Source organism: uncultured Mucilaginibacter sp. (assembly GCF_937859865.1).
Classification (GTDB): domain Bacteria; phylum Bacteroidota; class Bacteroidia; order Sphingobacteriales; family Sphingobacteriaceae; genus Mucilaginibacter_A.
In genome coordinates, this window is record NZ_CALMAT010000050.1 from 1 (window position 1) to 47,696 (window position 47,696).

Sequence of the window (47,696 nt, forward strand, 5' to 3'; positions counted from 1 at the left end):
ATTCTGAACTGAATTCGGTTGTTGGTGCCGCCGGGGAATTATTTAGTGTAAAAACAGCATTGTACGAATCCGTTCATCCAAATGCGATCATTGATGATTTTATGATCTCGATGCTCATCGCCAAAAAAGGTTACCGCATAGTTTACGAACCGGAAGCCTATGCCACCGAAACTTCTTCGGCTAACATCAAAGAGGAATTAAAGCGCAAGATCAGGATTGCGGCCGGTGGTTTACAATCCATCATCTGGCTAAAAAGTTTGCTGTTGCCGTTTCAGCAGCCGCTGTTATCGTTTCAATACATCAGCCACCGCGTTTTACGTTGGACAGTTGTACCTTTTTTGATGCTTGCGATTTTCGTTTTTAATATTTTGATTGTTACACAAACACACTTGTTCATTTATCAGCTTCTTTTAGCTGCCCAAATCCTATTTTATGCAGCCGCTTTATTGGGTTGGATTTTAGAAAAGCGACAAATCAAAATTAAAGCTTTGTTTATCCCCTATTATTTTGGCATGATGAACTATGCCGTTATTGCAGGAATATTTAGATATTTATTTGGCGCGCAAAGCGCGGCTTGGGAAAAGGCTAAGCGGAAGTAGAGGGTGTAGAGAATTTTTCTTAAACTTTTAATAATTCACATTCCGAAAATTCAATTATCCTGTTTCCTGCATTGGTAATTATTTCAATTTTACTTTTTGTTAATCCAAATATATCTTGGTCATCATCCATTGTTGCTGGAACAACTAAATCTATTATTTCTAAAATTGTACGAGGGCCAACAAAAGGTAATTCCTCTAACTTGTATTTGGTAATATTCCTGAATCTTAGAATCTTGTTTTCAAAGATGTTATTATCCCAGTTTGCAGGATAATTTAGTAAAAAATCAAAAGTTTGGTCAGTAGAATTTTCTTTTACTTCTATTATTTGTGAGTCATGAAAAGAGTGATTTTTAAATTTATTTATTTTCATTTTATTCTGATAATGCTTCTTTTACCACCTAAAAATTAGTATCCTACCAAGCTTGTATAACCACAATTTAAGATACTTCTATAACATTTTGCAAATTACCTTCCGAGACACGTAGAAAGATTTTTGGAACAAGTATTTTTAACGTTTGTCGTGTGTTATTTTTAGCACGTAAAACAATAATCGTTAGCGGAAGCCTTTGTAAATTCTGTTGATAAGGCAAATTTCTGTCAACGGTTATAAATAGTTCAAAGTTGTTATCTGTCATCAGCTTTAACAATTCGCCATTCTTTTTTCCTAACCAAAGCATGTCTCTTACCGTCCTAACTTCATGTTCTTCGCCGAAATCATATTTCAATTTTCGGGGCAAACTTTCGTCAAGCAAAATTTTCATGAAGTACTTTTTCTGTTGTGATCGATAGTTTTGCCATCTCCAAAACTGCCAAAGCTATTTCCTTTGTTACCGATGGAAAATCGTCCAGAAATTCGTCAAGGTCTTCACCGTTTTCTAAATAATCAAAAAGGTTTTGAATAGGAACCCTCGTCCCGGCAAAAACAGGCGCGCCACTCATAATTTCCGGGTCTATACTTATTTGTCCGTACAACATGTTTGATAGTTTTGATTCACTAAGTTAATAAACCATTCTGATAATACTTCTTTTACCACCTAAAAATCAGTGTCCTACAAAACCTTTAAAACCTGAAACACTTTTCCATTCAACGTAAAACTATCTCCGGCTTTTTTGCCTTTTAACGCCAAACCAATCGGTGAAGCCACAGAAACAGCATAATAACGTTTGGTACCGATCAGCAAAGCACCGGCACTAACGGCCAGATAAAAATCGCCATGGTCAGTTTCTGCCAAACTGCCTGCTTGTGCAAATTGGTGATTTGTATCGAAATTGATTTGCTGCAATTGCGCCTGCATTTTCCGTGCTTCCAATAATTGCCGCGAGTTGAGGTCTATTTCCTGCTGCATCATGGCGCGGCCGGTTTCATATTTATCGCCGGCACTGCTTTTGGTATCGTTTTCGGATGCTTTTCGGGCTTCGGCAATGGCGGTTTCGGCATCGGCAATACGTTGTTGGATTTGTTCGGCACAAAGCTGGTGGAGTTGTTGTTTGATGTTCAAAAGCTGAGAATTGGATTGTTTTGTAAAGATGGGCAAATCTCCCATGATTAAAACATTTAACGCTTCTGCAAGTTAAATTTATGCCGATAAAAGAAGCATCACCATGAGCACAAAATCAATTTACAACGCAGGGCCAGACCCGGAAACTTCACCTGAACAAGCACCGCCGGAAAGCCCAAGGCCGGAAATCCCGCAGGAAGACCCAACACCTTTTCGTTCGCCGGATTTTCCTGCTCCGGATCGTTTCCCCGCAGAAAACCCAAGTTATCCTTCAAGCCCGGAGTTTCCCGGTACGCCAATGCCTTCGGAAATACAGCGTTTTTAATTTATTTTTTACTTTCGAATTTAATGGTAAAAAATCCAACTTAAACTAAGTAAATTACCTTACTTGGTTTAAGTTGAAAGTCATTAAGTTTATATTTATAGGTTACCGGATACCAACTTAACTAAAGTGTCTAACCAACGCTATTTTAAAGTAGCCATATCTATAACAAACCTGTAGCGTACATCTCCTTTTACCATACGTTCAAAAGCCGGATGGATATCTTTGATGTCGATCAGTTCTATATCTGATGTGATGTCGTGTTCTACACAAAAATCGAGCATTTCCTGAGTTTCGGCCAGGCCGCCCGCGCCTGATCCGGTAACAGTTTTATTGCCTCCCGACAGTGAAAATGAAGGAACTTGAAATGGTTCTACCGGCATACCTACCGTTATAAAAGTTCCGTTTGTATGCAGCAGGGGCAAATAAAGATTAATATCATGGTTGGCGGCAACAGTATCCAGTATAAAATCAAATGTGCCTTTTACTGCGGCCAATTCATCTGCATTTTTTGTAACTACAAAGTGGTGCGCGCCCAAAGCTTTGGCAGCTTCCCTTTTAGATTCAGAAGTGCTTAGTATGGTAACTTCTGCGCCAAAGGCAACGCCAAACTTAACGCCCATATGCCCTAATCCGCCCAAACCAACAATAGCCAGTTTATGCCCTTTGCCAACCTTCCATTTGCGCAAAGGGGAATAAGTGGTGATGCCGGCACAAAGTAAAGGCGCCACACCAGCCAGGTTTAATTTATCTGAAATATGATGAACAAATTCTTCGCGAACGATGATATTATTTGAATAGCCGCCATAAGTTGGCAATCCATCGTGCCCGGTACTATTATAAGTTTGTACGGCACTCACTTGGCAAAACTGTTCCTGGTGGTTTTTGCAGTCGTCACATTCCATACAAGAATCTACCATAACTCCTACGCCACCCAAATCCCCGGTTTTAAACTTCTTTACGTGTAATCCTATTTGAGTGATTTTACCTACAATTTCGTGGCCCGGCACCATCGGAAACACACCCGGAAACCACTCATTTTTGATTTGATGGAGATCAGTATGGCAAACCCCACAATAGGCAATTTCTATCAGCACGTCATGTGGACCAATTTCTCTTCGTTCAAAATTCCAGGGTGCTAAATCTGTTTCTGCACTTTGGGCAGCGTATCCTTTTGCTTGTATCATATTTCATGTTTTTAATTAGAAGCAAAAGTAAAAGAACTAAAGGGTAGATAATTACAAGTTTCAAAGCAATAATTATACTTTTCAAAGTAATTTTCTTAAAGACAATGGCGTAATGCCAGTATGTTTTTTAAAAAAGTTGTTGAAGTAGGATGGGTATTCAAACCCAAGGCTATAAGAAATTTCTGCAACGTTATAGTCGGTAAAAGTTAACAGCGATTTAGCTTCGGAAATCAGTTTTTCATTGATGTGTGCCGTTGTTGCTTTTCCGGTCGCCTCCTGAACGGCAGCGTTTAAATAATTTACATGTACCGCTAACTGATCGGCATAATCGCCTGCTTTTTTAAGTTTTATTGTTTGCAAGGGCAGATCTACCGGAAACTGTTTATTTAAGAGGGAAAGGAAAAGATTGGCCAGGCGTGATGCTGCTTTAGGAGGTGTAAAATAGGCAATAGCCGGTTGCATCATAATGGCTTCATGCAAAATCAAGTTTATGTGACTGCGCATCAAATCATTCTTATAAACATATTTGCTGTCTACTTCTTCTCTCATCCGGCTAAACAGGCTACAGAGATAATTTACCTGTTTATCGTTTAGAAAATACACCGGTTCTCCTCCGGCTTTAAATAATAAAGAGTCTTGCAGGCTTTCCTGGTGGTTGGTTGTATGAAGAAAATCATCTGTAAAAACACAAAAATACCCGGCCGATCCTTCTTCACTGGTTTCACCTTGCCAAAAATAAGGCACCAACGGATTGGTAAATACCAATGCCGGTCTTTTAACTTCAATACTCCGATTGGCATAATCCAGCGTGCTGTTACATTTAGTAACTAAAGTGATCTTGTAAAAGTCTCTGCGGTTATAAGATGCAAGCGTACACTTGCCTTCACCTATTGCAGCAACTTTAAATTGTCCGGAATCTGCTTTTGAGAGGAGGTTTTTCTCTGCTTTGATCTTAACAATTTGTGAAAGTTCCATTTACAAAATTAAACATTTCAAAGAAACTTATTTTGAGATATGGGTTAATAAAGCACTAAAACTTTGCTGTCGGCAACACATCGGAATGTTTAAACTTATCCTTGTATTTTGATAACCTGTTTCAAATTATGTAAAATCCTTCGATATATTTAGGATTAATGACAATGCTTCTTTTACCCTATAAAAATTGGTTATATTCTCAATTTTTATAGGGTAAAAGAAGCATTACCAGCCAGGGGCAAAAGTTAAACCTAACACCGGTTTTTGTACGTCCGTCCGTTGGAAAGGAATGGCCAGATAGGGTTCCAACACAAAAGCACCAAAAATATTTACCCGCAAAGAAATACCGGTGGAAAAAGCCGGAACACGGTTATATCCGCTTGGATAAACCAACTGGCCAAAGCGGCTGTAAACCGGGTTTCCGCTGGAATCCGTTAAATATTGGTTGGCATCTGGTTCTTTTTTGAAAGCAATTTTATCACCGGCGTTCCAGGCTAGTCCGGCATCAAAGAAAAAATTCAGTTCGGTAAACAGGAATTTGGATTTGATCTGCGACAGTTTTTCCGGGCCGGTGAAAGGTAGGCGTACTTCAAAATTGGCCACGGCAGTGCGGCTTCCCTGCAACTGGTCAATCGTAAAATTGCCTTTGTTCCTGGCGTTGTTGTTGTAAAAACTGTTGGCTTCGTAACCCCTGATTAAATATGGATAACCGATAAACAGCGGGAAAAGCGCCTGGCTGTTATCGCCAAAACGGCCGTAGCCATAAATGCGGCCGGCAAATGTTACGGGTTTGGTGCGTACGTATTTCCGCAAATCTATCGTTGGCGCTAAAAATTTAAAACTGCCCACGTTGCCTTCAATCCCAATCCGGTAACGGTAACCTTCCAACGGCGAGGCAACCCCGAAGTAAGAATTATCGCCAACCAAAGCCGTATTTAATTGGAAAAGCGAAAAAGGCATTAAATCATAACCGGTCTCGCTCAAATATTGCGCACGTGAGATTTTTTCATGTTCCGAATATAAACCATTGGTTATTTGGAGATTGTTGTTGGTTGTTACGTAGTTGTAATACGTGCTGTAGCGATCTACCCGGTAATAATATTGGGAGGCACCTGTGCCAAACTCAATCCGGGTAACTTTAGAAAAAGGGTATGAAGTAAAAACCTGCAACGCATCCTGAAAAGTGCGCGTAATATCGTATCGGGATTCGTAAACGCTAACGGGTTTGTTGTTTTGGCTGATGTTGGTGATGCCTTCCTGGTAGGTTGCATATTGGAATGGGATATGCGAAGCACTTACGCCAAAGTTCCAGCGGCCTTGCTGGTTGATGTAGGCCAGTTGCGCACCAAAATCATAAATTTGGCCATTTACGGCAGCACCAGCATAAATTTGGTTTCGGCCAATAATATCACTGAACAAACCTTGGATACCACTGGCCAAACCGGCACCATATCGGCTCACACCTGCACCAACACCGCTGCTGGCCAGGTAATCCAGTTTAAATTGTGGTTTAAAAGGGATATTATGGATAGAATCCGTCGGGATTTTTTGATAGGCCAAAAAATTGTTCAGGTTGGTATTGATCAAATCAACACCGACAGATTTTGGCGGCGGCAACAAGGCAGCGTCAAAATTGATAGCCTGGTTTTCTACTGCAACAGGTTTAAAATCAGCAACTTTTGCATTGTAAATGGTGTATTTCTGGGCGCGATAATAGGAGTAAACCACATCGTTATTAGCCGATAAGCTCAAAGCAGGCGAGAACTCGGTGATCCCGGAAATTCCCGTAAACAAGTTCGTCATCTGCTCAGTGGTTGCGCTGCTTAAATTGTAGCGGTACATATTGCGGAAACCATCGCGGTTGCTTAAAAAGTAGATAGACTTGTCATCCGCAGAAAAAGCCGGGTTTAAATTGTTGGCTCCGTTAAAAATTGGAATGTCGGTTGTTGTTTTTGTAGCAAGATCATAAACCGCCAAATTAAACGGAATGGTTTGTGCTAAAGATTGGTCGTAAGTCGTCCGGTCACTGGTGAAAACAATTTTTTTGCCATCGTGCGAAAAGCTGGGCTGGTAATCGGTGTATTTATCGTTGGTGAGCTGTGTTACTGTTTTTGTGGGGATATTGTACAGGTACAAATCGCTTTGCCCTTCGGCCAAAGCGTTGAAAACAATGTCATTACCATTTGGCGACCAGCTTAAATTACTAAACTGCTTGGCCTTTTTCATGGAGGTTTCTTCCAGTACACGACCGCTGTTTACATCAACAATCACGAGCTTGTTTCGGCCTTCGTTAAAAACGCTGAAAGCAAAACGCTTGCTATCCGGCGACCAAGTTCCAGCCGATTCGATAAAGTTAAATTCATCAATGTGCGTGTTCGAGACCTTGCTCGTCAGCTTTCGTAAGATGCGCCCAGTTTTGGCATCAGCGAGATAAAGATCAATGCTGAACAGGTTTTTTTCGGAAAGGAAAGCAATGTATTTTCCATCCGGACTGATCGCCGGTGCCACATTCATCTTCCCGCTGTTTTTATCATCAATCACTTTTAAGCCAACTGGAACTTGCAACGTATCTTTTAAATAGGGTTTGTAGGTTGCTTCAATGGAATTTTTCCACAAGTTTGAAAGCGTTTTTTCATCGTAACCAAATGTTCTGCGGATGCCATAATCCAAACCAAAATGTGCCGTGTTTTTGAAAAAAGGCACAATTACGGAGTCGCCATAAGTTGACCCGACAAACGACCAAAAAGCCTCGCCATAACGGTACGGGAAGTATTTGCTGCTGGTGGTTAAATCTTTAAGCGTCGGAATATCTTTGTTGAGGTAAGCATCGCGCATCCACATGGCCGTGTAAGCGTCTTTTTTGCCCAGCGAAAGGTATTCTGCCATCCCTTCAATCATCCACAACGGCAAATTATTGATGCTGCTTACATCGCCCTGCGCCCGGTTATTGTCGAGCAGCGTATGGTATTGAAATGCGTGAACCAGTTCGTGGCCGATTACGTGGCGCGTGGTTTGGCTGGTTTCCATCAGCGGCATCACCACACGGTTTTTTAAGCCTTCGGTTACACCGCCTGTTCCTACGCCAATTTCACCTTGTATCGCTGTAGTTTGTTCAAAATCAGGATGATCGGCATACAAAATAATCGGGTTGGCTTTCCGGAAAGTATCCTGAAAAACCTGCTGATGGATGGTGTACCAAAGTTCACTTTCCTGTGCAAAACGTTTGATTACGCTATCGTTTTTCAGGTAATAATAAATTTCGAAATGCGGGGTTTTGTAAACTTTAAATTTGAGGTTTTTGTAGCGGACTTTATTTTGTCCGAAGTACTGCGCATCCGAATTTTTAGGCAGTAAAAACAGTATGCCGAAAACACAGCACAACGTACAAAACAACTTTTTAAATGGGTAGCGGGTAAGTTTGGTTTTTTCCATATTGACAAACCTGGATAAAATTAAATGCTTCTTTTAGGAGTATATTTTTTGCCTCAGTTAAGATAACGCAGATTTAGACCAATTATTAAACCTCAAGTTCGATTTGCAAAAAATTATTATGGGTTGATGGCCGGCTCGGTAACCGAAGTGGTATCTACAATTGGCGCAGCAATACTGTCTGTGCGTGTGGTGTCCACCTTAATCCTTGGCGTTGGGCAGTTGTATTCTTTGCTGATCTTGCTCCAAGGTTTTGGAAATGGGCCGCGCGTATAACCGGATTTCGGGTCGTCGTAAACTTTTTCCATAAATTCACCAAAAATAGGCAAGGCCGTGCGCGAGCCTTCGCCCGTTTGCGAAGTTTTAAAGTGGACGCTCCGTTCATCGGCACCAACCCAAATCCCGGTAACCAAATCTTTGGTGATGCCCATGTACCAACCATCCGCATAGCCGGAAGATGTGCCGGTTTTGCCGCCAATCTGGTTATTGCCGCCTTTCCACAAATCTGGATATTCCCACAAAGCCTGCGAAGTTCCGCCCGGTTCTTCCATCCCGCCGCGAAACATATACAACATTAGCCAAGCCGTTTCTTCACTTAAAACGGAAGTCGTTTTTGGTTTGAATTCGGCAATGATATTGCCTTTATTGTCCGTGATTTTTGCCACCAAAATTGGGTCAATCCGGTTCCCCTTGTTTAAAAAAGTACTGTAAGCGCGTACCATTTCATAAACAGAAACATCGTTGGAACCCAAAGAAACGGAAGGAACGGATTCTAAACGGCTGTCAATCCCGCATTTGTGTGCATATTCTACCACTTTGTCCCAACCTACTTTTTCGGTTACTTGCGCTGTAATCGAGTTGACCGATTTGCCCATCGCCCAGCGTAAACTCATTTCCTGGTACGAAAAACTAAAACTGGCATTTTTAGGTTCCCAAACATCTGGCTTGCCTTCATTATTGATGTATTTGATGGAAACGGGCTTGTCGGTAAACTTATCGCAAGGCGTCATTCCGTTGTCCAACGCAGCGCAATAAGCAAACGGTTTAAAAGTAGAACCGGCCTGGCGTTTGGCCTGGTTTACGTGGTCGTATTTAAAATACTGATGGTTGATGCCGCCCACCCAAACCTTAATTTTCCCGGTCGAAGGTTCGATCGTCATCATACCGGTATTTAACAAACGAGCGTAGTATTTGATGGAATCGTAGGTAGAGAAAGTTGTGTCCTGATCGCCTTTCCAGGTAAAAACCTGCATCCGTTTTTTACGGTTAAAATAAGCATCAACAGAATCCTGGTTATTTTTGTACTTCTTTTCCAGCAGATTGTAGATTGGCAAACGCTGCACGGCACGTTGCGGAAAATCCAGGATTTCTTTGCCATCCAAAGTCCGCCACGGGTTTTCTTTCCCCCAAACACCTTGAAAACGTTTTTGCAAAGCTTTCATTTTATCGGCAACGGCTTCTTCGGCGTAACCTTGCAAACGTGAATCAATCGTTGTATAAATTTTCAAACCATCGGCATACAGATCGTAATCGTTGTCATCGCACCATTTTTCCAGCCATTTGTCCACTGCCGTGCGGATGTACGAATCACCTTGCGCTTCGTTTTCCACATAACTTAAATCCAATTGAACCGGGCTTGCGCTATAATTCGCATAATCCGCTTTGGTGATGTAACCGTATTTCTCCATCTGCGACAAAACTACGTTCCTACGTTCCTTTGATTTTTCCGGGTTTTTGATGGGATTATAGGTTGAAGTCGCTTTCAACATGCCAATCAAAGTAGCCGCTTCGGCAGGATTAACTTGGTCCGGGTTTTTGTTGAAATATTTAAGCGATGCTGTTTTTATGCCAAAAGAATTGTTGCCGAACGGAACCGTGTTGAAATACAAAGTGAGGATTTGGTTTTTGCTGTAGCTGCGCTCGATCTTAAACGCCGTCAGCCATTCTTTAAATTTATAAGCAATTGTCCGCAAAACCGGCACATACGAAATCGGCCCCTGGTATTTCTTTTTTCGGGTCTGAAACAAATTCTTGGCCAACTGCTGGGTAATGGTACTAGCACCGCGCCGGTCGCCGGTCGCCGTAGAAACCATACTGCTAAACAAACCATAAAAATCAACGCCGTGATGCTGGTAAAAACGCGTATCTTCTGTGGCAACCAAAGCGTGGATGAGGTTGGGCGAAATCTTTTGAAAATCAACCGGCGAACGGTTTTCCTTGTAATACCGCCCGATCAGTTTTCCGTCGGCCGTATAAACATCCGAAGCGATAGACAAAGTTGGGTTTTTAATATCTTCCGTATTTGGCGAATGGCCGAACAGCCACAAAAAGTTTAGCTCAACCGCACAAAAAAGGATGATGATAAAATATACCAGGTAAACGAAGTATCGTAGAACCGGATTTTTTAAGCTTAAAAACATAAATAAACGAAGTATTTCGAGGTGTACAAACGTAAGCAATTAAGCCAAATTACCAGCTTTTGCAAAATACTGTAGCGATATTTATACTGATTACTTTAGCTTTTGTTCGGCTGCCGAAGTTTTTGCCGGTAAAACAGCTTTGACGTCTTCTTTAACTTTGGTGAAAGTGCCACTTACCACTTTGCTTGCGATACTGTTTTTAGCAGCAATAATTTTGATGGTTGTGGTGTTGCTGATATTGATCGGGCTAACATATTCTTTCGATTGCAAAGTCGGCGTGCTGCCATCCAAAGTATAAAAAATTTTAACACTGTCCTGTGCCGAAGCCGCCGAAACCGTCATCGGTTTGGTAAACGTTTTGGAAGGCGCAATGAGATAAGGGTTTACGGTAATCAAATGATCGGTAATGGCCGAAACCGGTTTTTCCAGATCGGCCATGTACAACTTGTTCGGTAGTTTTCCAATAAAAACATCCCAGTTTCCGCCGTTGGCTAAATTTTCATACGGTAAAAACAGCTTGTTGTAAGGCTTTCCGTTCAGTTGCATGCCTTGCAAATAAAAACTGTTGGTGGCGTTGCCAGAAGAATTGATGATAAACTTTTTACCGTTTTCGAGGTTGATCGTGGCTTTATCAAAAACCGGCATCCCAATCTGGAAGTTGTTTTGGCCGGGCGCAATGTTGTACAAACCCAACGCATTCATCACGTACCAGGCACTCATTTGTCCGCAATCTTCATTTCCGGCCAAACCATCCGGCGCAGCTTTGTACAAGGTGTTCATGATCTTGTTCAAATAATACTGTGTTTTGTAAGGGTCATCGGTAAAGTTGTACAAGTAAGCAATGTGGTGGCTCGGCTCGTTTCCGTGAACGTATTGGCCAATTGTCCCGGTGATATCCGGCAAGCTTCTGCCCGTCATTTCGGAATTTGCAGAAAACAAAGCATCCAGTTTATTTTCCAGGTTTTCTTTTCCGCCCAGCATCGCCGTTAAACCATTTACATCCTGCGGCATAAAAAACGAAAACTGCCAAGCGTTTCCTTCGGTGAAGTTGTTGTCCACGTCCGAAGGTTTAAAAGGAGCAAGCCAGGTTCCGTTGGTACGCGTTTGCACGAAACCAGTTTGATTGTTGTACACGTTCTTCCAGTTTTGGGCGCGCTGGATGTATTCGGCATAATCCTGATCGTGTTTTAACATTTTGGCCAGTTGCGCGATGCACCAGTCATCGTAAGCATATTCCAATGTTTTGGAAACCGATTCGTTCTCATCTTCCGCCAAAACCAAACCATTTTTCCGGTACGAATCCAGCCCGAACTGGTTTCGGTTGACCGCATCTTTCATCATTTTAAATGCTTTTTCGGCATCAAAACCGCGCAAACCTTTAGCATAAGCATCTACCATAACCGGGATGGAATGGTTGCCGATCATACAATAAGTTTCGTTGGAAGCCAAAGGCCAAATGGGCAGCAAACCGCCTTGCTCGTTCATCGCCATAAAGCTTTTTATAAAATCAAGCGTGCGTTTTTTATCTATTAAAAGAAGCAACGGATGCTCGGCGCGGTACGTGTCCCACAAAGAAAAAACGGTGTAATAATTAAAACCTTCTGCTTTGTGGATTTGCTGGTCCATACCGCGGTATTGCCCGTCCACATCGTTATAAATATTGGGCGCCAGCATACAATGGTACAAAGCCGTGTAAAAAATAGTTTGTTTGATGCGGGCATAATCCAATGTTCGGGTTCGAGGTTGCGGCCTTCCTGCAAAACCTCCGAAACCCATGTTGTTTTGCTGAACTGGCGGCATTACAGGCGCGCCGCCTTCCACCTGAATTTTGGAAAGCGCTGCCTGCCAGGTATCTTTTGCATTGCGCATTACTTTTTTAAAGTCGAAATCGGGTACTTCGGCATCTAAATTTTTTAAAGCACCATCAGCACTGACCGAAGAAATACCAACTTTGGCAATTACCTCACCCGGGTTATCAAATTGGATAAACATTTTGATGTTCTTGCCTTGCAGCTTTTTTTCGCCTTCTTTGATCTGGTCGTTTTGTGCAATACCGTAAGTTTTAAAAGGCTTGGAAAACTTGGCGTAGAAGTAAACCGATTGGTCTTTTGCCCAGGAAGAAGAGCGGCGAAAACCGCGTATTTCATGATCGTTTAGCATTTCAATCCAGGAATCTAAAACCGAATCGCGGTGCTGCAAATCAATAATGATGTTGGCTTCTTTTGTTGATGGAAAAGTGTAACGGTGCACGCCAACGCGCGTAGTTGCGGTCAGCTCTACTGTAATATTGTACTTATCTAAGGTGGTGGTGTAATAACCGGGAGCAGCATTTTCGTTTTTTTTCTGAAAAGCGGAGCGATAATCTTTGTTGCTTAACTGCGGTTTGCCGGTGGTTGGCATAAACAAAACATCGCAATAATCAGGAACGCCGGTCCCGCTCAAGTGTGTGTGCGAGAAGCCATAAACCAGCGAATCGGTATAGTAATAGCCCGAACTTCCGTCCCAACCTTCCAGCCTGGTATCCGGACTTAACTGCACCATCCCGAAAGGCACAACCGCGCCGGGATAGGTGTGGCCGTGGCCGCCGGTGCCGATAAAAGGGTCAACCAATCGGGTATAATCCACTTTTCTTTGTGCCGATGCTTCGTTTAGCAGCATAAAAATGAGCGGTAAAAAGAGCAGTTTATGTTTGATGAAATTCATTTATTTTTTGGTGTGAATAGGAAGAAGAACGCGTATGAAAAATTAAAATTTTGTAAATAAATTTTGGCTGTGCAAATAACGGTAATTATCCAATTTTCGTTTCTGCTATTAAAAATCCGGTTTAAAAGGTTTTGGCTAAAGCCAACTTCGCAGCTTTGGTTTCCCCCGGCCTAAAGGCCGGGGAAATGAAAAACAGGCACGAGGCTTTAGCCCAAAAACGAAAATAAAAAAACTATAATTCTTCTTTTATCAGCAAAAAATTAGTGTCTGCTTATTTTTTATTTTTTGAAAAAATGCACCGTTAGCTTTTGTGCTTCTTTCAAAAACAACTGCAATGCTTCTTTTATCGGCAAAAAATTAGTGTCTGCTTATGCTTTTATTTCCGGCGAAAATTCATCTTCAGCACGGATGCTTCTTTTATCCCTAAAAAATTGGCGTATATCTGCCTCGTTCAAATCTTTGTAAATTTTTGTGGAATGGATGATTTTTTTCCCTCGTTTGTACAGTTCTTCCGGCGAGGTTGGCAAACTCCTCCAGGAAACACCAAACGGTAAATTGCCGCTTTCCAGATCACCCAGTTCAAAATCCACAGCTTTGGTGAGTAAACCAAAAATATGGTCTTCTTCTAAATAAATTTTCCGGATACCGTAATCCGGCAACATATTGGCTTCGCGCAATTTCTGTAAAAAAAGTTCGCTTACGATGTATGCACCACCAAAAATGTTTTCGCCCATGGCATAACCGTTCAACAAAGCTTTGATCACCAATTTGCGCAAAGCCAGGTTTGCTTTTGGTTTTGATAAAAAGCGCCAAGTCAAAGCGTAAGTGGTAATTTGGTGCATTGGCCAATAATTTTCTACCGCATTTCCTGCAAAATCCCGTGGTTCTTTTCCTCTTTTTACAAAACCGGCGATGCCAATTTTAGGGTTTTTTGCGAATAGTTCAATCGCTTCTGCTTGCGGATTATAGCCGGTAATCAAAGCATCCGTATCCATCCGCAGCAAAACTTTAAACTGGTAATTGTCCAACGCATAAGCAAAAGCATGGCTCAACGTGATGTACAATCCGCCCAATAAACCAAACCGCTGCTGGTTGATAATCACATCAATATCCGGGTAATTTTGCTTGAGCTGCGCGCCGTAATCTTTCTTCGAATCATCAATTAAAATGATTTTGTAAGGGCACAAACAGTAGTGGATGATGCTGTTGAGCGTATCTGCAATAAAAGGGATTTTGCAGTTTGGCCCAACCGGAATCACTACCAGCAGATCGTATTGTTGCTTCATATGATGTTTCTGTTTATTCTTGAAAATAGCAGTGGATGTAAAGGTAAAATTCAAACGCCAAAAAACCCGGCCGGATTAATTTTCCTGCCGGGTTTATATGCTTTGTTTCGGAAAAAGGTTACTTTGTTAATTCAAATCCCCATTCTTTTCCTTTGTCCACTGCCGGAACGCCGCTGGCCATCCAAACCGGCATGGGCGCGCCTTTTAAAAAATGGTCAAAAAATTGTTGCTCGCGGATAGAAATATCTTTCCGGTTTTGCCGCAGCACCAAATTGTGCGCTTCGTTGTTGTATTGCAGCAGCCAAACGGGTTTGTTTAGCCTTCGTAAAGCGGTAAACATTTCGATGCCCTGATACCATGGAACGGCGCCATCTGCATCATTAGACATGATGACCACCGGCGTTTTCACTTTTGGCAACTGGAACAAAGGCGAATTGCGGATGTACAATTGTGTGCTGTCCCATAAATTGCCACCGATTCGGCTTTGTCCTTTTTCGTACTGACCTTCGCGCGTAATGCCGCTTTCCCAACGGATACCACCATAAGCCGAAGTCATGTTGGCAACCGGTGCACCGGCCCAAGCCGCAGCATACATATTGGTTTGGGTGATGAGAAAAGCAACCTGGTAACCGCCCCAGCTTTGTCCCTGGACGCCGATATGCGCGCCATCAACCCAGGGATTTTTCTTTAAATTTTCCACACCCGAATTGATAAATTCAACTGCAGAAGCGCCGGGCTGGCCTCTTTCGTAACTGATGTCCGGTGTAAAAACCAAATAACCGTTGCTTACAAAAAACGAAATTGGCAAACGGGAAGGCGTTGGCGCAGGCGGAACGTAACTGTACAAACCTTCCGACAATTTTTCGTAAAAATAAACCAGCATCGGATACTTCTTTTGCGGGTCGAAATTCTCCGGTTTGTACAAAATCCCTTTGGATGGATAACCTTTTGGCGTGGTCCAATTGACCAATTCTGCCGTTCCCCAATTGTACTGGCTTTGCTGCGGATTGATTGCGCTTAGTTTCACTTCTTTTTTCAAATCGGTGGAAACATACAAATCCGGAGAATGCTGATAGTTTGCTTTGGTATAAATGTAAGCGTCGCTGTTTTTGGCTTTTTGCAAAGTGCCGAAACTGTAAGGCTCCATCAAAATTTTCTCAGGCGTTTTATTGCCGGCGAATGCTTTTTTATAAATTCCCCATTGTTTGTTTTCTTCATTCTGAACTACAAATAGCAAAGGTTTTTTGGTTGGGATGGCTTTTTCCTCTTCATTTCCTGCCACATTCATCCTTCGGTTTGTTGGTGTTGGATAACGAAAAATTAATTTGTTTTTCCGGCCAAAACCGTTGGTTAAATTGCTTGCTTGTCCGTTTGCCGGATCAATTTTCCAAACATCATAACGGTCATAAACCAGCAAATCTTTATCATCGCCCGTCCAACCGGCAATGCCATAAGGCGAAGGGTCATCTGGCACGTCGTTATCTTCTTCACCCATTTTTGTACCGGTAGCAGCCGTTAAATTTGTTTTTTTGCCGGTAAAAACAGCATAGCTAAACCAGTTTTGGCTGGCCGAATCAAACCAGATCACATAATTTCCGGCAGGAGAAATCTGGTAACGTGCTTTCAACCGCGTGTTGATCTTTTTGTATTCGCCGGTTTTCGTGTCTATCAGATACGCTTCCTGCAAGTTTCCAGCCCAAACTGCTTGTGCACGTGCGCCGGTATCGGTAACACCCAAAGCATAACGGGCATCGGTATTTTCGGGAAGCATAACATCTTGAACACCGGGATTTGCCAACTGAACGAGTTTATGATTTGCTTCCGAAGGCGTGATTACCGCCAGATAATTCCGGCGAAGTTCGCGCTGCAAATTGTGCAATTGCTGCGGCTGCAGGTAATCGTCTTTGTAGTTCCAAATGTCTAATTTGGCATGTTCAAACTCCACCAAAGTGGTATCCGCAGGTTTCGGGATAGGTGCAGTGCCAAAAAACAACCGGTTTCCGTTTTTACTGAAATAAACCCGTCCGTCGCCGCTCACCATCCATTTTTCAGGCATTCCCGCTGAACCTGGCGCTGCTACAACTTCTGCACTGTCTTTTGAGGTGTTGTAATAATACAATTTAAATGGTTTCACCTGTGCTTTTTCCGGGTTTTTCTCTGCCGCAAAAGCCAATTGTTTTCCGGTTTCGTCAAACACCAAATTGCGGTAATTGCCACGGCCGCTGCTTACTGTTTTTAGCACATCTTTTTCAACGTCGTACAAAAACAAACCCGATTTTGCGTCTTTATTTCTCCGCGGAACTGTGGTTGCAAACACCAAATATTTTCCGTTTTTATCCAACTGATAATCGGTTACATATTTAAAAGTGCGTTGCTTGCCGTTCAGCAATTGTTTTAAGCTGAGGTCGGCACCGTCGCGTGTTGGCGGTGCAACCGTTTGGGCGACTGCTTTTTTTGTTGTATCAGAAACTACTGGTTTTTTTAAGGTATCGCTGGGCGCGAGATAAGCAAGCACAGAAGCTTTTTCGGCAATTTTAAAAGAGCGGACGGCAGGGATTTTAGTGATCTGGTTTGAACCAAGCATCATAATACCAAGCGTGTCTTTCGGAAAATCTTCCTGCTTTTTCTTTTTGATGCGCGCCATTCGAATAGCAGCATAAAACGGACGGATCAGGAAAGCCGCATACTTGGAATCAGCCGTAATCCTTGCCGTATCTGCACGAGGAACCTGAATTTTATTGCTGTTTTTAACGGTAGAAATGACCAACGTAGCATCGCCCTGCTGCGGCTTTATCACATATGAAACCCATTTGCCGTCATCACTGATGCGTTCATTGCTGATGCTTTGCCAGCCATCATAAACCGAATGGTCTAAAGGTTTTTTAGCGGTTGTTTGTGCCGATGCTGCATCCAATAAAAAACACAACAAAGGCAGGAGTAAGGTTTTGTGCATATTTAAACTTTCGTTAAAGTTTAAATATGCTGTTTTTATCGGATAAAATTTGGTGTGGGAATAAAAAAGTTACAAAGGAAGCTTTACCAAAATGTTTTTAGTCCAACTGCTTCATACTGTTGTATATTAGTGTCTTTAGTTATCAAAATGTATTTGTTTTGCAAAGCTTGCCAAATTAACATTTTATCGAAAGGGTCTTTATGAAAAGAAGTATTAAGTTGATGATAAGTTGTACAATCTTGCGGCGATAATGAGATTAACTCAAATCCTGTTTCAATAGATAAATCTCTTAATTCTTCTGGCTTTAATCCCGAAAGGGCCAATTTTCCTAAAGAAAATTTTATCGAGATTTCCCAAAACGAAACACAACTTACTAAAGCAGTATTTTCAACATTTTCAAGTATCTCCCTAACTTTATCTGATAGTTTCCCTCTTTCAAGTATCGACCAAATCAATGTATGGGTATCTAAAAGATAACTCATAAATTAATAAACTCTTCTTCTGTCATTTTAAAATCATCGCTAAAAACAGCAGTTGCTTTTCCTTCCAAAATACCCAGTTTCCGTTTTGGTTTTTCTTGACCGCTTTCCGGAATAAAGTATCCAATTACTTGTTTCTTTTTCCCAAAAGTTACCGCAATTTTTTCTCCGGCTTTTACTTTTTCTATTACTTCAGAGAAGTTAGTTTTAAATTCTCCAACAGACATTTTTTTCATGACAGATGAATTTGTTTGTTCAAAAATAGGTATTGCTTGTCAAGTTGTCAAGTATAATTAGAGTCAAAAACAAAAGAAGCATCTAAAACTAAATTCCGATACTTCTTTTACCACCTAAGAATTGGTGTGGGAATAAAATTTATATAAAGGGAATTATACTACAAATTCGATTTATAAAGCTTCGAGTTTTTTTTCTAAATCTAAAAGGATTTCTGATTTGATCTTTTGGCGTTGCTCCGTTGTAGAAGTTGAAGTATTTTTTTTAGCGGATGATTTATTTTCCCGCCGGTTTTCAATCAATTTTTTAATGTAGAATATATCCAAAGACAAAAAAATTGCAAACACCAAAAATACTATTATCCATAATCCAATTTGAATTGAAGTTTCCATATTAATCAAATCTTCTTTAATAAAGAATAAATGTATACAATTAATCCTACGATACCTAACAAAATTACGGCTGTAATAATTGTGCCCAACAGTAAGAGAACATGCTGAATATTACTTTACTTTTCAATATTTAACAAAGTTATCATGCCGCCGATTGTTGCTAAAAGTGCAATTAGTACAAACTTAAAAATTTCGATTTGTAGTTTGATTTCTTCTTTCGTTCCTTCTGTCGTCATTTATCAATTTTCTACTAAAATAGTTAATCTATTGATAGATTAACTATTAATTAAAATTATAAATTCATTAAAAACAAAAAAGCATCGAAACCAAAGTCCCGATGCTCTTTTTACCACCTAAAAATTGTTATTTCTTTTTGGTTTGGATGGCAGGTGTTTGCCTTTGCTGGCGCATCATTTCTTCCATCTTTGCGGCAAAACCGCTTTTCTTTTTGTTCGGATCTTCAGGTTTCTTTTTGTTTTCCTGGATTTGCGCATGGATCTTTTTATCGTCCACCATCAACCGGATAAAATACTGTTGCGAGAACGTTAAAATGTTGGCGCAGAAGTAGTAATAATTTAAACCTGCCGGATAACTGTTTAACACACCAAAGAAAATAAGCGGTGTGATGTAGCCAATGTATTTCATTTGTCCGGTTGCGCCGGAAGTTTGGTTGTTAAAATAAGTCTGGATCAAAGTTGAAATCGTCATCAGCAAACACATTAAACTAATGTGATCCCAGTTCAAAAACGGAATCATTGGGAAGTTGATCACCGAATCGTACGTCGAAAGATCGTGCATCCATAAAAAGCTTTGACCGCGCAGCTCAAACAGATTCGGGAAAAACCGGAAGAAAGCCAGGATGATCGGCATCTGGATCACCAAAGGCAAACAGCCGCCAAGCGGGTTTACGCCGGCTTTTTTATACAGCTTCATGTATTCCTGCTGCAGCAAAGTTGGGTTGTCTTCGCCAACTTTACCTTTGATTTCGTCCATTTCCGGCTTTAAAACACGCATTTTGGCCATTGAAAGGTAGGATTTGTAAGTCAGCGGAAACAAAACCACTTTCAGTAAAATTGTTAAAACTAGAATAATTAGCCCGTAATTCCAGTTGAAGTTTTTCAGAAAATCAAATACTGGCAATACTGCAAAACGGTTGATATACTTTAATGGCCCCCATCCTAAATCAATCTGGCGTTCTAAATGATAACCTTGTTGTTTTAATAAATCAAACTGGTTCGGCCCAAAGTAAAACTCCATCGGATAACTGGCCGCAGCGGCACCAGAATAAGGCAACAGCATTTTGGCCGACATTTGCTTTACATCGTTAGAACTCACATCCGTAGCAACACTTACATCGGCACTGGTAAAGCCATCTTTCGCAATCAAAACGTTGGAGAAAAAACGCTGTTTAAAAGAAACCCACTGGATTTTTTTATCGGCATAGTTTTTTTCTTCGTCTTTGGTCAGACTCAAATCATTTACATCACCATCAGTATCTTCTAAAAAAACGGTAGAGTAAGTACGCTCCATTTTCATGTCGCGTTCCTGCTTGCGCAAACTGGCGGCCCAATTTAAAGTAAGCTGGTTGTTTTGCGCATTAACCACGCCGTTCATGTTGTTTAAAACCAGGTTGTAACCAACTTTGTAGCCATCGCCCTTTAAAGTATAAACGTAATCAATGGATTGGTTGGCGGCATAAGCCAAATGCATGGTCAGCGAACTGGAATCTTTTCCGGTAACGGTTAAAGAAGGTGCGCTTGGCGTAAAAATCAGATCATTGGTTTGAACTTGTTTTCCATTCGCGGTCAATGTTAAACCAAACTTGGATTGCTCCTGGCTGAACAAAATCAACGATTTTTTATCGAAAGTTTTTTCGTTTTTAAGTTGAACGGTAACCACACGGCCGCCTTGTGTAGATAAAGTAACTTTTAATTCCTTGTTTTCTAAAGTAACCAATTGCGGCGCAGCAGCTGTGTTTCCTGCGCCTTGTATTGCAGCAGAATCGGTTGCGATTGTTGATTTTTGTGGGGTAAAAGAAGCATTGGCGGTTGGCGCTTTGATTTTGCCTTCTTTAATTGCTTTAAGAGAATCCTGGTGCAACTGTTCTTTTTTAACCTGTTCCTGCGAAGGCTTGAGCAAAAACGTGGAACCAACCAGGATAAGCAGGATCAGGAATAACCCTGTAAATGTATTTCTATCCATTCTTTTTTAACGTAACCTATTATATAGCTAAATTCTTCTTTTTGGCATAAGCCATAGAAGCGGCCACAAAGTTAACAAAAAGCGGATGCGGATTAGCAACTGTTGATTTTAATTCGGGATGAAATTGCGAACCGATGAAAAAAGGATGGTTTTTTAATTCAACAATTTCTACCAAACCGTTTTCTGGGTTGATGCCTGATGGGACTAAGCCGCCGTCTTCATATTGTTTTAAGTAAGCATTGTTAAACTCGTAACGGTGGCGGTGCCGCTCTTTAATATGTGTTTTTCCATAAACAAAAGCAGCTTTGGTGTTTTTACGGATGTCGCAAGGATAAGCGCCCAAACGCATGGTGCCGCCTTTGGTGGTGATGCTTTTTTGCTCGGCCATCATCGAAATAACCGGTTCAGGCGTGTTTTCGTCCATTTCACTGCTGTTGGCGTTTTGGATTTTGAGGACATTCCGGCCAAACTCAATTACGGCACATTGCATTCCCAAACAAATCCCGAAAAACGGGATTTCGTTTTCCCTGACGTAACGGATGGCTTCAATTTTACCTTCAATCCCACGCTGCCCAAATCCCGGTGCCACCAAAACGCCATGCAAACCGCGCATTTTTTCGGCAGCATTTTCTGGCGTTAAGCTTTCGGATTGAATGTATTTGACATGGACTTTGCACTCGTTTTTTGCACCGGCATGGATAAAAGCTTCGGTGATGGATTTGTAAGCATCCGGCAGTTCCACGTATTTTCCAACCAAACCAATCCGGATTTCGCCGGTCGGGTTTTTCAATCGGCCCAAAAAATCTTTCCAGCTTTCTAAATCCGGTTCTTTGTTTTGCGGCAATTTTAGTTTCGATAAAACCGTTTTGTCCAATTGTTCTTTCAGCATCAGCAAAGGCACATCGTAAATGGTCGAAGCATCAATGGATTCGATTACCGCATTGATATTAACGTTGCAGAATAAAGCGATCTTTTTGCGCAATTCATTGTTGAGGTGATGCTCGGTCCGGCAAACCAAAATATCCGGCTGGATGCCATATTCCAGTAACATCTTTACCGAATGCTGTGTCGGTTTGGTTTTTAATTCGCCGGCGGCAGCCAGGTAAGGAACTAAAGTTAAGTGGATTACAAGCGAATTTCCCGAACCGGTTTCCCAACGGAATTGACGGACAGCTTCCACAAAAGGCAACGATTCGATGTCGCCAACCGTTCCGCCAATTTCCGTGATCACAATATCGTAATTGCCGCTCTCGCCCAAAATTTTAAAATTACGTTTAATCTCATCGGTAATATGCGGCACAACCTGAACAGTTTTTCCCAGAAAAGCGCCTTCGCGTTCTCGGTTGATCACGTTTTGATAAATCCTTCCCGTCGTAATATTATTGGCTTGCGAAGTTGGCGTGTTTAAAAAACGTTCGTAATGGCCTAAATCCAAGTCGGTTTCGGCGCCGTCTTCCGTAACGTAACATTCGCCGTGCTCGTACGGATTCATCGTTCCGGGATCAATGTTGATATAAGGATCAAATTTTTGGATGGTTACCCGATAACCGCGGGCTTGTAAAAGTTTGGCCAAAGAAGCCGAAATAATGCCTTTACCCAACGAAGAGGTAACGCCGCCCGTAACAAAAATATACTTAGTCATGCTTTAGCTTGAAGGGCTTTTCCACCGCAAAAATTACGATAGTAAACCTTAGTGTACGGGATGCAAAAGTAAGATTTTTTTCGGGATGGCGATTAGGAAAGCTGCACTGCTGATCGAAATCAAACTAAGATCAAAAGCAAATGCTGTTTTTACCGGCATAAAAAAAGTACCGGTAAAAACAGTATTGAATATTTATTTATGTTGAAATTTGTACTGGTTTTCAGGCAGTTTCAGAAGAATATTGTTTGCTGATTTTGCTGCGTACCTGCAACCGCGGCAACTTTTCGCGCCAGGCAAAATGTTTATAACTTTTGTATTGTTTAAAACTTTTGTAAAGCTGAGTTAATTTTACGGCTTCTTTAAACAAGCTACTGCATAGATAACCAAACAGTATGAGCAGTAAAACAGTAATAATCCACATTCCGGAAACTAAAAACAGGAAAGCATAAAACAAGGATTTGTACAGGAGAAAGCAAATGACAGCAGTTTTGGCAACGGGAAGCAGGTTTTTCATTCGTAACAGGATTAATACATCTTTTGTATAGAAAAAACCGTGCTAAAAATTTTACAATTTAAAGATAGAGCGCCAAATCGCCTTTTCCTTCGCGGATTATATTGAAGTCGCCGGTTGTGCAATCTACCACCGTAGAAGGAACGTTATCGCCATAACCGCCATCAACTACGATATCCACTAAATCCTGGTATTTCTCGTAAATCAGTTCCGGGTCGGTAGAATATTCCAAAATATCATCGTCATCTTTAATGGAAGTGGTGAGGATTGGGTTACCCAGCGCTTTCACAATTTCGCGCGGGATATTATTGTCCGGAATCCGGATGCCAACCGTTTTTTTGTTGGAACTGATCAACTTCGGCACCAAATTACTGGCGTTAAAAATAAACGTGAACGGGCCGGGCAATGCTTTTTTTAGCACCCTAAAAACAGTATTGTCAATGGGTTTGATGTAATCGGAAATATGGCTGAGATCGTAACAGATGAACGACAGGTTGGCTTTGCTGCAGTTCATTTTCCGCAACTGGCAAATGGCTTCGATGGCTTTTTGGTTGGTGATATCACAGCCCAAACCGTAAACCGTATCGGTTGGATAGATCACCAGTCCGCCTTTTTTCAATACTTCCACTACTTGGGCAATGGCTTTTTCGTTCGGGTTTTCGGGGTAAATTTTCAGGAGCATAATGCTTAATAATTATTTTGGCAGAAAAAGGTTTGCCATGCTGTTTTTATCACACCAATTTTTACCCGATAAAAACAGCATCCACAAAAAAGGCCGTCTTTTTCAAAACAGCCTTGCTTTATAAATTTTAGGTTGAGAAACTTACGCTAAAACTTCTTTCACCCGGTCTGCAGCTTCTTTTAATAAGATAGCCGAGAAAACTTTCAAACCTGATTCGTCAATCAGTTTCTTCGCTTCAACCGCATTTGTTCCTTGCAATCGAACAATAATCGGAACGGGAATATCGCCCATTTCTTTGTACGCGTCAATTACACCTTGCGCTACACGGTCGCAACGCACAATCCCGCCAAAAATATTAATTAAAATCGCTTTAACATTTGGGTCTTTCAGGATGATTCCAAAAGCAGCTTTTACCGTTTGTGCATTGGCTGTTCCGCCGACATCCAAAAAGTTGGCAGGTTCGCCGCCGGCAATTTTGATGATGTCCATCGTCGCCATCGCCAAACCGGCACCGTTAACCATGCAGCCTACGTTTCCGTCCAGTTTTACATAGTTTAGGTTCGATTCGCTGGCTTCCACTTCCATCGGGTCTTCTTCGGCCGTATCACGCATCGCAGCAAAATCTGGATGGCGGTACAAAGCATTGTCATCCAAAGTTACCTTGGCATCAACCGCCAAAATTTTATTGTCGGAAGTTTTTAAAACCGGGTTAATTTCAAACTGCGAAGAATCGGTCGCATCATAAGCTTTGTATAAAGCCGTGATAAACTTCACCATATCTTTAAAAGCATCGCCACTCAAACCCAGGTTAAACGCAATTTTACGCGCCTGGAAACCTTGCAAACCAACTTTCGGGTCAATTTCTTCGGTGTGGATTTCTTCCGGCGTTTTTTCTGCCACTTCTTCAATGTCCATTCCGCCTTCGGTAGAATAAATGATCACGTTTCGGCCTTTTGCGCGGTCCATCAAAACGCTCATATAAAACTCTTTGGTTTCTGATGGGCCCGGGTAATAAACGTCTTGCGCAATCAAAACCTTGTTTACCTTTTTGCCTTCCGGCCCGGTTTGTTTGGTAATCAATTGCATGCCGAGGATGGCACCGGCTTTCTCTTTCACCTCGTCCAGGTTTTTGGCCAGTTTAACGCCGCCGCCTTTGCCACGGCCACCGGCATGGATTTGTGCTTTCACCACCACCCAGTCAGACCCAAAGTCTTCCTTTAATTTTTGGGCTGCCGCTACTGCCTGTTCAACGTTTTCGGCAAGGATGCCTTCCTGAACCCTAACGCCGTAGCTTTTGAGGATGGCTTTGCCCTGATATTCGTGAATGTTCATTTTATTGAGATTTTGGGTAAAGCTACACTTTCGGGTTAAAAATAAAAATTTGAAATATGGTATTTAAGCATCCTAATATTCTTTCTAAAGTTTTCTAAATGATTTAAATCACGGATACTTTTAATAAGTAGTGGTTTTATCAGATCTACAGGTTGCTATAAAAGTTTCTGTCCTTCTTATTTTGTTAACCTGACTTCAATTAATTAAAAAGCTGATATTAAATTAGAAGCTACGGTTTGGCAAGTGATGAAAAGTTTGTTAGGGAAGAATAAATAAACGATGAGCCGGCAACGATATTGGATATGAAATTAGTGAACAACCTCAGGCTATTCTTCGTGTTGTTTCGGATGCCGGTAACCGATTGAATGGTCTGGTCGTTTTGTCGAAATCTTTACAGAATTCATCAACAAAACAAAAAATACCGCTAATTTTATCAAAGTCAATTATATGAATTTATACTTAAATTTTTTAATTCCCGAATACTTAAGTATACTTACATTTCTTATAATTGACAAATTTTATTCCAATTTTTAATCAAACCTAAGCTGTAATTTAAATGGCTAAACAACAACGCTCGATCTTTGACAAAATAGGTCTGCCCAAAAATTTGGCTTGGGGCTATTTAGGAATTCTGATATTTATGATTGGTGATGGATTGGAAGGTGGCTGGTTAAGCCCCTACATACAACACCGTGGGTTAAGCATACAGGAATCGGCACTGCTTTTTACTGCATACGGTGTAACTATTGCGATAGCTTCATGGTTTTCGGGTGTACTTACAGAAAGCTATGGCCCCAGGAAAACTATGTTTGCCGGGATAATTTTTTACATTGTTGGTACAGCAGGGTTTATTGGTTTAGCTTTGCCTGATCTGCATTATCCGCTAATGCTGCTTACTTATGCCATTCGGGGTTTTGGTTATCCCTTGTTTGCCTACTCCTTCCTGGTTTGGATCAGTTACCGTAGCCCGCAAAATAAATTAAGCACCGCTGCCGGCTGGTTTTGGTTTGTATTTACCGGAGGGCTAAACGTTTTTGGCGCTTATTATTCCAGTTGGGCTATTATCCATTTGGGTTATTTAAATACATTATGGAGCTCTATATTTTGGGTTGCACTGGGGGCGTTTTTTGCGTTGGTGATAAACACCGACAAGTTTGAAACCAGTACTGTTGCAAACAAGACCAGTAAGCTTGACGAGCTAAAGAAGGGTATTTCTATTATGAAGGAAGAGCCAAAGGTTTTGCTTTGCGGAATTATACGTATCATCAACACTACCTCGCAATTCGCATTCTTGGTTTTTATGCCTACCTATATGGAAAAGCATGGTTTTTCAATCACGCAATGGCTGCAAATGTGGGCAACAATCTTTACTTCAAACATCATATTTAATTTAATTTTTGGCTTTGTAGGCGATGCTTTTGGCTGGAAGAATACGGTATTCTGGTTTGGCTGTATAGGTTGCGCGATCAGCACACTGCTATTTTATTATTCGCCTGTAATTTTCGGTGACAACTTTTGGATCGTGCTTTTATGCGGCTGCTTGTGGGGATGCTTATTGGCAGGATTTGTACCCCTTACTGCTCTAACACCGTCATTAGTTAACAAGGATAAAGGCGCTGCTATGGCCGTTCTTAATTTGGGGGCTGGTTTAGCGGTATTTGTAGGCCCTGCTATTGTAGGCTTATTTATTGGAAGTGTAGGCAGCACGGGTGTAATATGGATATTATCTGGTCTGTATGTTATCGCTGCTATACTTACTTTATTCATTGCGCTTCCCGGCAATGCAAAAACATCCAATCCAGCACCGGCTACAATAGCTGTTTAAGCGCCTGTTTAAATTTTGTTAAAGGTATTTTCAATGCTTCTTTTACCATATTAAAATCATTGTCTCATTGTACTTTTTGTATTGAAGCATCTAAACAAAATTTATAGGCATAAAAGAAGCATTATATATTTTTACGATAAAAATTTAAACAGGCCCTATACCTGGCCAACCTCAACACTATTTGATCAATCAATCATCATACAAACATGGCAATAAAGCTTAATGAAATAAATATAGGGCTGTTATCAAAAGATATTAAAGCACCTCAATATGAGCGTTCTAAAGTGGGACAAGGCATTGTACATATCGGTGTTGGCGGGTTTCATCGTGCCCATCAAACGGTATATACTGAAGACCTGTTTGACCAGGGCGAAGATTTGCAATGGGGTTTTTGCGGCATAGGTTTACTGGAACACGATATTAAAATGCGTGATGTTATGCAGGCACAAAACCATTTGTACACCTTATTGGTGCGAAGCGTAGCGGGAGACGTTCCCCGAATTGTCGGCTCTATCGTCAATTACCTATTCGCTCCAGGTAACGAGAACGCGGTAATCGAAAAAATGGCCGACATGGAAACAAAAATAGTTTCCTTAACCATTACAGAAGGCGGATATTACATTCATTCAGGAACGGGGCAATTTGATAGTTCGCATCCTGATATTCAATACGATTTAGAGCATTCAGAAAAACCCAAAAGTTCATTTGGTTACTTGCTGGCCGCATTAAATCTTCGCCGGCTGCGTGGTCAGGTACCGTTTACCATCATGTCGTGCGATAACATCCAGGGAAACGGATCGGTAGCAAGAAAAATGCTTTTAAGTTTCGCGCAGTTAAGCAACCCCGAACTGGCAACCTGGATTGCTGCCAATGTGGCCTTCCCTAATAGCATGGTTGACCGTATCACGCCCGCAACAACAGATGAGCAAAGGGATTTGGTGCGCGAAAAGTTTGGTATTGACGATGGCTGGCCGGTAATGACAGAGCCATTTAAGCAATGGGTGATTGAAGACCATTTTACTTTAGGCCGCCCTGCATGGGAAAAAGTTGGCGCACAAATGACCGCCGATGTATTGCCTTATGAGGTTATGAAATTAAGGTTGTTAAATGCGGCGCATCAAGCGCTTTGTTATGTTGCCATATTGCTGGGTTACGAATTTGTACACGAAGCTATGGGAGACGCCGACATCAGCAAGCTGGTAACATTAATGATGGATGTTGATGTAACGCCCATATTAGCTGAAGTGCCTGGCGTGGACTTATCAGCATATAAGAAAACACTGATTGAACGTTTCGCCAATCCCGCTATAGGCGACCAGCTTTCGCGGATTGGCATATACGGGTCAACAGGGATCCCCAAGTTTGTATTGCCATCAATCGAAGAACAGTTACGCCGCGGAGGGTCTATTAAATTCCTTTCCTTCGTAATAGCCAGTTGGATCCGTTATTTAGATGGCAAGGACGAGAAAGGCAAAACTATTACCATGAAGGATCCCAATGCTCCCAAATTACATGCCATTGCCATCAAGTCCAATAAGAGTGCGGCACCTCTACTTGAGTTAAGGGAAATATTTAGTGAGGATTTGGCCAACGCGCCATTGTTTAAAAATATGGTCGAAAAATACCTTTCCGATTTTTATGAAAAGGGGGCCCGTGCTACCTTACGTGAAACTATAACCGGATAACAGGTTAAATGTAGGGCAATGGATAGCAAACTTACTGACAATTACGACAGTATTATTTTCGATTTCGACAAAACTTTTTGGGATAATACCAGTGGTTTTCCTTTTAAGTGAATCCCTGGTAAATAAAGAAACAACGTTTTTTGGATTGTAAGGGCATGTTTGAATTTTATCCGGCTTATCCTCGATGCTTCTTTTACCACCTAAAAATTAGTGTTGCATTGTACTTTTTGTATTGGTTGAAAAGGTAAACACTAAATTTATAGGCATAAAAGAAGCATTTGTCAGAAAGAAGTGTTCACTTAAACAGTATCAGTTTAAAAAAACCGACCGGGAGTACTTTTACACCCGGCCAATTCACAGTCAAAATATTAAAGCGTTTTTACACCGCCATCCAATACCAATTCTGCACCTACCATATATTTAGAGGCATCTGAAGCCAAATACAGGAAGCCTTCCGCAATTTCTTCTGAAGTGCCTAAACGTTTCATAGGGATCAGATTAGTAGCCATAAAATCTTTTATACCGGCAACTTCTTCTTTTGAGCCGCCAGATCTTCCGAATAAAGGGGTATCAATGGCACCGGGAGACAAAACATTTACCCGAATGTTCCTGTCCATCAATTCGGTAGAAAAGCTTCTGGCCAAAGAACGTACCGCAGCTTTCGTAGCGGCATAAGCACTATACATACTGAAGCTTTTTTCATTGGTGGCACTGGAAGTAAAAATAACGGAAGCGCCATCATTTAAATAAGGCAAGGCCAGTTGAACAGAAAAAAATGCCCCTTTAAAATTAATGTTGCTCACCAGGTCAAATAGTTCTTCGGTGAAGTCTGCTAATGGTGCTGCAGTATCTACCCCTGCATTTACCACCAGCACATCAATCTTGCCAAGTTTTGCACTTACTTCTTCATACGTTTTTTTAATGCTGTTTAAATCTGAAACATCGCTTACGATGCTAATTGCTCCTTCACCTATAGTTTCTGCCGCACTGGTTAAAGTGGCTTGGTTGCGCCCAGTGATAGCTACTTTGGCGCCTTGTTGTGCAAATAATACGGCTGTTGCCAATCCGATGCCGCTGTTGCCACCTGTGATAACAGCTACTTTGTTTTCTAACTTTTTCATTTATATTTTATTTATTGCCAAAGGTAAGTAGCAAATGCTATATATTTGTGTGCAATATACTAAAGTATAGCAGTATCAAAAATAGAGCGAAAATGAAAACAGAATGTGATTACGACAACGCTTGCCCAGAGATGAAATATATCCACGACACACTGTATGTCATTAATGGTAAGTGGAAAATGCTCATTATCATATCCTTGAGAAACGGAAACAAGCGTTATCGGGAAATTGCCAAAAGCATACCCAATATCACTTTCAAAATGTTATCCAAAGAACTGAAAGAAATGGAGATGAACAAACTGGTTTCAAGAACGGTTCAAAGCAGCACACCAGTCTCTGTAGATTACGAACTGACGGAATATTGCAGAACATTATGGCCACTGTTAGGCGAAATGATCAATTGGGGAAAACATCACCGAAAAGTTATATAAAGATTTCCTTAACCTCTATTATGGTTAATCCTTTAATAGCCATGGTTTTTTAGGTTGATAATAAACCTGGGTCAATAAACTGTTTCTCTCCAAAACCTGCCTTTCCCACATTGTTCCATACAAACCATATTCCTATTTTTACAGAAGTCTGGAATTGAGACTAATCAAAAAACTAATGCTTCTTTTACCACCTAAAAATCTTGTTCTGGTTGAAAGAAGATTTCTCTCTTTGCTGCAAAATAACAGGCATACTTCTTTTACCGGTGTTTTTTATGCGCCTTGTTCTATCATCCCAAACCGAAGGGATGGAGCTTCTTCAAAGCAGTTTTCAGCTTTTATGGTTGAAATAAGATTTCTCCCTGCAATGCGCAATGACAAAACACTTAATTTAATACATTTCTGCTTTTAAAAAACCTGCTTTTTGTAAAGCTGCCCCTGCTTCATCGGGTTTTTGTGTACCAATCAACAGTTTGCTGCCATCTTTAAAAACCAATTGAATGCCCTGGTTTCCGGAAACGTTGTATGCTTTTCCTTTTCCAAACAAACCTAAACGCAAGCCCCAGCCGCCATAATCTAATATTGGATTGTATTTTGTTACAACTGCCTGGCCAATAGTATCCCGGCTATAAGTTTTGAATTTAAAATGAAAAGGAAAGAAACGGACATGAATTCCTTCTGCATCAATTTCAGTGTCTAATTTGGAAAAGAATATCAAAACAAAAGCAAGTATCGGAACAAGCAAGGGAGTTAGAAGTGCAAAATTAGAATCGTTTTGCAGTTCTTTATGTTCTTTTGTTATGGCAGATATGGTTATCCCAAAAGCGGCAATTAAAATCAGCCACAACCACCATTGCCTGAAACGTTGTGTTTCTTTAAATAAAACTTCAGTTTCCATTTGGGTTTATTTTACTTGGTTTACAAATGAAACAACCGCTTCAACCAATTTTGGATCAATTGGCAAATCAGGGTTGCTGTAAGTTTCCAGGTTTTTTGCACGGTCTGCAGGTGCTTGTTTTAACGCGTGGTTCATGCCGTCAACCAAAACCAATGTTGCATCTGGTTTGGCTTTTTTTAAGTTTTGGGCATCTGCAACGCTGACTTGGATATCGGTTGTCCCCTGTACAATCAACACCGGAACTTTTAACTTTTTTAGCTCGGTTTGCGGGTTGTATTTGAACCAGGAAATAAGGTACGGTTGAACGCTACGCCTAAACAAAGGCAAATTTCCGGCATCAGAAACCATAAAGCCTTTGGCCAAACTATCTAACTTTGCCACCGATGCCGTATAAATTTCGGGCGTTGCTTTTAACTGCTCGGCAATAACCTTTTCGGCCTTGTTGCCCGCACCCGAAACTGAAACGTAACCATCTGCTTTTTCTTTTTCGGCAGCAACCATTCCAATTAAAGCACCTTCGCTATGTCCTAAAACAATTACTTTAGAAAACCTTGGGTCATCCTTCAATAGTTTAACCAACGCACTGGCATCGTTTACAAAATCATCAAAACGCGTATCTGCTTCGCTTTTTGCAGAAGTACTTTTGCCGATTGCCCTTTTATCGTAACGCAGCGTTGCAATGCCTGCTTTGCCTAAAGCATTGGCCAGCAAAAAGTAGGAATTTGCATTGATCAAGCCCGCACTGTTTCCGTTTCTATCAGTAGCACCAGAACCGGCAATAATTAGAACGACCGGAATTTTACCAATGCTGTTTTTAGGCATTAATAATGAGCCTGAAAGACTGGCGTCCGGCAAACTGAGGTCAACAGGTGTTTCTGTTAAATTGGCATCAACCGTTAATATCTTTTCTTCCTGAAATGGCTGAACCAACAAGCCGCCCATTTTATTTGCTGCGTCGAGGCTTATTTTCAACCCAAAAACGCCATTGGTAAAAGTGGTTTTGTATAACGCAACAGACGAATTGAAACTTTTAAATTCTACACTTTTTATGTCGCCCAACTGCGCTTTGATCTGGTTCATGGTTGTACGCGTTTTTTCCAGAGGAAGTGCTGCCTGCATTTGTGCATTAAACTTGTTAAAAATACTTTCCGCGTCTGCCTGGTTAAATTGGTTGATAAATTGGCTGACCGCTTCCTTGTAATTCGCAGGCTCTACTTGTGCAAAAAGCAAACACGGAAAAAGTAGGGGTAAAAGAAGTATTGTAAATAGTTTTTTCATTTGCGGGAATTGGTTAATGAGTTTTGCAGGACGGATAAATATAATAAGTTAAATTTATGTTTGAGCAGATGATAGTTTAAGCTATTTTTATCAAATAAAACCAATTAACCATTATGACTTATACAGCTAGTTCTTCCCGTTATCAAAATATGGAATACCGCCGCTGCGGAAAAAGCGGCATCAAATTGCCTGCAGTTTCGCTGGGTTTGTGGCACAACTTCGGCGATGTGGATGTGATGGAGAATTTCCGCAATACGCTTAAAACTGCTTTTGACCATGGCGTTACGCATTTCGATTTGGCCAATAATTACGGTCCGCCAGCCGGTTCTGCCGAAGAAAATTTCGGACGGATTTTGCACCAGGATTTTAAAAGCTACCGCGATGAACTCATCATTTCTACCAAAGCCGGATATTATATGTGGGAAGGCCCGTACGGCGAATGGGGTTCAAAAAAATATTTGGTTTCCAGTTTAGACCAGAGTTTAAAACGGATGAAACTGGATTACGTGGATATTTTTTACCACCACCGCCCCGACCCAGACACACCTTTGGAAGAAACGATGGCTGCGTTGGATTTGCTTGTGCGCCAGGGAAAAGCCTTGTATGTGGGCATTTCCAATTATCATCCGGAGGAAGCCGCAAAAGCTTTGTACATTTTACGAAAATTAGGAACGCCCTGCCTCATCCATCAGCCCAAATATTCCATGTTTGAGCGTTGGGTTGAAACAGAAGGCTTGTTGGATTTGCTGGAAAAAGAAGGCGTTGGCTGCATCCCGTTTTCGCCGCTGGCGCAAGGTTTGTTGACCGATAAATATTTAAAAGGCATCCCCGAAGATTCGCGCATTGCAAAAGGTGTTGGCTTTTTAACCGAAAACAACTTGACCGAAGATAAGCTGAACCAAATCCGCCAGTTAAATGATATTGCACAACAGCGCGGACAATCATTGGCACAAATGGCATTGGCCTGGATTTTAAAAGACCCGCGTATTACTTCCGTTTTGATTGGCGCCAGCAAACCGGAACAATTGAAAGATTCTTTGAAATGTTTGGACAATACTTCTTTTAGCCAGGAAGAATTGAAATTGATTGATGGGATTTTGGGTTAGTGATTTTAGGGTGGTAAAAGAAGTATCGGTAGTTTGGTGATGCTTCTTTTATCACCTATTTTTAGGTTTTGGATTAAAGCCAAAGGCAGCTCCAATATAGAAAAACCCTTGATGATCAAATTTCGAAGAATAAGGTTCTTGCGTTTCACCCAAATAAACTTCTCCAAATTTAGGCGATAAAAAAAGCCTTTTATTTAAATTGTATTTTCCTAAGTTAAATTCAAACCTAACAGTAGGTATATTTCCGGCAGAACCATATTTAGTATTGTTTAAGTTATATTCTACCGTTTCATCAAAATAAAAATTGTCTTTGAACGCTTGCTGTCTGTCGTAACCTCGTTTTAAAATCAAGTTAATTATATAATACGGGTAAAGCGTAACTCCAGCACCTACTGCCAATACATTCAAATTCGAATTTCCGTATCTTCCATAAACAGAACTGTATGCAGCAGTTGCATTTAAAGAAATCAGTTTTCCTAAAGAAAATTCCCGCCTCAAACCAATGCTGCCATAAGTTGTAAAAACACTTCTTGTTTGCTTATCGCCAACACCAAAACGCGGGATGATACTCCAAACAGAACGATAAGATTTGTAACTCAGCGTATCTTGTGCAAAAGATGAAGTAGCAACCGTTAAAAGCAGAAAAGTAAAAAGTGTTTTCATAAGCTTTGATTGATTTGAATCTTTTGTAAGATAGAATTTTAACTTATCACTCCAATTAAAACTTTCATCTACAAAAAAAGCCCTTCGTTTCCGAAGAGCTTTTCCTAATCAAATATCAAATACTTACTGTACAGCTTCCGGTTTTGGCGGACGCGGCAATAAAGCTTTATATGAAAGTTTTAACTTACCTTGTTTATCAATTTCCAGCAATTTCACTTTCACTTTTACTTTTTCGCCCACTTTAAAGATACCGCGACCAGCAATTTCAAATCAAGCAACAGACAAAGCTTTAACTTCTAAAGTATAGCCAAGCTTTTGCATAATCGCTTCGCAGTCTTGAAATTCAAGTCCAAAAGCCTTTACATCAGCTAATCCGAGTTGTGCTAAAATATTTCTTATTGTATGAAATTGGTCATCTTCGTAACAACCTTCCATCAGGTTTTTCTCCGCCCAATTCACTAACTCAGTGGAAGACAAGCGATGCTGTAGATAAGCAAGCAGTTTTTCTGCTATATTTTTTTTTGTGATCATTTTTAAAGTTTTTGATGTCCCTTATCCAATGGATATTTTTCGTGTATCTCTTTTAGAATGTTATTCTGATCATAAATTTCCTGCCAAAACCTTATATTAATTTCTTCCTTGTTTACTTCTTTTAAATATTTCGCTTTCCACCCTAATTTCCCTGCTACTTCAAATGAGTAAATTCTTCCACCGTCTTCTTTCTGTATCCATATATCAAATTCTTTTTCATTTTTAGTACGTTGGTTGTTGTTCATCTAAAAGATGCTGTTATTTTTTTAATTTGTTTACTCGTAAAGTTACCAGTTCAATCTAAAAGATACAAAAAAAGCCCTTCGTTTCCGAAGAGCTTTTCCTATCAAATATCAAAATTGCTTACTGCGCAGCTTCCGGTTTTGGCGGGCGCGGCATCAAAGCTTTACGTGATAGTTTTAACTTGCCTTGTTTATCAATTTCCAGCAGTTTCACTTTTACCATTTCGCCGACTTCAAAAATGCCGTCCATTGTTTCGTAGCGTTTCCAGTCAATTTCCGAGATGTGTAGCAAACCGTCTTTGCCTGGCATAATCTCTACGAAAGCGCCAAAAGGCATAATCGTTTTTACTTTGCCTTCGTAAGTTTCGCCAACTTCCGGTTTCGCAACAATGTTACGGATGCGGCCAACGGCAGCATCAATCGCAGCTTTGTTATCAGCAAAAATCTCGATGATGCCTTTGTTGTCCACTTCTTCAATGGCAATGGTGGCACCGGTTTCGCGTTGCATTTCCTGGATGATTTTACCGCCGGGCCCGATTACCGCACCAATAAATTCTTTATCAATCGTCATGCTTACAATACGCGGCGCATGTGGTTTAAAATCTTCGCGAGGTGCGGCAATCGTTTTCTTCATCTCGTTTAAGATGTGCAAACGGCCTTCTTTCGCCTGGTCCAAAGCTTTAATCAACACTTCGTTAGACAAACCGTTGATCTTTAAATCCATCTGACAAGCTACGATACCTTTTTCAGTACCGGTAACTTTAAAATCCATATCGCCCAAATGGTCTTCATCGCCCAAAATATCAGAAAGGATAGCGTATTTGCCTGTTTTTTCGTCGGTGATCAAACCCATCGCAATCCCGGAAACCGGTGAAGTGATTTTGATACCGGCATCCATCAAAGCTAAAGTTCCGGCACAAACGGTTGCCATGGAAGATGAACCGTTGGATTCTAAAATATCAGAAACCACACGGATGGTGTAAGGGTTTTGATCGGAACCTGGCAAAACTTTCTTTAAAGAACGCATGGCCAAATTGCCATGGCCAATTTCCCTGCGGCCTGCGCCACGGTTTGGTTTTACTTCGCCGGTAGAAAAACCCGGGAAGTTGTAGTGCAGCAGAAACTTGCTGTAACCGTTGATGAAAGCGCCGTCAATCATTTGCTCGTCGGTTTTAGAACCTAAAGTAACCGAAGTTAACGATTGCGTTTCGCCGCGGGTAAACACCGCCGAACCGTGGGCGGCAGGCAAGTAACCAACTTCGCTCCAGATTGGGCGGATTTGCGTAGTTGCGCGGCCGTCCAAACGTTTGCCTTCATTCAAAACCAAATTACGAACGGCATCGTACTGCACATCGTGAAAATATTTTTTGGCCAAACCAAGCTGATTTGGGTCAACATTTTCGCCCATCGTTGCAATATATTCGTCACGGATTTTTTTGAAGTTTTCCCCTCTTTCATCCTTGCCGGATGCAGCAGCGGCAACGGCATAAGCTTTATCATAAGTAGCAGCAAAAACTGCTTCCCTCAACTCCGGGTTGCTGTTTTCGTGGCTGTAAACACGTTTTTCGGTTTTGCCAACTTCGTTTGCCAGTTCAACTTGTGCGGCAACTTGTTTTTTGATGGCCTCGTGTGCAAAGTTGATCGCTTCTACCATTTCGGTTTCCGCAATTTCGTTTGCTTCGCCTTCCACCATCACAATATCCGAAGCAGAACCCGCAACCATAAACTCTAAAGTCGCTTTTTCCAGTTCGGTACGGATTGGGTTGATGACTAATTTACCTTCAATTTTTGCCACGCGCACTTCGGAAATCGGCCCGTTAAAAGGAATATCCGAAACGGCAATGGCAGCCGAAGCAGCCAAACCAGCCAGGCAATCCGGCATGATGTCTTTATCGGCAGAAATTAAAGAGATCATTACCTGTGTATCGGCATGATAATCTTCAGGGAATAAAGGACGTAAAGCACGGTCTACCAAACGCGAGATCAAAACCTCGTAATCCGACAAACGTGCCTCACGGCGTAAAAACCCGCCCGGGATCCGTCCGGTCGCTGCATATTTTTCCTGATAATCAACCGAAAGCGGCAAAAAATCCACGCCTTCTTTGGCTTCTTTAGAAGATACTACGGTTGCCAGCAACATCGTGTCGCCCATTTTTACCACCACCGAGCCATCGGCCTGTTTGGCCAGTTTTCCCGTTTCGATCTCTACAATGCGGCCATCGCCCAGATCAATTGTTTTTTTAATTACGTTCATTTTGTTGTTGTATCGGTTCGTTTTTCATCTTTAGAACGAACCTGTTTTTAGATAGATTTTACTTTTTTTAAATCAAAAAAGCCATCTCCAGTTGGGATGGCTTTTTGGAGGAAATTACTCCGGGTTATTTTATAATATCCCTTAGTTCCAGTGTTTTGATGATGGCACGGTAACGGTTAATGTCCTTTTTAAACAAATAGCCTAACAAGGCTCGGCGTTTACCAACCAGTTTTTGCAAAGCCAACTGGGTAGAAAAATCCTTTTTGTTTGTTTTTAAATGCCCGGTTAAGTGGGCAATACGGGTAGTGAACAACGCTACCTGGCCTTCGGCAGAACCAGTATCGGCTGCACTTTGTCCGTGTTTTGCAAAAATCTCTGCTTTTGCTTCTTTACTTAAATACATTACCTGAATAATATTAAAGCGTATATAATTTTGTGAACTGTGGCACGAAGATAAAAGAAATTACTTTGTTATGCAAGTTGGGACCGATGCTTCTTTTATCAGGTAAAATTTGCTGTCATTTCTAAACGATTGAGAAATCTTATTTCAACAATACTGCTTAAACTGCTTTGAAGAAGATTTCTCCCTTCGACCGAAATAACAGCATTTTCAAACTTCCGGTTTTTCCCGGCTTTTGTCTGATGCTTCTTTTATCGGGCAAAATTTGCTTTGTCATTTCGACCGTAGGGAGAAATCCTATTTCAACTATGTAACTTTAACCACAGTTTAGAAGAAGATTTCTTCCTTTGGTCGAGATGACAGTACATGCTTCTTTTATCACATAAAAATCAGTGCATTTTAAATTTATTGCTGATCATGATATTCACATTATGTTTAGAAAAATCATGGGAAATACGGTTGATGTCGTCTTCACTTAATTGGCTGCCGCTTTTGCCGGTGCTTTGTACAGTTAAGGCCGGAGAAATGGCATAGGTTCCTTTTGTGGTATAGTTAATAGCGCGGGCCAGCAATGCTTCGTTTACATCACCAAAATCATGGGTAACATCATCAGATGCCTGAACGCCCGGATAAGTGACAGAACCCGGTGTCATCCCGGCATAATAGCCGCCTTGGTTTGCCGAGTTTTTAGATTCAAATTCGGGCGTGTAGTATTGATAGGCACCAATCGGGATACCATAAAACCCAACAGGTTTGCCATAACTGGTTGTACCAATTAATTGTACATTCATTTCAGGAATTAAATTATTAATTGTTAACTCACTTGCAGAAGCGGTATTTCCCGTAACGATAAAAAACACCCTGTTGATGTTTAAACTACCTTGCTTAGAAAATAATGCTTGGTTATTGGTTGGTTTAAATTCACCTGGGTATTTAGTAACGTCTAAACCAAGCTTTTTTGCAAACAATGGGCATTTATCATTTTGCAATTTATCGTTATAATACTGGGTGTACATTACCGTATTGGTTTTGGCAGGAGGCACTATTAAATTAGATAAATACTCTGCCGTTTGTACAGAGCCGCCGCCATTGTAGCGCAAATCAACTACCAAATCAGTTACTCCGGCGGCTGTAAAACTGGTAAAAGCAGGTTCTAAATTAGGCTTTGCATTATCTAAAACTGTAAAAGTGTTAAACACCAAATAACCTATCTTCTTCCCATTGCCCAGATCCAAAACTTTACTTTTTAACACTGGGTTTACCGTATAATTGGCGGTGTTTAAAGTAGTGTTAAAAGTGGTGTTGTCCGGCTTTTGCACCGTCATGGTGATGGTAGTGGAATTAAATATCGCATTAACCAAAGCCGTGTAATTGCTGTTGGAAGAGTTGGTGTAAGTTAAAGACGGAACACCGGAAATGGCGGTAATCTGGTAACCTCTAACTAAACCAGCCTTATCTGCCGGAGAACCCGGGTAAACGTATTTAACGCGAAGATCGGAAGTGGTATTATAAAAAACGCTAAACCCATAATCGCCATTCGTTCCACCTAAAGAAGTTGCCACCTGGCCCTGGTCTATAAAAGAATATTTGGCCGTGCCAGGGTCAAGAATATCATACTCATAAGGCTTTCCCGTTGCAGGGTTGGTACTGTATTGTGAAAGCGCATCAACTTCACTTTGCAAAGCAGCCTGGTCTGTTTTTCCGGTAAAGTTGCGCGGGTTAAAAGCCGTATAAGTTGGCAAAGTGCTGTACCACAAATTATCCTCCTGCGTAAAGAGGTAAACCGAATCTTTAATGTGGTCCAGTGGTGTGCCTGTAGTCGGGATAACCGAAACAGGAATAGGTGTAACAGGCGTTGTTTTTTTACAAGCCGTAAAAGTTGCAGCCATTGCCAGGCTGATGGTTAAGTAAATAAAATATTTCTTCATGTGGTTTTTACTTTGTCCTAATATACGTGTAATCAGTAAATTAAATATAAACTAATAAAAAAAAGTTTGCTTATTTGATAAAATCAAACAAATTGGCATAATCTACGCCTGCTGCCTGCGCGCAAAGTTCATCGGCTTCGTGATTTCCAACCATAATCAAGTCCCGGCGCTGCAACTGGTGTTTGGCCAAAATATGGTGCAAAGCGTCCGGCTCGGGCTTTGGTTTGGTTTCTTCGGCAAAATAACACGTTAAATAAGGTTCCAGCCCGTTCCAGTCCACCTGTTTTATTTTGTTGAGTTGCTGCTGCGGGTTGCCGTTGGTAAGGATGAAAATCTGCTTCCGGTCCACCACAATTTGCTGCAACAGTTCGAGCATCTGCTGGTAAAGCAGCAGTTTCAGCGGCAAACGTGCGGTCATCAGCAACCGGTCAAAATTATCCTGATACTTCGGCTCCAAAGAAAATGCTGTTTTTACCGCATCAAAAACCGCCCTTTCCCCATTTTTCTGATAAGCTTCGATCATACAGCCAATTATTTCCTTGCTTTTCCATTGCTCGGTATGCTCCACAAAAGCGGCAAACAGATAATACACCTGGAACAGATAATCCTGCGCCGGAAAAAGCACATTGTCCAGTTCAAACACAAAAGCTTTTTTATAAGGGTCGAGGTCGGCGTATCGAAATATCATCTAACAGAAAACGGTTTCAAGCCAAAAAGGTGCTGCCTTTCCTGAAAATTAAATTCAAAAATCCCGTGTAATTTCAATTGTTCCGAAACCTGGTTCAAAAGCTTTTCTTCTTCTGCCAAAGCATTCCAAGCCGACACCGATTTTCCATGGGTAAAAACAGCATGTGTTGGTTTGAATGTTGATTGATGAAATTTCCGCAGCAAAAGCATTTCGTTTGGAAACAACTTCATCGCTTTGATAAACGAAATAACCGGTTTTCCCTGAAAAGCAGTTTTGGTTTTGGCAAGATGATCGTCCATCAGCCAAACCAGTTCCGGGTTTTCTACGGAGGAAATGGCCAAAGTTTCGGTTGGATAACCTAAAGCCAAACAAGCTTTAGAAAAAGTTTCTACCGAATCGGAAGTTTGAAAAGGGACAATTTGGGTCCCTGCTTCGCGTAAACTTGCCAGCAGCAATGCTTCTTTTACCAGGTATTTTTTGGTGTTAAGGTCAGGCAGGTTTAGTTGGATGTCAAACTCTTCAAACAATTCCACGGCTTCGGCCAGCAGTTCCTGTTCGGCGGCAGCCATTGCAAAAACGCTTTCGATTTGCTGGTCCAAACAGAGATTTAACAATTGATGGATAAAACCTGGCTGCGAAACCATTGGCAACAACAACTGCTGCGCCACTGAAATTTGTGCGGTAAAAGAAGCATCGCCATAAATAAACTGAAATTGTGGAAACCATTTTTCCAGAAAATAAACACCGGGATGGTTGCCGCAAGTAACCAAAGCTTTCGTCATGCTTCGATCAAGCCGTCTTTCATGGTTACTTTGCGGTCGCTCATTTCCGCCAAATCATCGTTGTGGGTTACAATGATAAAAGTTTGCCCGAATTGGTCGCGCAGCGAAAAAAACAGTTGGTGCAGTTCTTTCGCGTTTTTAGAATCCAGGTTTCCCGAAGGCTCATCCGCCAAAATCAACGCCGGATTATTGATTAAAGCACGCGCCACGGCAACGCGCTGCTGCTCGCCGCCCGAAAGCTGGTTGGGTTTGTGCTGTTTGCGGTGGCCGAGGTTCAGCATCTCCAACAATTCTGATGCGCGCGTTTCGGCTTCAACTTTTGTTTTCCCGTTGATGTAAGCCGGGATACAGATATTTTCAATTGCATTAAATTCGGCCAGCAAATGGTGAAACTGAAAGATAAATCCAATTTTTTGATTACGAAAAGCGCTCAACTGTTTCTGGTTCATCACGCTGGTATCGGCATCGTGCAGCAAAATTTTCCCCGAATCCGGCTTGTCCAAAGTTCCGATAATATTCAGCAGCGAACTTTTTCCGGCACCCGAAGCGCCCACGATACTTACAATTTCCCCGGCGTTCACATCCAGATCAACACCTTTTAATATCGGCAATTTTCCGTACGATTTTTTGATAGACCTGGCTTTCAGCATTTGACAAAAATAAGGATATGGTTTTTAGGGAAAGGTTGGTTTGGGAGAAATAGTTTTGGTATTACGCATTTCAACGAAGCAATTATCAAAACCAACAGCCGTCAAAACCAAAACGATAAAGTATTCATATTAACCGCCAAAACAAATATCAACCTTTGCTTGCACTTTCAGCAAGATTTGTGTTGATTTAAACAACCAACTTTTATACAAAATGAAATGCTTTTTTTACACCTGTTTTTTAATGTTTATGTTTTCAACCGACCCTTTTACGGCAAAAGCGCAAACGGTTATTCCTTTGTATCCAGGCGCTGTTCCAAATGCTATTGTTAATAATACTTACCAGGAAGTTAAATCCGGTTCGGAAAACAACATCGGTTACAGCAAAGTAACCAAGCCAACGCTTGAAATTTACCTTCCCGCAAAAGATAAAGCAACAGGCGCGGCTATCGTCATTTGTCCGGGCGGCGGTTATGCCTTTCTTTCTTACGACCACGAAGGCACTGAAATTGCAAAAGCTTTTAACGAAATCGGCGTAGCTGCTTTTGTGTTAAAATACCGTTTGCCCAGCGATGCCATCATGAAAGATAAAAGCATTGGGCCATTGCAAGATGCACAAATGGCCATCAAAACCGTGCGCGAAAGTGCCGCAAAATATAATCTCGACCCAAAAAAAGTAGGCATCATTGGTTTTTCGGCCGGCGGAAGTTTGGCTGCTTTGACCGGTTCTCATTTTGATGATGCCAAAATCAGCAACACCAACAACACCAGTTTGCGGCCGGATTTTATGGTGCTGTTGTATCCCGTCATCAGCATGACGGATAGTTTGGCGCATGGCGGGTCGCGCAATAATTTGATCGGGCCAACACCAACAGCAGCGCAAATTAAGTATTTTTCCAACGAACAAAACGTTACGCTAAACACGCCGCCAACGATGCTTGTCCATGCCGAAGACGACAACACGGTTAACGTTAAAAACAGTTTGTATTACTACGATGCCTTGCTTAAAAACAAAGTTCCGGCAGCTATGACCATCTATCCAAAAGGTGGACATGGTTTTGGCCTGAACAACAAAACCACACCCGATAAATGGATGGACCATGTTAAAAACTGGATGATTGGTAACGGCTGGATTAAGTAATCTGATGCTTCTTTTATCACTTAAAATTAAGTCAAGATGAACGAACCTAAAATTGTAAAAAGCGAAATTGTAATTGATACAACTCCTGCCAAAGTTTGGGATGCGCTTGTTAATCCTGCCAAAACCCAAATTTATATGTTCGGTTGCGAAACGGTTTCGGATTGGAAAATTGGAAGCGATTTGCTTTGGCGCGGCGAATACGAAGGCCAGGAAATGGTTTTTGTAAAAGGAAAAATCTTGGAAATGGAACCGGGAAATTTACTAAAATACACGGTGATCGATCCTTTTGCTTCTTATCCTGACATTCCTGAAAACTACCTCAACGTTACTTACCAACTGACGGAAGAAGGCGGAAAAACGAAATTAACGGTTACGCAAGATGGATTTGAAACTGCTGCGGAAGGCGAAAAAAGATACCAAGACACTTACAATAACGGCCAAGGTTGGAATCCAATTTTAGTACAGATAAAAGAAGTAGCAGAATCAAATTAAGTTTTTGAATGGACGTGGTTCAAATCACCAAAAGCGTTTTTCAAATTACCCTTCCCATTGTTAACGTTTTTTTGGTGGATCATCCTATCGGTTTAATTTTGATTGATAGCGGCCCCAAAGGCAGCAAAGATTTGATCTTTCAAGGCATCCGGCAAATCGGAAAACAGCCGGAAGATTTAAAATATGTTATCCTAACCCATGCCCACCACGACCATTCCGGCGGTTTGGCTTCCATTTTAAAATCTGTTCAAGTTGCGGTTTACACTTCTGCGTTTTGTGCGGAAATGATTGCGAAGGGAATAGCCTTTCAGCCCAAATCAAAAATTTTAGCTTTTTTGCTGCGGTTGGTTACCTTAAACGGAAAGCTAAACTTGCAGTTTTTATACATCCAACCGGTAAAAGTAAATATCAAAATTGTGGCGGAAGGCGATTGCATTCCGGATGCAAATGGCTTGGAAGTAATCAACGCGCCCGGACATTGCGCCGAACAGATCGCTCTTTTTTACCCGGTAAAAGAAGCATTGCTTTTTGCTGCGGATGCCGCCGAAAACGAAACGCAACTGAAACCCGCTTTTGCTTATCAATCTAAAAGGGTTAATCAGCTTACTTTGCAAAAATTAGCTGCTTTTCCTTTTCAAATTGCTGTTTTTGGTCATGGAAAAGCTGCAACGAAAGCAGAATTTGAAAAAATGGCAGATTTTAAAGCTTGAAAACTACTTTAGTTGATTGATTTGGATTAAAATTGCCATTAAACTAAGCTCGGTTTAACTCATTTTTAAAATAAATTGCAATTAAAGCAGTAATAATTTATCTTTAAGGAATTAATTTCATCCTGTATCAATAAAAATTGGTTTGAAATCTGTTTCACGAAGGGAATTTTTAAGTAAAGGCGCAATGCTGGCCGGTGGCGCTTATCCGGCCATGTTGGCTTTAGGCATGTTAAAAGCCGCGCCTGCCCATGCTTTTAATTTGGAAGGAAACGGCGCAGGCAAAAAAGTAGTTATTCTGGGCGGCGGTTTGGCGGGAATGACAACGGCTTACGAACTAAGCAAATTAGGTTATAATTGTACCATTTTGGAAGCTCGCGAACGTACAGGCGGCCGTTGCTGGAGCATCCGCAAAGGTAGCATCAACAACGAAATTAACTCGCCGCAACAAACTGCCCGTTTTGATGATGATCTTTATTTCAACGCCGGTCCGTCGCGCCTCCCGCACCACCATAAACTCACCTTGCATTATTGCAAAGAACTGGGCGTTCCGCTGGAAGTTTATAATAATGTAAACGAAGCTGCCTATTATTTTGCAGAAGGAAAAGGGCCGCTTTCTAACAAAAAGATCAGGATCAGGGAAATCCAAAATGATGTTCGTGGCTACATGAGCGAAATGCTGGTGAAAGCCATTGACCACAATCAATTAGACACGGGCTTAACCAAAGAAGACACCGAAAAAGTAATCGAATACCTACGTGCCGAAGGCGGATTGGATATTGATAAATTGTATAAAGCATCGGATAGGAGAGGTTATACCGAATCGCCGGGCGCAGGTTTGGCTTCCGGTAAAATCGCAGAAACTTATAAATTGCAAGACATGCTGCAATCGGGTTTGATGGACCCGGATTTTTACAACGTATCCTATTACGTGTATGAATTGCAGATGACGATGTTCCAGGCCGTTGGCGGAATGGACAAGATTGCGCAGGCTTTACAAAAAAAGGTAAGCCCGATGCTGCATTTAGGTGCCGAAGTTACTTCCATACAAAACCTGCCGGAAGGTGTAAAGATTGTTTATAAAGATCAGCAGGGAACAAAAGAAATCAGCGGTGATTATTGTGTTTGTACTTTGCCGTTGCCGGTTTTGGGCAATGTAAACCATAATTTTTCTTCGGATGTGAGCCGTGCGATTGATTACGCAACTTACATCAAAACCGGGAAAATTGGTTTGCAGTTTAAACGCCGTTTTTGGGAAGAAGACGAAATGATTTACGGCGGCATTACGCACACTAATAACGAACTGACGCAGATTTTCTACCCCAACAATAATTACCTCGGTAAAAAAGGCATTTTGTTGGGGTATTATAATTTTAACGATAAAGCAAAATTAGTTGGCGACCTTTCCATCAGCGAACGCGAAAAACTGGCCTTAACAAAAGGAAGCTTAATCCATCCACAGTACCAAAAAGAGTTTGAAAATTCGTTTTCGGTGAGTTGGCACAAAGTAAAATACAACGAAGGCGGCTGGGCGGTTTACACCAACGAAACGCGGAAAACAGTTTACGAACCTTTGTTAAAACCTGAAAAACAGGTTTATTTTGCCGGCGAACACCTGACGTATTTGAATGCCTGGATGGCTGGCGCATTTGAATCGGCAAGAAGTGTTTCGGCGGCAATCCATGCGCGGGTGACCGAGCAGCGCGTGGCTTATCCGGCAACAAGTTCTAAAAGTTAACAATTTTTCACCCATAAAAACAGTATCATGGCAAATCAAATCAACAGGCGTAATTGGATCAAAACCAGTGCAATGTTAGCAGGCGGAATTACCTTCTTTTCTAACTCTGTTTCCGGCCTTTTGGCAAAACCGGTAGTTTCAAACTTCCAAAAAAGCTTCACACTTTCCGAAGCAGAATTAATGGCCGAAGCACCGCCAACAATGGTTTTAAAAGCAAGGCTACTGGCTAACGAAAACCCTTTTGGGCCCTCTGCCAAAGCTAAAAAAGCCATTGAAGCGGCTATGGACACCAGTTACCAATACCCGTTTATGTATTATGGCCAGTTGATTGATAAAATTGCTGCTTTTGAAGGCGTAAATAAAGAACAGATTGTTTTGGATGCCGGTTCGTCGCCTTTATTGTTGGCTGCTGCTTTGCATTTTAGTAAAAATGGTGCTATCGTAACTGCCGACCCAAGTTATGACGACCTGCCTAAAAAAGCAGCGGAAGTAGGCGGAAAAATTGTCCATGTCCCGCTGACTGCCGATTATAAAACAGATTTGGATGCCATCGAAAAAAGCATTGACAGCGGCACCAGTTTGGTTTATATCTGCAACCCCAACAATCCAACGGCAACTGTAGTTGATACGGCAAAACTGAAAGCTTTTTGCGAACGCGTATCTAAAAAAGTACCGGTTTTAATTGATGAGGCTTACATTGATTACCTGCCAAACCCGCAAGCTGTAACCCTAATTGATGCGGTAAAAAAAGGGCAAAACGTGATGGTTGCCCGTACTTTTTCCAAACTTTACGGCTTTGCCGGTTTGCGTATCGGTTATATGGTTGCCCAGCCGGAAATGTTAAAGACGCTTTCCAAATACACACAAGGTTCGATGTCCATTTCTGCACCCACCATTCAGGCCGCTATTGCAAGTTATCAAGACCGTGAGTTTTTGGATGATGCTTTGGCCAAAACCCAGGCTTCCAAAAAGTTTTTGTATGAAACTTTGAAAAAAGAAGGTTACGATTACATTCCTTCTTCCACCAATTTTGTGATGTTTCCGCTAAAAATGGACGGGCAAAAGTTTGTTTCTGAAATGATGAAAAGAAGCGTTGGCGTGCGTTTCTGGAAGTTTGACGACAAAGACTGGTGCCGTGTAAGTATCGGAAGAATGGACGAAATGGAAGCTTTTGCGGATGCTTTTAAACAATTATCTTAATTTACTACAAAATTTATGCGCAGATTATTCCTATTGTCCGGCCTGCTATGCTTCTTTTATCCCTGTTTTTCTCAAGCGGTAAACCCTCGCCCAATCACCATGGACGAATATACCAAAGCAAAAACTTTTGCGATAAAAGATCCCGACCAGGACACTTACGTGAAGTTTGAAAACGCTTATATTTTAGACCGTTACCGCCCAAAACCTTATTTTATTACCGGTGATGACGGCCTGAAAAAGCGGATGGATTTGTACAACCTGATGGCGAAAGAAGGGATGCAGCAATTGGGTTTGATGATTTTTTATACCAACGAAAAAGGCAAACGCTACCAAGCTTTGCTGCCTAACCAAACGGCGGACGGCAAAGTTTGGGAACGTTATTTTGAAGACATCCACAGTATTGACAAGGAAGAGAAAAACTTTGTGCTGAAGTTGTCTTACGTTCTTTCGCGTGAATTTTCGTACCAGGTTTATAAAAACAGCAACGGTGGGAAAAGCATGAAAGAAGAAAGCGGGACTTACGGTAGCGACATTTGCTTCCCCGGAACGGATTTGGTAACGATGGCAAACGGCACGCAGAAAATGCTGGCATCTGTAAAACCAGGCGACGATGTTTTGTCCATTGACCCAAAAACGAAAAAAACAGAAGTGGTCAAGGTAAAAAAACTTGCTGTCCACGAAGCAAAAAATTATGCTTTAACGCGTTTGGTTTTGGTTGCCGCAGACTAAAAAAGTACCGATAAAAACAGCATCCGCCTTTCGGCCAAAATTTTGGAAGCCACGCCAAACCATCCGATGACGACAAAAACCGGAAGCAAAAAAATTGGAGAAACGGAAATTGGCGAACAGGTTTTATGTTTTAACAAAGCCAAAAAAGCTTACGAAACCTATACCATTTTGGATAAAACCGAAAAAGCAGGCGGCGTGCAAAAAGTATATAATATTGTTGCCAGTGGCGGAAGCACGCTGATGATGAATGGCGTAATGGTGATGCAAAAATAAGCTCAGCAACAAAATTTTATGTGATAAAAGAAGTATAGAATTTAAAGATGCTTCTTTTTTGTTTGCAGTTGATTTTCCTTTTTGAGATAGTTT

The 47,696-nt window shown here is 41.4% G+C and carries 44 protein-coding genes; 13 read left to right on the forward strand and 31 right to left on the reverse strand.

Going from position 1 to position 47,696, the window contains the following annotated elements; all coding sequences use genetic code 11:
* On the forward strand, nucleotides 1–599 hold a 599-nt coding region (locus Q0192_RS05835), incomplete at its 5' end, for a glycosyltransferase (protein WP_299287515.1).
* Nucleotides 600–618: 19 nt separating this feature from the next.
* On the opposite strand, the gene Q0192_RS05840 is transcribed toward Q0192_RS05835, so the two are convergent.
* From Q0192_RS05840 to Q0192_RS05855, 4 genes are all read right to left on the reverse strand, one after another.
* Complete coding sequence (locus Q0192_RS05840) at nucleotides 619–969, reverse strand: hypothetical protein (protein WP_299287518.1); 351 nt, start codon at nucleotides 967–969, stop codon at nucleotides 619–621.
* A 67-nt stretch (nucleotides 970–1,036) separates the two neighbouring features.
* Nucleotides 1,037–1,360, reverse strand: a complete 324-nt coding sequence (locus Q0192_RS05845; RefSeq protein WP_299287520.1) for a DUF5615 family PIN-like protein — start codon at nucleotides 1,358–1,360, stop codon at nucleotides 1,037–1,039.
* Complete coding sequence (locus tag Q0192_RS05850) at nucleotides 1,344–1,574, reverse strand: DUF433 domain-containing protein (RefSeq protein WP_299287523.1); 231 nt, start codon at nucleotides 1,572–1,574, stop codon at nucleotides 1,344–1,346. The genes Q0192_RS05845 and Q0192_RS05850 overlap by 17 nt, the downstream gene beginning before the upstream one ends.
* A gap of 74 nt (nucleotides 1,575–1,648) precedes the next feature.
* Nucleotides 1,649–2,143, reverse strand: a complete 495-nt coding sequence (locus Q0192_RS05855) for a 3-oxoacyl-ACP synthase (RefSeq protein ID WP_299287525.1) — start codon at nucleotides 2,141–2,143, stop codon at nucleotides 1,649–1,651.
* 58 nt (nucleotides 2,144–2,201) lie between these two features.
* On the opposite strand from Q0192_RS05855, the gene Q0192_RS05860 reads away from it, so the two are divergent.
* Entirely contained in the window at nucleotides 2,202–2,423 is a 222-nt protein-coding gene (locus Q0192_RS05860) for a hypothetical protein (RefSeq protein ID WP_299287527.1), read from the forward strand.
* A gap of 140 nt (nucleotides 2,424–2,563) precedes the next feature.
* Here Q0192_RS05860 and Q0192_RS05865 read toward each other — a convergent pair whose 3' ends face one another.
* The 15 genes from Q0192_RS05865 to sucC form a co-directional block, all read right to left on the reverse strand.
* Complete coding sequence (locus tag Q0192_RS05865; RefSeq protein WP_299287529.1) at nucleotides 2,564–3,607, reverse strand: NAD(P)-dependent alcohol dehydrogenase; 1,044 nt, start codon at nucleotides 3,605–3,607, stop codon at nucleotides 2,564–2,566.
* Between the two features lie 81 nt (nucleotides 3,608–3,688).
* On the reverse strand, nucleotides 3,689–4,582 hold the full coding sequence (locus Q0192_RS05870; RefSeq protein WP_299287531.1) for a helix-turn-helix domain-containing protein: 894 nt from the start codon (nucleotides 4,580–4,582) through the stop codon (nucleotides 3,689–3,691).
* A 225-nt stretch (nucleotides 4,583–4,807) separates the two neighbouring features.
* Complete coding sequence (locus Q0192_RS05875) at nucleotides 4,808–8,014, reverse strand: DPP IV N-terminal domain-containing protein (protein ID WP_299287534.1); 3,207 nt, start codon at nucleotides 8,012–8,014, stop codon at nucleotides 4,808–4,810.
* Between the two features lie 116 nt (nucleotides 8,015–8,130).
* Nucleotides 8,131–10,431: a transglycosylase domain-containing protein gene (locus Q0192_RS05880; RefSeq protein WP_299287537.1), complete on the reverse strand. Its 2,301-nt coding sequence runs from the start codon at nucleotides 10,429–10,431 to the stop codon at nucleotides 8,131–8,133.
* Nucleotides 10,432–10,521: 90 nt separating this feature from the next.
* On the reverse strand, nucleotides 10,522–13,134 hold the full coding sequence (locus tag Q0192_RS05885; protein ID WP_299287540.1) for a GH92 family glycosyl hydrolase: 2,613 nt from the start codon (nucleotides 13,132–13,134) through the stop codon (nucleotides 10,522–10,524).
* Between the two features lie 368 nt (nucleotides 13,135–13,502).
* The gene (locus Q0192_RS05890) at nucleotides 13,503–14,420 is read right to left on the reverse strand and encodes a glycosyltransferase (RefSeq protein ID WP_299287542.1); all 918 of its coding nucleotides are present in this window, start codon (nucleotides 14,418–14,420) and stop codon (nucleotides 13,503–13,505) included.
* Nucleotides 14,421–14,538: 118 nt separating this feature from the next.
* A complete protein-coding gene (locus Q0192_RS05895) occupies nucleotides 14,539–17,373 on the reverse strand; it encodes a prolyl oligopeptidase family serine peptidase (protein WP_299287545.1) in 2,835 nt (944 codons plus the stop codon).
* Nucleotides 17,374–17,456: 83 nt separating this feature from the next.
* A complete protein-coding gene (locus Q0192_RS05900) occupies nucleotides 17,457–17,855 on the reverse strand; it encodes a type II toxin-antitoxin system VapC family toxin (protein ID WP_299287548.1) in 399 nt (132 codons plus the stop codon).
* The gene (locus tag Q0192_RS05905) at nucleotides 17,852–18,079 is read right to left on the reverse strand and encodes a prevent-host-death protein (RefSeq protein ID WP_299287551.1); all 228 of its coding nucleotides are present in this window, start codon (nucleotides 18,077–18,079) and stop codon (nucleotides 17,852–17,854) included. Before Q0192_RS05905 ends, Q0192_RS05900 begins: the two co-directional genes overlap by 4 nt.
* A gap of 180 nt (nucleotides 18,080–18,259) precedes the next feature.
* Entirely contained in the window at nucleotides 18,260–18,478 is a 219-nt protein-coding gene (locus tag Q0192_RS05910) for a hypothetical protein (RefSeq protein ID WP_299287554.1), read from the reverse strand.
* A gap of 363 nt (nucleotides 18,479–18,841) precedes the next feature.
* Nucleotides 18,842–20,680 (reverse strand): membrane protein insertase YidC, encoded by a 1,839-nt coding sequence (gene yidC / locus Q0192_RS05915; protein ID WP_299287557.1) that lies wholly within the window; start codon nucleotides 20,678–20,680, stop codon nucleotides 18,842–18,844.
* A 19-nt stretch (nucleotides 20,681–20,699) separates the two neighbouring features.
* Entirely contained in the window at nucleotides 20,700–22,322 is a 1,623-nt protein-coding gene (locus Q0192_RS05920) for a CTP synthase (protein WP_299287559.1), read from the reverse strand.
* Between the two features lie 220 nt (nucleotides 22,323–22,542).
* Nucleotides 22,543–22,836 carry a hypothetical protein gene (locus Q0192_RS05925; RefSeq protein ID WP_299287562.1) on the reverse strand — a complete coding sequence of 98 codons (294 nt, stop codon included), beginning with the start codon at nucleotides 22,834–22,836 and terminating at the stop codon, nucleotides 22,543–22,545.
* Nucleotides 22,837–22,894: 58 nt separating this feature from the next.
* Nucleotides 22,895–23,515, reverse strand: a complete 621-nt coding sequence (locus tag Q0192_RS05930; protein ID WP_299287564.1) for an L-threonylcarbamoyladenylate synthase — start codon at nucleotides 23,513–23,515, stop codon at nucleotides 22,895–22,897.
* Between the two features lie 141 nt (nucleotides 23,516–23,656).
* The gene (sucC, locus tag Q0192_RS05935) at nucleotides 23,657–24,847 is read right to left on the reverse strand and encodes an ADP-forming succinate--CoA ligase subunit beta (RefSeq protein WP_299287567.1); all 1,191 of its coding nucleotides are present in this window, start codon (nucleotides 24,845–24,847) and stop codon (nucleotides 23,657–23,659) included.
* A 556-nt stretch (nucleotides 24,848–25,403) separates the two neighbouring features.
* Here sucC and Q0192_RS05940 point away from each other — a divergent pair.
* Together Q0192_RS05940 and Q0192_RS05945 are read left to right on the forward strand one after the other, a co-directional pair.
* On the forward strand, nucleotides 25,404–26,672 hold the full coding sequence (locus tag Q0192_RS05940; protein WP_299287570.1) for an MFS transporter: 1,269 nt from the start codon (nucleotides 25,404–25,406) through the stop codon (nucleotides 26,670–26,672).
* Nucleotides 26,673–26,878: 206 nt separating this feature from the next.
* Complete coding sequence (locus Q0192_RS05945; protein WP_299287573.1) at nucleotides 26,879–28,357, forward strand: mannitol dehydrogenase family protein; 1,479 nt, start codon at nucleotides 26,879–26,881, stop codon at nucleotides 28,355–28,357.
* A 368-nt stretch (nucleotides 28,358–28,725) separates the two neighbouring features.
* Here Q0192_RS05945 and Q0192_RS05950 read toward each other — a convergent pair whose 3' ends face one another.
* On the reverse strand, nucleotides 28,726–29,478 hold the full coding sequence (locus Q0192_RS05950) for an SDR family oxidoreductase (protein ID WP_299287576.1): 753 nt from the start codon (nucleotides 29,476–29,478) through the stop codon (nucleotides 28,726–28,728).
* A 92-nt stretch (nucleotides 29,479–29,570) separates the two neighbouring features.
* On the opposite strand from Q0192_RS05950, the gene Q0192_RS05955 reads away from it, so the two are divergent.
* Nucleotides 29,571–29,909: a helix-turn-helix domain-containing protein gene (locus Q0192_RS05955; protein WP_299287579.1), complete on the forward strand. Its 339-nt coding sequence runs from the start codon at nucleotides 29,571–29,573 to the stop codon at nucleotides 29,907–29,909.
* A gap of 388 nt (nucleotides 29,910–30,297) precedes the next feature.
* Here Q0192_RS05955 and Q0192_RS05960 read toward each other — a convergent pair whose 3' ends face one another.
* Nucleotides 30,298–30,804, reverse strand: a complete 507-nt coding sequence (locus tag Q0192_RS05960) for a hypothetical protein (RefSeq protein WP_299287582.1) — start codon at nucleotides 30,802–30,804, stop codon at nucleotides 30,298–30,300.
* Nucleotides 30,805–30,810: 6 nt separating this feature from the next.
* Nucleotides 30,811–32,082, reverse strand: coding sequence for an alpha/beta fold hydrolase (locus tag Q0192_RS05965; RefSeq protein ID WP_299287585.1), 1,272 nt, complete (start codon nucleotides 32,080–32,082; stop codon nucleotides 30,811–30,813).
* Nucleotides 32,083–32,195: 113 nt separating this feature from the next.
* Here Q0192_RS05965 and mgrA point away from each other — a divergent pair, with 113 nt between their 5' ends.
* Nucleotides 32,196–33,188 carry an L-glyceraldehyde 3-phosphate reductase gene (gene mgrA / locus Q0192_RS05970; protein ID WP_299287588.1) on the forward strand — a complete coding sequence of 331 codons (993 nt, stop codon included), beginning with the start codon at nucleotides 32,196–32,198 and terminating at the stop codon, nucleotides 33,186–33,188.
* A 51-nt stretch (nucleotides 33,189–33,239) separates the two neighbouring features.
* Here the strand turns inward: mgrA and Q0192_RS05975 are convergent, their stop codons facing one another.
* From Q0192_RS05975 to Q0192_RS06015, 9 genes are all read right to left on the reverse strand, one after another.
* Complete coding sequence (locus Q0192_RS05975) at nucleotides 33,240–33,851, reverse strand: hypothetical protein (RefSeq protein WP_299287591.1); 612 nt, start codon at nucleotides 33,849–33,851, stop codon at nucleotides 33,240–33,242.
* A 270-nt stretch (nucleotides 33,852–34,121) separates the two neighbouring features.
* Nucleotides 34,122–34,382: a hypothetical protein gene (locus tag Q0192_RS05980; protein WP_299287593.1), complete on the reverse strand. Its 261-nt coding sequence runs from the start codon at nucleotides 34,380–34,382 to the stop codon at nucleotides 34,122–34,124.
* Between the two features lie 2 nt (nucleotides 34,383–34,384).
* The gene (locus Q0192_RS05985; RefSeq protein ID WP_299287595.1) at nucleotides 34,385–34,627 is read right to left on the reverse strand and encodes a hypothetical protein; all 243 of its coding nucleotides are present in this window, start codon (nucleotides 34,625–34,627) and stop codon (nucleotides 34,385–34,387) included.
* A 118-nt stretch (nucleotides 34,628–34,745) separates the two neighbouring features.
* A complete protein-coding gene (gene pnp / locus Q0192_RS05990) occupies nucleotides 34,746–36,878 on the reverse strand; it encodes a polyribonucleotide nucleotidyltransferase (protein ID WP_299287597.1) in 2,133 nt (710 codons plus the stop codon).
* 124 nt (nucleotides 36,879–37,002) lie between these two features.
* Nucleotides 37,003–37,281, reverse strand: a complete 279-nt coding sequence (rpsO, locus tag Q0192_RS05995) for a 30S ribosomal protein S15 (protein WP_299287600.1) — start codon at nucleotides 37,279–37,281, stop codon at nucleotides 37,003–37,005.
* A 386-nt stretch (nucleotides 37,282–37,667) separates the two neighbouring features.
* Nucleotides 37,668–39,206 carry a S41 family peptidase gene (locus tag Q0192_RS06000; protein ID WP_299287603.1) on the reverse strand — a complete coding sequence of 513 codons (1,539 nt, stop codon included), beginning with the start codon at nucleotides 39,204–39,206 and terminating at the stop codon, nucleotides 37,668–37,670.
* Nucleotides 39,207–39,276: 70 nt separating this feature from the next.
* Complete coding sequence (locus Q0192_RS06005; RefSeq protein ID WP_299287606.1) at nucleotides 39,277–39,894, reverse strand: HAD hydrolase-like protein; 618 nt, start codon at nucleotides 39,892–39,894, stop codon at nucleotides 39,277–39,279.
* Nucleotides 39,891–40,676, reverse strand: coding sequence for a hypothetical protein (locus Q0192_RS06010; protein ID WP_299287608.1), 786 nt, complete (start codon nucleotides 40,674–40,676; stop codon nucleotides 39,891–39,893). Before Q0192_RS06010 ends, Q0192_RS06005 begins: the two co-directional genes overlap by 4 nt.
* Nucleotides 40,673–41,326 (reverse strand): ABC transporter ATP-binding protein, encoded by a 654-nt coding sequence (locus tag Q0192_RS06015; RefSeq protein WP_299287610.1) that lies wholly within the window; start codon nucleotides 41,324–41,326, stop codon nucleotides 40,673–40,675. The genes Q0192_RS06010 and Q0192_RS06015 overlap by 4 nt, the downstream gene beginning before the upstream one ends.
* A gap of 241 nt (nucleotides 41,327–41,567) precedes the next feature.
* On the opposite strand from Q0192_RS06015, the gene Q0192_RS06020 reads away from it, so the two are divergent.
* The 7 genes from Q0192_RS06020 to Q0192_RS06050 all read left to right on the forward strand — a co-directional run bounded on the left by Q0192_RS06020 (nucleotide 41,568) and on the right by Q0192_RS06050 (nucleotide 47,603).
* Complete coding sequence (locus Q0192_RS06020) at nucleotides 41,568–42,464, forward strand: alpha/beta hydrolase (RefSeq protein ID WP_299287613.1); 897 nt, start codon at nucleotides 41,568–41,570, stop codon at nucleotides 42,462–42,464.
* A 36-nt stretch (nucleotides 42,465–42,500) separates the two neighbouring features.
* Nucleotides 42,501–42,956: an SRPBCC domain-containing protein gene (locus tag Q0192_RS06025; protein WP_299287615.1), complete on the forward strand. Its 456-nt coding sequence runs from the start codon at nucleotides 42,501–42,503 to the stop codon at nucleotides 42,954–42,956.
* Between the two features lie 8 nt (nucleotides 42,957–42,964).
* On the forward strand, nucleotides 42,965–43,666 hold the full coding sequence (locus Q0192_RS06030; protein ID WP_299287617.1) for an MBL fold metallo-hydrolase: 702 nt from the start codon (nucleotides 42,965–42,967) through the stop codon (nucleotides 43,664–43,666).
* 142 nt (nucleotides 43,667–43,808) lie between these two features.
* Entirely contained in the window at nucleotides 43,809–45,401 is a 1,593-nt protein-coding gene (locus Q0192_RS06035; protein ID WP_299287619.1) for a flavin monoamine oxidase family protein, read from the forward strand.
* Nucleotides 45,402–45,428: 27 nt separating this feature from the next.
* Nucleotides 45,429–46,601 carry a histidinol-phosphate transaminase gene (locus Q0192_RS06040; RefSeq protein ID WP_299287622.1) on the forward strand — a complete coding sequence of 391 codons (1,173 nt, stop codon included), beginning with the start codon at nucleotides 45,429–45,431 and terminating at the stop codon, nucleotides 46,599–46,601.
* Between the two features lie 15 nt (nucleotides 46,602–46,616).
* Nucleotides 46,617–47,330: a hypothetical protein gene (locus Q0192_RS06045; RefSeq protein ID WP_299287625.1), complete on the forward strand. Its 714-nt coding sequence runs from the start codon at nucleotides 46,617–46,619 to the stop codon at nucleotides 47,328–47,330.
* A 42-nt stretch (nucleotides 47,331–47,372) separates the two neighbouring features.
* A complete protein-coding gene (locus Q0192_RS06050; RefSeq protein ID WP_299287628.1) occupies nucleotides 47,373–47,603 on the forward strand; it encodes a hypothetical protein in 231 nt (76 codons plus the stop codon).
* The last annotated feature ends 93 nt before the right edge of the window (nucleotides 47,604–47,696 follow it).

Bases quoted from the DNA above. Each gene is read 5' to 3' on its own strand.
- Q0192_RS05950 (WP_299287576.1), bottom strand. From the start codon at position 29,478: ATGAAAAAGTTAGAAAACAAAGTAGCTGTTATCACAGGTGGCAACAGC.
- Q0192_RS06005 (WP_299287606.1), bottom strand. From the start codon at position 39,894: ATGATATTTCGATACGCCGACCTCGACCCTTATAAAAAAGCTTTTGTG.
- mgrA (WP_299287588.1), top strand. From the start codon at position 32,196: ATGACTTATACAGCTAGTTCTTCCCGTTATCAAAATATGGAATACCGC.
- Q0192_RS05930 (WP_299287564.1), bottom strand. From the start codon at position 23,515: ATGCTCCTGAAAATTTACCCCGAAAACCCGAACGAAAAAGCCATTGCC.
- Q0192_RS05985 (WP_299287595.1), bottom strand. From the start codon at position 34,627: ATGAACAACAACCAACGTACTAAAAATGAAAAAGAATTTGATATATGG.
- Q0192_RS05885 (WP_299287540.1), bottom strand. From the start codon at position 13,134: ATGAATTTCATCAAACATAAACTGCTCTTTTTACCGCTCATTTTTATG.
- Q0192_RS05905 (WP_299287551.1), bottom strand. From the start codon at position 18,079: ATGTCTGTTGGAGAATTTAAAACTAACTTCTCTGAAGTAATAGAAAAA.
- Q0192_RS05910 (WP_299287554.1), bottom strand. From the start codon at position 18,478: ATGGAAACTTCAATTCAAATTGGATTATGGATAATAGTATTTTTGGTG.
- Q0192_RS05925 (WP_299287562.1), bottom strand. From the start codon at position 22,836: ATGAAAAACCTGCTTCCCGTTGCCAAAACTGCTGTCATTTGCTTTCTC.
- Q0192_RS05840 (WP_299287518.1), bottom strand. From the start codon at position 969: ATGAAAATAAATAAATTTAAAAATCACTCTTTTCATGACTCACAAATA.
- Q0192_RS05895 (WP_299287545.1), bottom strand. From the start codon at position 17,373: ATGCACAAAACCTTACTCCTGCCTTTGTTGTGTTTTTTATTGGATGCA.
- Q0192_RS05850 (WP_299287523.1), bottom strand. From the start codon at position 1,574: ATGTTGTACGGACAAATAAGTATAGACCCGGAAATTATGAGTGGCGCG.
- Q0192_RS06040 (WP_299287622.1), top strand. From the start codon at position 45,429: ATGGCAAATCAAATCAACAGGCGTAATTGGATCAAAACCAGTGCAATG.
- Q0192_RS05870 (WP_299287531.1), bottom strand. From the start codon at position 4,582: ATGGAACTTTCACAAATTGTTAAGATCAAAGCAGAGAAAAACCTCCTC.
- pnp (WP_299287597.1), bottom strand. From the start codon at position 36,878: ATGAACGTAATTAAAAAAACAATTGATCTGGGCGATGGCCGCATTGTA.
- Q0192_RS05855 (WP_299287525.1), bottom strand. From the start codon at position 2,143: ATGGGAGATTTGCCCATCTTTACAAAACAATCCAATTCTCAGCTTTTG.
- Q0192_RS05865 (WP_299287529.1), bottom strand. From the start codon at position 3,607: ATGATACAAGCAAAAGGATACGCTGCCCAAAGTGCAGAAACAGATTTA.
- Q0192_RS05920 (WP_299287559.1), bottom strand. From the start codon at position 22,322: ATGACTAAGTATATTTTTGTTACGGGCGGCGTTACCTCTTCGTTGGGT.
- Q0192_RS05940 (WP_299287570.1), top strand. From the start codon at position 25,404: ATGGCTAAACAACAACGCTCGATCTTTGACAAAATAGGTCTGCCCAAA.
- yidC (WP_299287557.1), bottom strand. From the start codon at position 20,680: ATGGATAGAAATACATTTACAGGGTTATTCCTGATCCTGCTTATCCTG.
- Q0192_RS05875 (WP_299287534.1), bottom strand. From the start codon at position 8,014: ATGGAAAAAACCAAACTTACCCGCTACCCATTTAAAAAGTTGTTTTGT.
- Q0192_RS05890 (WP_299287542.1), bottom strand. From the start codon at position 14,420: ATGAAGCAACAATACGATCTGCTGGTAGTGATTCCGGTTGGGCCAAAC.
- Q0192_RS05965 (WP_299287585.1), bottom strand. From the start codon at position 32,082: ATGAAAAAACTATTTACAATACTTCTTTTACCCCTACTTTTTCCGTGT.
- Q0192_RS05860 (WP_299287527.1), top strand. From the start codon at position 2,202: ATGAGCACAAAATCAATTTACAACGCAGGGCCAGACCCGGAAACTTCA.
- Q0192_RS05960 (WP_299287582.1), bottom strand. From the start codon at position 30,804: ATGGAAACTGAAGTTTTATTTAAAGAAACACAACGTTTCAGGCAATGG.
- Q0192_RS05945 (WP_299287573.1), top strand. From the start codon at position 26,879: ATGGCAATAAAGCTTAATGAAATAAATATAGGGCTGTTATCAAAAGAT.
- Q0192_RS06045 (WP_299287625.1), top strand. From the start codon at position 46,617: ATGCGCAGATTATTCCTATTGTCCGGCCTGCTATGCTTCTTTTATCCC.
- sucC (WP_299287567.1), bottom strand. From the start codon at position 24,847: ATGAACATTCACGAATATCAGGGCAAAGCCATCCTCAAAAGCTACGGC.
- Q0192_RS05845 (WP_299287520.1), bottom strand. From the start codon at position 1,360: ATGAAAATTTTGCTTGACGAAAGTTTGCCCCGAAAATTGAAATATGAT.
- Q0192_RS06000 (WP_299287603.1), bottom strand. From the start codon at position 39,206: ATGAAGAAATATTTTATTTACTTAACCATCAGCCTGGCAATGGCTGCA.
- Q0192_RS06025 (WP_299287615.1), top strand. From the start codon at position 42,501: ATGAACGAACCTAAAATTGTAAAAAGCGAAATTGTAATTGATACAACT.
- Q0192_RS05880 (WP_299287537.1), bottom strand. From the start codon at position 10,431: ATGTTTTTAAGCTTAAAAAATCCGGTTCTACGATACTTCGTTTACCTG.
- Q0192_RS05975 (WP_299287591.1), bottom strand. From the start codon at position 33,851: ATGAAAACACTTTTTACTTTTCTGCTTTTAACGGTTGCTACTTCATCT.
- Q0192_RS06020 (WP_299287613.1), top strand. From the start codon at position 41,568: ATGTTTATGTTTTCAACCGACCCTTTTACGGCAAAAGCGCAAACGGTT.
- rpsO (WP_299287600.1), bottom strand. From the start codon at position 37,281: ATGTATTTAAGTAAAGAAGCAAAAGCAGAGATTTTTGCAAAACACGGA.
- Q0192_RS05980 (WP_299287593.1), bottom strand. From the start codon at position 34,382: ATGATCACAAAAAAAAATATAGCAGAAAAACTGCTTGCTTATCTACAG.
- Q0192_RS05900 (WP_299287548.1), bottom strand. From the start codon at position 17,855: ATGAGTTATCTTTTAGATACCCATACATTGATTTGGTCGATACTTGAA.
- Q0192_RS06010 (WP_299287608.1), bottom strand. From the start codon at position 40,676: ATGACGAAAGCTTTGGTTACTTGCGGCAACCATCCCGGTGTTTATTTT.
- Q0192_RS06015 (WP_299287610.1), bottom strand. From the start codon at position 41,326: ATGCTGAAAGCCAGGTCTATCAAAAAATCGTACGGAAAATTGCCGATA.
- Q0192_RS05955 (WP_299287579.1), top strand. From the start codon at position 29,571: ATGAAAACAGAATGTGATTACGACAACGCTTGCCCAGAGATGAAATAT.
- Q0192_RS06030 (WP_299287617.1), top strand. From the start codon at position 42,965: ATGGACGTGGTTCAAATCACCAAAAGCGTTTTTCAAATTACCCTTCCC.